34 protein-coding genes and 1 pseudogene are annotated in these 47,076 nt (G+C 73.4%); 28 read left to right on the forward strand and 7 right to left on the reverse strand.

What is annotated here, in order from left to right; all coding sequences use genetic code 11:
• The 3 genes from C2142_RS40355 to C2142_RS25425 all read left to right on the forward strand — a co-directional run.
• A partial coding sequence (locus C2142_RS40355) for a flavodoxin-dependent (E)-4-hydroxy-3-methylbut-2-enyl-diphosphate synthase (RefSeq protein ID WP_241002777.1) occupies positions 1-507 on the forward strand: 507 nt, incomplete at its 5' end.
• 137 nt (positions 508-644) lie between these two features.
• A complete protein-coding gene (locus C2142_RS25420) occupies positions 645-1,520 on the forward strand; it encodes a GNAT family N-acetyltransferase (protein ID WP_148645905.1) in 876 nt (291 codons plus the stop codon).
• Between the two features lie 74 nt (positions 1,521-1,594).
• Positions 1,595-2,170, forward strand: coding sequence for a GNAT family N-acetyltransferase (locus tag C2142_RS25425; protein ID WP_148645094.1), 576 nt, complete (start codon positions 1,595-1,597; stop codon positions 2,168-2,170).
• On the opposite strand, the gene C2142_RS25430 is transcribed toward C2142_RS25425, so the two are convergent.
• Complete coding sequence (locus C2142_RS25430; protein WP_148645095.1) at positions 2,143-3,060, reverse strand: aminoglycoside phosphotransferase family protein; 918 nt, start codon at positions 3,058-3,060, stop codon at positions 2,143-2,145. The two genes, C2142_RS25425 and C2142_RS25430, sit on opposite strands and share 28 nt — an antisense overlap.
• A gap of 182 nt (positions 3,061-3,242) precedes the next feature.
• Positions 3,243-4,400 (reverse strand): ferritin-like domain-containing protein, encoded by a 1,158-nt coding sequence (locus C2142_RS42020; RefSeq protein WP_148645906.1) that lies wholly within the window; start codon positions 4,398-4,400, stop codon positions 3,243-3,245.
• Positions 4,401-4,704: 304 nt separating this feature from the next.
• On the opposite strand from C2142_RS42020, the gene rimP reads away from it, so the two are divergent.
• The 10 genes from rimP (at position 4,705) to C2142_RS25485 (ending at position 18,409) form a co-directional block, all read left to right on the forward strand.
• Positions 4,705-5,259: a ribosome maturation factor RimP gene (gene rimP / locus C2142_RS25440; RefSeq protein WP_148645096.1), complete on the forward strand. Its 555-nt coding sequence runs from the start codon at positions 4,705-4,707 to the stop codon at positions 5,257-5,259.
• A 57-nt stretch (positions 5,260-5,316) separates the two neighbouring features.
• Positions 5,317-6,351 carry a transcription termination factor NusA gene (gene nusA, locus C2142_RS25445; protein WP_148645097.1) on the forward strand — a complete coding sequence of 345 codons (1,035 nt, stop codon included), beginning with the start codon at positions 5,317-5,319 and terminating at the stop codon, positions 6,349-6,351.
• 162 nt (positions 6,352-6,513) lie between these two features.
• Positions 6,514-6,762: a YlxR family protein gene (locus C2142_RS25450; protein WP_241002778.1), complete on the forward strand. Its 249-nt coding sequence runs from the start codon at positions 6,514-6,516 to the stop codon at positions 6,760-6,762.
• Between the two features lie 250 nt (positions 6,763-7,012).
• Positions 7,013-10,168, forward strand: a complete 3,156-nt coding sequence (gene infB / locus C2142_RS25455) for a translation initiation factor IF-2 (protein ID WP_148645099.1) — start codon at positions 7,013-7,015, stop codon at positions 10,166-10,168.
• Between the two features lie 133 nt (positions 10,169-10,301).
• Positions 10,302-10,598, forward strand: a complete 297-nt coding sequence (locus C2142_RS25460) for a DUF503 domain-containing protein (protein ID WP_148645100.1) — start codon at positions 10,302-10,304, stop codon at positions 10,596-10,598.
• A gap of 153 nt (positions 10,599-10,751) precedes the next feature.
• Entirely contained in the window at positions 10,752-11,192 is a 441-nt protein-coding gene (gene rbfA, locus C2142_RS25465; protein ID WP_148645101.1) for a 30S ribosome-binding factor RbfA, read from the forward strand.
• A gap of 2 nt (positions 11,193-11,194) precedes the next feature.
• Complete coding sequence (locus C2142_RS25470; protein ID WP_148645102.1) at positions 11,195-12,298, forward strand: DHH family phosphoesterase; 1,104 nt, start codon at positions 11,195-11,197, stop codon at positions 12,296-12,298.
• Between the two features lie 22 nt (positions 12,299-12,320).
• Entirely contained in the window at positions 12,321-13,250 is a 930-nt protein-coding gene (truB, locus tag C2142_RS25475) for a tRNA pseudouridine(55) synthase TruB (RefSeq protein WP_148645907.1), read from the forward strand.
• Between the two features lie 296 nt (positions 13,251-13,546).
• Positions 13,547-17,398, forward strand: a complete 3,852-nt coding sequence (locus C2142_RS25480) for a trypsin-like peptidase domain-containing protein (RefSeq protein ID WP_148645103.1) — start codon at positions 13,547-13,549, stop codon at positions 17,396-17,398.
• A gap of 66 nt (positions 17,399-17,464) precedes the next feature.
• Positions 17,465-18,409 carry a bifunctional riboflavin kinase/FAD synthetase gene (locus C2142_RS25485; RefSeq protein WP_148645104.1) on the forward strand — a complete coding sequence of 315 codons (945 nt, stop codon included), beginning with the start codon at positions 17,465-17,467 and terminating at the stop codon, positions 18,407-18,409.
• 76 nt (positions 18,410-18,485) lie between these two features.
• Here the strand turns inward: C2142_RS25485 and C2142_RS25490 are convergent, their stop codons facing one another.
• From C2142_RS25490 to eccE, 3 genes are all read right to left on the reverse strand, one after another.
• Entirely contained in the window at positions 18,486-20,927 is a 2,442-nt protein-coding gene (locus C2142_RS25490) for a MinD/ParA family protein (protein ID WP_148645105.1), read from the reverse strand.
• A 231-nt stretch (positions 20,928-21,158) separates the two neighbouring features.
• Complete coding sequence (locus C2142_RS25495; RefSeq protein ID WP_174315737.1) at positions 21,159-21,926, reverse strand: hypothetical protein; 768 nt, start codon at positions 21,924-21,926, stop codon at positions 21,159-21,161.
• A complete protein-coding gene (gene eccE, locus C2142_RS25500) occupies positions 21,926-23,329 on the reverse strand; it encodes a type VII secretion protein EccE (RefSeq protein WP_148645106.1) in 1,404 nt (467 codons plus the stop codon). The genes C2142_RS25495 and eccE overlap by 1 nt, the downstream gene beginning before the upstream one ends.
• 170 nt (positions 23,330-23,499) lie before the next feature.
• Between eccE and C2142_RS25505 the strand changes: the two genes are divergently transcribed.
• From C2142_RS25505 to C2142_RS25530, 6 genes are all read left to right on the forward strand, one after another.
• Complete coding sequence (locus tag C2142_RS25505; protein WP_148645107.1) at positions 23,500-25,182, forward strand: type VII secretion protein EccB; 1,683 nt, start codon at positions 23,500-23,502, stop codon at positions 25,180-25,182.
• Positions 25,183-25,363: 181 nt separating this feature from the next.
• Positions 25,364-25,660, forward strand: coding sequence for a WXG100 family type VII secretion target (locus tag C2142_RS25510; protein WP_148645108.1), 297 nt, complete (start codon positions 25,364-25,366; stop codon positions 25,658-25,660).
• A gap of 73 nt (positions 25,661-25,733) precedes the next feature.
• The gene (locus C2142_RS25515) at positions 25,734-26,024 is read left to right on the forward strand and encodes a WXG100 family type VII secretion target (RefSeq protein ID WP_148645109.1); all 291 of its coding nucleotides are present in this window, start codon (positions 25,734-25,736) and stop codon (positions 26,022-26,024) included.
• Between the two features lie 114 nt (positions 26,025-26,138).
• Positions 26,139-27,365, forward strand: coding sequence for a type VII secretion-associated serine protease mycosin (gene mycP, locus C2142_RS25520; RefSeq protein WP_241002779.1), 1,227 nt, complete (start codon positions 26,139-26,141; stop codon positions 27,363-27,365).
• Positions 27,366-27,456: 91 nt separating this feature from the next.
• Positions 27,457-27,999 (forward strand): SigE family RNA polymerase sigma factor, encoded by a 543-nt coding sequence (locus tag C2142_RS25525; protein ID WP_148645111.1) that lies wholly within the window; start codon positions 27,457-27,459, stop codon positions 27,997-27,999.
• A gap of 65 nt (positions 28,000-28,064) precedes the next feature.
• Complete coding sequence (locus C2142_RS25530) at positions 28,065-29,330, forward strand: hypothetical protein (protein ID WP_148645112.1); 1,266 nt, start codon at positions 28,065-28,067, stop codon at positions 29,328-29,330.
• Between the two features lie 87 nt (positions 29,331-29,417).
• Here the strand turns inward: C2142_RS25530 and C2142_RS25535 are convergent, their stop codons facing one another.
• Positions 29,418-30,824, reverse strand: coding sequence for an APC family permease (locus C2142_RS25535; RefSeq protein WP_148645113.1), 1,407 nt, complete (start codon positions 30,822-30,824; stop codon positions 29,418-29,420).
• A 483-nt stretch (positions 30,825-31,307) separates the two neighbouring features.
• A complete protein-coding gene (gene eccCa, locus C2142_RS25540) occupies positions 31,308-35,255 on the reverse strand; it encodes a type VII secretion protein EccCa (RefSeq protein WP_148645114.1) in 3,948 nt (1,315 codons plus the stop codon).
• A gap of 453 nt (positions 35,256-35,708) precedes the next feature.
• Between eccCa and eccD the strand changes: the two genes are divergently transcribed.
• From eccD to C2142_RS25585, 9 genes and pseudogenes are all read left to right on the forward strand, one after another.
• Positions 35,709-37,166 carry a type VII secretion integral membrane protein EccD gene (gene eccD / locus C2142_RS25545; protein WP_148645115.1) on the forward strand — a complete coding sequence of 486 codons (1,458 nt, stop codon included), beginning with the start codon at positions 35,709-35,711 and terminating at the stop codon, positions 37,164-37,166.
• A gap of 183 nt (positions 37,167-37,349) precedes the next feature.
• Positions 37,350-37,640 carry a 30S ribosomal protein S15 gene (gene rpsO, locus C2142_RS25550; protein WP_148645116.1) on the forward strand — a complete coding sequence of 97 codons (291 nt, stop codon included), beginning with the start codon at positions 37,350-37,352 and terminating at the stop codon, positions 37,638-37,640.
• Between the two features lie 457 nt (positions 37,641-38,097).
• Positions 38,098-40,300: pseudogene (locus C2142_RS25555) on the forward strand (polyribonucleotide nucleotidyltransferase).
• A gap of 109 nt (positions 40,301-40,409) precedes the next feature.
• The gene (locus C2142_RS25560) at positions 40,410-41,762 is read left to right on the forward strand and encodes a pitrilysin family protein (RefSeq protein WP_241002780.1); all 1,353 of its coding nucleotides are present in this window, start codon (positions 40,410-40,412) and stop codon (positions 41,760-41,762) included.
• Between the two features lie 14 nt (positions 41,763-41,776).
• Positions 41,777-42,523, forward strand: a complete 747-nt coding sequence (gene dapB, locus C2142_RS25565; RefSeq protein WP_148645118.1) for a 4-hydroxy-tetrahydrodipicolinate reductase — start codon at positions 41,777-41,779, stop codon at positions 42,521-42,523.
• A 7-nt stretch (positions 42,524-42,530) separates the two neighbouring features.
• On the forward strand, positions 42,531-43,028 hold the full coding sequence (locus tag C2142_RS25570) for a hypothetical protein (protein WP_241002781.1): 498 nt from the start codon (positions 42,531-42,533) through the stop codon (positions 43,026-43,028).
• Complete coding sequence (gene thyX / locus C2142_RS25575; protein WP_148645119.1) at positions 43,025-43,756, forward strand: FAD-dependent thymidylate synthase; 732 nt, start codon at positions 43,025-43,027, stop codon at positions 43,754-43,756. The genes C2142_RS25570 and thyX overlap by 4 nt, the downstream gene beginning before the upstream one ends.
• Before the next feature lie 239 nt (positions 43,757-43,995).
• Positions 43,996-44,895, forward strand: a complete 900-nt coding sequence (gene dapA / locus C2142_RS25580; protein WP_148645120.1) for a 4-hydroxy-tetrahydrodipicolinate synthase — start codon at positions 43,996-43,998, stop codon at positions 44,893-44,895.
• A gap of 170 nt (positions 44,896-45,065) precedes the next feature.
• On the forward strand, positions 45,066-46,751 hold the full coding sequence (locus C2142_RS25585) for a ribonuclease J (protein ID WP_148645121.1): 1,686 nt from the start codon (positions 45,066-45,068) through the stop codon (positions 46,749-46,751).
• Positions 46,752-47,076 lie beyond the last annotated feature (325 nt).

Here is a 47,076-nt window from a genome sequence, read left to right on the forward strand (position 1 = left end):
GCGTCGGCCGGCCCGGCGTTCCAGGGCACCATCAAGTCCGCGGTCGCCTTCGGCGCGCTGCTCGCCGAGGGCATCGGCGACACCATCCGGGTCTCGCTCTCCGCCCCGCCGGCCGAGGAGATCAAGGTCGGCAACCAGATCCTGGAGTCGCTCGGCCTGCGCGAGCGCGGCCTGGAGATCGTCTCCTGCCCGTCCTGCGGCCGCGCCCAGGTCGACGTCTACAAGCTCGCGGAGGAGGTCACCGCCGGCCTGGAGGGCATGGAGGTGCCGCTGCGCGTCGCCGTCATGGGCTGCGTCGTCAACGGTCCGGGCGAGGCCCGCGAGGCCGACCTCGGCGTCGCCTCCGGCAACGGCAAGGGCCAGATCTTCGTCAAGGGCGAGGTGATCAAGACCGTTCCCGAGTCGAAGATCGTCGAGACCCTGATCGAGGAGGCCCTCAAGCTCGCCGAGCAGATGCAGGCCGAGGGCGTCGAGTCCGGCGCCCCGACCGTGACCGCCGCGGAGTGACCGGCGGACAGTAGTTTCCGGAGGCGGGGCCGTCCGTGCGCGGACGGCCCCGCGGCCGTAGCCGGGTGGGGCCACGGAGTAGGGTGCGGCCAGAGTCGTCTCAGTGAGGTGCTGTCTCGATGCTCGATCGAGGTGTGATGCTCCCCAGCTCGTTCCAGGCCGCCCGCGCCCTGGTGACCACGCGCGTCCTGGAGGCCCCCGACCTCGCGGACACCCTTGAGGTGCTGCACCGCGACCCGGTGGCCAACGCCTTCGTCGCCACCCGGGTGGAGGCCGTCGGCCTCGACCCCTGGCGCCTCGGCGGCGAGATGTGGGGCTGGTACGACGAGCACGGCGAACTGGACGCGCTCTGCTACGCCGGCGCCAACCTCGTCCTGGTCAACGCCGGACCGCAGGCCGTCCAGGCCTTCGCCGAACGGGCCCGCCGCCAGGGCCGGCGCTGCTCCTCGATCGTCGGCCCCGCCGATTCCACCGCGGCCCTCTGGGCGCTGCTGGAGCGCAGTTGGGGCCCGGCCCGCGAGGTCCGCGGCCACCAGCCGCTGATGGCCGCCACCGAGCCGTCCGCCGAGATCGCCCCCGACCCGCTGGTGCGGCGGGTGCGGCGGGGCGAGGTCGAGACGCTGATGCCGGCCTGCGTGGCGATGTTCACCGAGGAGGTCGGGGTCTCCCCGCTGGCCGGCGACGGGGGCCTGCTCTACCAGGCCCGGGTCGCCGAACTGGTCGCCGCCGGGCGCTCGTTCGCCCGGTTCACCGAGGACGGCGAGGTGCTCTTCAAGGCCGAGATCGGCGCCGTCACCGAGGGGGCCTGCCAGATCCAGGGTGTCTGGGTCGACCCCGCCCACCGCGGCCGGGGGCTCTCCGAGACCGGCATGGCCGCCGTCCTCGACATCGCCCTGCGCGAGGTCGCCCCGGTGGTCTCGCTCTACGTCAACGACTACAACCTGCGCGCCCGCGCGGCCTACCGCCGGGTCGGTTTCCGCGAGGTCGGCGCGTTCATGAGCGTTCTCTTCTGAGGCCGGTGCCCTACGGGCGCCCGGTTCCCCTCCCAGGGCCGCGCCGGGCCGTCGCCGGTAGTAACGTCCGGGTCATGGATCAGCTGACCGGGGTGACGATCGAGGCCATCGACCTTGCGGCGTGGGCGTCGCAGGCGCTCGATGTCCAGGCGGTGGCGTTCGGGCTGACGCCCGAGGAGGTCATGGTCCGGCTGCACATCGTCGGACGGCACGCGCAGCAGCCCGGCGTGATCGCCCTGGGCGCGTTCAGCGGCGGACAGCTGGTCGGCTTCGGGTACGGCATGCCCAACCGCCGCGAGCACTGGTGGAGCACGGTGATCCAGCCCTACCTGGAGGCCTACGGGTACGGGGACTGGCTGGACGGGGTCTTCGCGATCACCGAACTGCACGTGCTGCCCGACTTCCAGGGCCAGGGCGTCGGCTCCGCCCTGATCCGGACCCTCTGCGAGCGGTCCGGCCTGCGCCGCAGCATCCTCTCCGCGATCGACGCCGAGACCCCCGCCCGCCGTCTCTACCGCTCGCTCGGCTACCGGGACCTCGCGCGCGCGGTGCACTTCCCCAACACCGAGCGCCTCTACGCCGTGATGGGCGCCCCGCTGCCGCTGCTGAAGCCGCCGACGGCTCAGAGCGCGCCGGCGAACTCCAGGTAGAGCTCCGCGTCCTCCCGGCGGCCCGCCGCCAGGGCGCGCAGGCCGAGGTCGGCCGCGCGGAACAGCGTCCAGCCGCGCAGCCGCTCGCGGTCCACCTCCAGGGCGTCGCCGAGCTGGTGCAGCCGGCGGCGCACGGCGGCCGGCACGCCCGGGGAGCCGACCAGGGTGTCGGCCCGGTCCAGCACCAGCCGGGCGAGGTCGTAGGCGCGCTCGCCGGTCAGCGGCCGGGGGTCGATCGCCAGCCAGGGCGCGCGGTCGGCGGCCATGACGTTGCCGTGGTGGAAGTCGCCGTGCAGCAGGAACGTCTCGGTGGCGGAGCCGAGCAGCCCCGCGGCGGTCTCCACCGCCTCGGTCACCAGGGCGGACGCCTCGGTGGCTCCCGGCAGCGCGTCGTGCCGGCGCAGCCGGTCGGTGGTGTCGGCGACCCGGTCGGCGAGCGTGGGGAACGGGTGGCCCTCGGACGGTTCCACCCAGAGCCGGTGCAGCAGGCTGGTGGCCTCCAGCATCGCCTTCGGCTCGGCCAGCGACCGCAGCGGGATGTCACCGTGCAATCGCTCCAGCAGCAGCAGCCCCCGGGCCGGGTCGGCGGCCAGCAGCAGCACGGCCCCGCGGCCGGCCCACCGGGTGAGCGCGGCGTGCTCCTGGGCGGTCTCGGCGGTGACCAGCCCGGCCTTGAGGACGGCGGGGCTGAGGTCGTCGCGGTGGACGTAGCCGATCAGGCTCAGGCTGCCGCCCGGGTCGAGCACCCGCTCCAGGGTGAGGTCCCAGCGGGCCAGCCCGTCGGCGACCAGCGCGGGCAGCTCCGCCAGCCAGCTCCTCCCCTCCTCGTCCGTGCCGGCGCTGCGCGCCAGCCACTCGGGGACGGTGATCTGCCCTGGTGCCTCCGACATGCTGGCCTTCCGGTTGGTGCTTCCCCCGTGGTGCTACCCGTCCATTGTCGGCCATGGCGGCGAAACCGCAGGTCAGCGACGAGGGGGAACGGGTGGGGCCAAGGGCGGTGTCCGCGGGTCCGGCGGGGGAGCGGGAGTGACGTGGTGTCGGGGGCGGGCGGGCCGTCCGCGCGGCCGCGGCGTCAGCCGGTGGCGGCAGGGGTGGGGGCCGCCGTCGGGGCGCCGGAGGCCGGGGCGGCGGCGGGGTCGGGGATGCCCGGGAACGCGGTGGGGGCGGCGCCCCAGTGGCGGGCGCGCAGGGCGCATTCGCGCAGCGCGTCGGCCGCGGTGGTGCGCTGGGTGCCGTCGACGGCGGCCACCAGGTCGGCGTAGACCGTGGTGAGCCGGGTCTCGATGTGGGCGGCGAGCCGGCCGGCGGCGGCCGCGTCGGCGACCGGGAACGGTAGCTGGTACCCGGCGGCGGCCGCGTTCGGGGTGGCGCCGGCCCCGCCGAGCAGGCGCTGCCAGGCGTCCCGCCGGGTCTGGTGGGCGGCGAGGGCGGTCCGGGCGTCGGCGCGCTGCTGGTCCTCGGGGAGCCGGGCGCCCACCACGCCGTAGCCGTAGATCGCGGCGTGCTCGGCGCTCAGGGCGGTCTGGAAGGCCGTGACGGCCTCGGGGCCGACGGCCGCGGCACTGCCCGCACCGGACGGGGCGGCGGACGGGGAGCCGGAGGCGGACGAGCCGGCGCCGGACGAGGACGGCGAGAGGGATCCGGAGGCGGACGGCGAGGCGGAGCCGGGACCGGGGGCCGGGACGGTCGGCGGGGCGGTGTCGCCGAGCGCGACCGCGTGCAGCACCCCGGCGGTGGAGACGGAGGCGAGCAGCCGGGCCAGCTGGGGCGAGGCGGCGCCGAGGTCGGCGAGCCGGGTCTGCGCGGTCTGCCGCTCCAGCGAGGCGAGCGCCGCGGTGCTGGTGACCGCCGCCGCGGCCCCGCCGGTGGCGGAGGCCGACGGGGAGGCGGAACCCGGGGTGGCGGACGCCGAGGCGGCCGAGGACGAGGCCTGGGCCCCCGGCAGCCCGGCCGCCAGTGCGGCCCGGTGCTGGGCCGCCTCGGCCCGCAGCGGCTGGAGCTGCGCCGCCTGCCCGGCCCCCGGCCCGGCCAGCAGGGCGTCGTACCCGGCGAGCAGGGTGTCGGTGGCGGCGACGGCGCGCAGCCGGACCGGCTCGTCGGGATCGGGGCGGCGGTGCTCGCCCTCGGTGGCGTCCTTGCCGTCGTGCGAGTCGGTGCAGGCGGTGAGCGCGCCGCCCGTGGTGAGGAGCAGGCCGAGGGCCAGGAAGGTCCGTCGGCTGGGCGGCTGCATCGTCGTCACTCCGGGGCGTGTACGGGAGGACGGCCTGCCCGCCTGCCCTCGTTGGCGTGAATGATTACAGAATCCCCACGTCCATGGGGATGGATTGGGTTGCCGGGTGCCGGGCCCGGCCGGTGTGAGCTTGCTCGCAGTGGGTGTCGCGGGGGCGGCCGCGCGCCGTGCGGAATCGGTGGTTGGCGGCTTCACCGGATAGGCTTTGGGCCGAGCTGCCGCGACCAGGCCTGCGCCGGTCCGGCGCCGGGGGGCGCGGTACCCCCTCCTGACAACAGCACACGCGGCCGAGGAGTCCACCCGGATGAGCACCACCCACATCGACCGGCTGCGCGCGTTGCTGGAGCCCCTGGCGGCCCGGGAGGGCCTGGACCTGGAGGACGTGAAGGTCACCCAGGCGGGCAGCCGCCGGCAGGTGCAGATCGACGTGGACGCCGACGGCGGCGTGGACCTCGACACCATTGCCGAGTTCAGCCGCATGGTCGGCGAGGCCCTGGACGAGTCCGACGTGATGGGCGCCGGCGCCTACGTGCTGGAGGTCGGCTCGCCGGGCGCCGAGCGTCCGCTGTCCGAGCCCCGCCACTGGCGCCGGGCCGAGGGCCGGCTGGCCAAGATCCACCTGGTCGACGGCGGGGAGATCGTCGCCCGGGTGCTGGAGGCGGACGAGGACGGCGCGCTGGTCGAGGTGCAGCCGGTGAAGGGCCGCGGTCGCGCCAAGGAGCGCCGTCTGGAGTACACCGAGGTGGACCGGGCGCGCGTCCAGGTGGAGTTCAACCGCAAGGACGAGAAGCTCCTCGACGAGGCCCCGGACTTCGCCGACGACGACGCCTCCGACGAGGGGGAGGACGGTGCGGAGTAACGCTCCCCGCACCGACCGGACCGATATGAACGTGACGAAAGACGAGGAGGCGTAGCCGTGGACATCGACATGAGTGCCCTGCGCACGCTGGTCAACGAGAAGAACATCCCCTTCGACCTGCTGGTCGAGTCCATCGAGTCGGCCCTCCTCACCGCGTACCACCGCACCGAGGGCTCGCGCCGCCGGGCCCGGGTCGAGCTGGACCGCAAGTCCGGCCACGTCACCGTGTGGGCGACGGAGGACCCGGCGGAGCTGGACGAGGGCGTCGAGCCGAAGGAGTTCGACGACACCCCGAGCGGCTTCGGCCGGATCGCGTCCAGCATCGGCATCCAGGTGATGATGCAGCGCCTGCGCGACGCCGCCGACGACCAGACCTTCGGCGAGTACGCGGGCAAGGAGGGCGACATCGTCACCGGTGTCGTCCAGCAGGGCAACGACCCGAAGAACGTGCTGGTCGACATCGGCAAGCTGGAGGCCATCCTGCCGCCGCAGGCGCAGGTCCCGGGCGAGGACTACCGGCACGGCACCCGTCTCAAGTGCTACGTGGTGGCGGTGCGCCGGGGTGTCCGCGGCGCGTCGGTGACGCTCTCGCGCACCCACCCGAGCCTGGTGAAGAAGCTCTTCGCGCTGGAGGTCCCGGAGATCGCGGACGGCAGCGTGGAGATCGCGGCGATCGCCCGCGAGGCCGGCCACCGCACCAAGATCGCGGTCTGGTCGCGCCGGACCGGGCTGAACGCCAAGGGCGCCTGCATCGGCCCGATGGGCAGCCGGGTGCGCGCGGTGATGGGCGAGCTGCACGGCGAGAAGATCGACATCGTCGACTGGTCGGAGGACCCGCGCGAGATGGTCGCCGCGGCGCTGTCCCCCGCACGGGTGACGAGCGTCGAGATCGTGGACTTCAACCAGCGCTCCGCACGGGTGATCGTGCCCGACTACCAGCTGTCGCTGGCGATCGGCAAGGAGGGGCAGAACGCCCGCCTCGCCGCCCGCCTCACCGGCTGGCGGATCGACATCCGGCCGGACACCGAGGGCCAGCCCGAGGAGCGGTCGCAGGGCCGTTTTGACGGCGCGGGCCGGGACGACGACAACTAGCAGCGGCTCCGCCGAGTGGCCGGAGCCGGACGGATGACAGCGATGCACGGGCCCCCCGCCGATCCGGTCCGGATCGGCGGGGCGGCGCCATGTCCCTTCGGAGGGGTAGACTTGCCTTCGTCTGGCCGGACGCATGTCCGAGCACGCCCGGAACGCACCTGCGTGGGCTGCCGCAAGCGAGCGGCCAAGCACCAGCTGTTGCGTGTCACGGCGGTCGAGGGCGTCTGCGTCCCCGATCCCCGTGGCGCACTGCCGGGCCGGGGCGCGCACCTGCACCCCGATCCGGCCTGCCTCGACCTCGCGGTCCGCCGCCGGGCGTTCCCCCGGGCCTTCCGGCTCCAGGGCACGCTCGACACCGAGCGGCTCCGCGGGTACATCGAGGAGCGGGCAGGCGACACCCCGGCGCCCTGAGCTTCCTCAGGCCGGCCCGGCGGGCACCTCCCCGTTACGGCCGCCGCTCCACGCGGCGGAGAACCACCGCAACAAGCACAGTGCGCGGGCAGCCGCGCGCCGTGCCACCAGTCAGGTACCTCGCGATGTGGAAGTAGGTCGAGATTGCGATGAGCACTCGATGAGTACGCGATGAGTACGCGATGGGTACGCCCATGAAGTAGCGACAGTCCGGCGGACGAGACCCCCCGGACTCATAGACAGGAGTGAAGTGGCTAAGGTCCGGGTTTATGAACTCGCCAAGGAGCTTGGCTTGGAGAGCAAGGCCGTCATGGCCAAGCTCACCGAGCTCGGTGAGTTCGTCCGTTCGGCGTCCTCGACGATCGAGGCGCCGGTCGTGCGCAAGTTGACTGACGCTCTGGGAGTGGCCCCCACCGGTGGTGGTTCCGCTGCCAAGCCTGGCCCGCGGAAGCCCGCGGCGCCCCAGCCCGCCGGTGGTCCCGCCGCCGGTGCGGCCGCACCCAAGCCGGGTGCTCCGACCCCGGGTCCGCGCCCTGCCGCGGCGCCGGCCCCCCGTCCGACCCCCGCAGCCGGAACGGCGCCCGCCGCCCCGGCTGCCGCCGCCCCGCGTCCCGCGGGCGCGCCGACCCCGGGCCCGCGCCCGGCGGCCCGCCCCGTCGCTCCGGCGGCCCCGGCTGCTCCGGCGGCCGAGTTCTCCTCGCCGGCTCCGGCCGAGGCCCCCGCCGAGCGTCCGGCCGCCCAGGCCCCGCGCCCGGCGTCCGGCCCCGCTGGTGGCGGTGCCCGTCCGGGCCCGCGCCCGGCCGGTCCGCGTCCGGGCAACAACCCGTTCACCTCGGGCAGCGCCACGGGCATGGCCCGTCCCGGCGACCGCCGTCCGGCCGCGCCGGGTGCGCGTCCGGGTGCCGGCGCCCCCGCCGGTGACCGTCCCCGTCCGGGTGGCGACCGTCCGCGTCCGGCCGGTGCTCCCGGTGCCGACCGCGGCGCCCCGCGCCCCGGTGGCGACCGTCCGCGTCCGGCCGGTGCTCCCGGTGCCGACCGCGGCGCCCCGCGCCCCGGTGGCGACCGTCCGCGTCCGGCCGGTGGCCCCGGTGCCCCGGGTGCCGGTGCCCCCCGTCCGGGTGGTGCCCCGCGTCCCGACGGCATGCCCCGTCCGGCCGGTCCGCGTCCCGGCGGCCCGACCCCGTCCGGCATGCCGCGTCCGAACCCCGGCATGATGCCGCAGCGTCCGGCTCCGGGCCCGCGTCCGGGCCCCGGCGGCCGTGGCCCCGGTGGCCCCGGCGGCCGTCCGGGTGGTCCGGGTGCCGGTGGCGCCCGTCCGGGCTTCGCCGGCCGTCCGGCCGGTCCGGGCTCGCGTCCGGCCGGTGGCGGCTTCGGCGGTCCCCGTCCCGGTGGCGGTGCCCCCGGTGGCGGCGGCGGCTTCGGCCCGCGTCCCGGCGGCTTCGGCGGCCGTCCCGGCGGCCCGGGTGCCCGTGGTGGCACGCAGGGTGCCTTCGGCCGTGGCCCCGGTGGCCGTCCGGCCCGTGGTCGCAAGTCGAAGCGGGCGAAGCGCCAGGAGTACGAGGCCATGCAGGCCCCGTCCGTCGGCGGTGTGATGCTGCCTCGCGGCAACGGCCAGACCGTTCGCCTGTCGAGCGGCGCCTCGCTGATGGACTTCGCGGAGAAGATCAACGCCAACCCGGCCGCGCTCGTCTCCGTCATGTTCAACCTGGGTGAGATGGTCACCGCGACCCAGTCGGTCTCCGACGCCACGCTGCAGCTGCTGGCGGACGAGATGGGCTTCGTCCTGGAGATCGTCAGCCGGGACGACGAGGACCGCGAGCTGCTGGAGTCGTTCGACATCGACTTCGGTGCCAACGAGGGCGACGAGGACCAGCTGGCCCCGCGCCCGCCGGTCGTCACCGTCATGGGTCACGTCGACCACGGTAAGACCCGCCTGCTGGACGCCATCCGCAAGTCCAACGTGGTGGCCGGCGAGGCCGGTGGCATCACCCAGCACATCGGTGCCTACCAGGTGGCGACGATGGTGAACGGCGAAGAGCGCCCGATCACCTTCCTCGACACCCCGGGTCACGAGGCGTTCTCCGCCATGCGTGCCCGTGGTGCCAAGTCCACCGACATCGCGATCCTGGTGGTCGCGGCCAACGACGGTGTCATGCCGCAGACGGTCGAGGCGCTGAACCACGCCAAGGCCGCGGGTGTGCCGATCGTGGTCGCCGTCAACAAGATCGACGTCGAGGGCGCCGACCCGACCAAGGTCCGCGGTCAGCTGACCGAGTTCGGTCTGGTGGCCGAGGAGTACGGCGGCGACACCATGTTCGTCGATATCTCCGCGCGCCAGGGTCTCAACATCGACCAGCTGCTGGAGGCCGTGGTCCTGACCGCGGACGCCTCGCTCGACCTGCGGGCCAACCCCGAGCAGGACGCGCAGGGTATTGCGATCGAGGCCCACCTCGACAAGGGCCGCGGCGCCATGGCGACCGTGCTCGTGCAGCGCGGTACCCTCCGCGTCGGCGACTCGATCGTGGTCGGCGACGCCTACGGCCGCGTCCGCGCGATGCTGGACGAGAACGGCAACAGCCTCGCCGAGGCCGGCCCGTCCCGCCCGGTGCTGCTGCTCGGTCTGACCTCGGTGCCCCGCGCCGGCGACAGCTTCATCGTCGTCGACGAGGACCGCACCGCCCGCCAGATCGCCGAGAAGCGCTCGGCCCGCGACCGCAACGCCGCCTTCGCGCAGCGTCGCGTCCGGGTGTCCCTGGAGGACCTGGACAAGGCCATCGCCGCCGGCTCCATCGAGCAGCTCAACCTCATCATCAAGGGTGACGTCTCCGGTTCGGTCGAGGCCCTGGAGGACGCCCTCGTCAAGCTGGACGTGGGCGAGGAGGTCGAGCTCCGGGTCCTGCACCGCGGTGTGGGTGCCATCACCGAGTCCGACGTGGACCTGGCGATGGGCTCGGACGCCATCATCATCGGCTTCAACGTGCGCGCCGAAGGCCGTGCGCGCGCTGCGGCCGACAAGGAAGGCGTGGACGTCCGGTACTACTCGGTCATCTACCAGGCGATCGAGGAGATCGAGAACGCCCTCAAGGGCATGCTCAAGCCCGAGTACGAGGAGGTGCGCCTCGGCTCCGCGGAGATCCGCGAGGTCTTCCGCTCCTCCAAGTTCGGCAACATCGCCGGTGTGCTGGTCCGCGAGGGCCTGCTGCGCCGCAACGCCAAGGCCCGCCTCATCCGCGACGGCAAGGTCGTGGCGGAGAGCCTCACCATCGAGGGTCTGCGCCGCTTCAAGGACGACGCGACCGAGGTCCGCGAGGGCTTCGAGGCCGGTGTGACCCTGGGGTCGTTCAACGACATCAAGGTCGACGACGTCATCGAGACGTACGAGATGCGCGAGAAGCCGCGCGCGTAAGCGAGTGGTGTCCGGGGCCGGTCGGCGGGTGGAATTCCCGTCGACCGGCCCCGGTCTCGCTGTGTAGGGTCCTCACACCAGCCCGGTTCAGGGCTGTCCCCGAGGCCTTCCAGGTCGGCGAGACCTGTCATACATGTTCGTGGGAACACTCACCTTCGACCTGCTCCTAGGCGACGTTCACTCGCTCAAGGAGAAGCGCTCGATCGTGCGGCCCATCGTGGCCGAACTGCAGCGCAAGTACAGCGTGTGCGCTGCCGAGACCGGGAACCAGGAGCTGCACCGCAGGGCCGAGATCGGCCTCGCGGTGGTGTCCGGCGAAGCCGGGTACGTCACCGAGGTCCTGGACAGCTGTGAGCGGTTGGTCGCCGGCCGCCCCGAGGTACAGCTGCTCTCCGCCAGGAGGCGCTACCACAACGACGACGATGAATGAGGTCTGCGGAACGGACCGGCGCGAGTCGCCGTTCTCACACAGATCAGGACCGAGAGCGCCCACAAGGCTGGGCGCGGGCCGGTACTTTGGGGCGTGGGCCCCGACGGGCAGGCAGTACGCCCGGGTACCCGGCCCACTGCACGAGGAGGCAACGTGACCGACACCGCAAGGGCGCGCAAGCTCGCCGACCGAATCCAGGTGGTCGTCGCCCAGACCCTGGAACGCCGGATCAAGGACCCCCGGCTGGGGTTCGTGACCATCACCGACACCCGGGTCACCGGCGACCTGCGCGAGGCCACCGTCTTCTACACCGTCTTCGGTGACGAGGCCGAGCGCGAGGCGTCGGCCGCGGCGCTGGAGAGCGCCAAGGGCGTGATCCGTTCCGAGGTCGGCAAGATCGGGGTGCGCTTCACCCCGACGCTGACCTTCGTCGCGGACGCCCTGCCGGAGAACGCCCGGAACATCGACGACCTGCTCGACCGGGCCCGGGCCATCGACGCCGCGGTGCGCACCACCGCGGCGGGCGCGACCTACGCCGGCGACGCCGACCCGTACAAGGTCCCGGCGTCCGAGCGTGACGACGAGGACGAGTAGTCATGGCGGGTGAGCCGGCGGCGGCCGGTTCGACAGCGGGACCAACCACGGGGGCGTCCTCCACCACCACGGTGGAGGGTGCCCTCGCGGTGCTTCCGGGGCCGCGCGCCGAGGAGAGCGGCTTCGAGCTGGTCTGGCAGCAGGTGGTGGCGGAGATCGGGCGGGCCCGTTCGATCGACCTGATCTGCCACATCTGCCCCGACGGCGACGCGCTCGGTTCGGCCCTGGCGGCCGCACTGGCGCTGCGCGGTCTCGGCCACGAGGTCCGGGTCTCCTTCGGCGACGACCCGCAGATCGTGCCCGAGTCGCTGGCCTTCCTGCCCGGCCAGGAGCTGATCGTGCCGGCCTCCGAGGTGCCGGACACCCCCGAGCTGGTGCTCTGCTTCGACGTCGCCGCCCAGAGCCGGCTCGGCCTGCTGCACGACAAGGCCTTCGCCGCGCCCGTGCTGGTGGTCATCGACCACCACGCCTCCAACCCGGGCTTCGGCACCCACCAGCTGATCGACCCGACCGCCCCGGCCACCGCCGTCCTGGTGGACGAGCTGCTGCGCCGGCTCGGCGTCGAACTCGACCAGCCGCTGGCCACCTGCCTCTACACCGGGGTCGCCACCGACACCGGCTCCTTCAAGTACCGGGCCACCACGCCCGCGACCCACGAACTCGCCGGGCGGCTGCTGGCCACCGGCATCCGGCACGACCTGATCTCCCGGCAGCTGTGGGACACCTCCTCCTTCGGCTACCTCAAGGTGCTCGCCCGCGCGCTCGACCGGGCCGTCTACGAGCCCGACGCGGCCGGCGGCCTGGGCCTGGTGTGGACCTGGGTGCCGTACCAGGACCTCGCGCTGTTCAGCGTCACCGTCGAGGAGATCGAGGGCCTGATCGACATCGTCCGCCGCCCGGCCGAGGCCGAGGTGGCGCTGGTGCTCAAGCAGGACCCGGACGGCACCCTGCGCGGCTCCTCGCGCTCCAAGGGCGCGGTGGACGTCGCCGCGGCCTGCGCGGGACTCGGCGGCGGCGGGCACACCTTCGCGGCCGGGTTCAGCGCCCGGGAGGACGTGGAGACCGTGGTCGGGCGGTTCCGGGCCGCGTTGCGGCCCGTCAGTTGACCATCCTTAGAGAAAGAACTTGATGAAGCGCAAAGGCACCGGTCCGGACGGCCTGGTCATCGTCGACAAGCCGGAGGGCATCACCTCGCACGGGGTGGTCGCCAAGCTGCGGTGGCTGGCCGGGACGCGGAAGGTCGGCCACGCCGGCACGCTCGACCCGATGGCCACCGGCGTGCTGGTCATCGGCGTGGAACGGGCCACCCGGCTGCTCGGGCACCTGATGCTCACCGCCAAGACGTACGAGGCGACCATCCGGCTCGGCCAGACCACCGTCACCGACGACCGGGAGGGCGAGGTCACCTCGTCCACGCCGGCGGACGGCGTGGACCGGGGGGCCGTCGAGGCCGGGATCGCCGCGCTCACCGGCGAGATCATGCAGGTGCCGTCCAAGGTCAGCGCGATCAAGATCGACGGCAAGCGCTCGTACGCGCGGGTCCGCGAGGGCGAGGACTTCGAGCTGGCGGCCCGGCCGACCACGATCCACTCCTTCACCGTGCACGAGTACCGCGAGGCCGTCGCCGAGGACGGCACGCCGGTGCTCGACCTGGACGTCACGGTGGAGTGCTCCTCCGGCACCTACATCCGGGCGCTGGCCCGCGACCTCGGCGCCGGGCTCGGCGTCGGCGGCCACCTCACCGCGCTGCGGCGCACCAAGGTGGGCCCGTACGGGGTGGAGTCGGCGCGGACGCTGGAGCAGTTGGAGGAGTCGGTGCACGGCGAGGCCGCCACCGGGCTGGAGGTGCTGCCGATCGGCGCCGCCGCCGCGGCGGCCTTCCCGCGCTGGGACCTCGACGCCGACCAGGCCAAGCAGCTCTCGCACGGCGCCCGGCTGAAGGCGCCCGGGATGGGCGTGGACGGGCCGATCGCGGTGTTCGGGCCGGACGACCGGTTCCTCGCGCTGGTGGAGGAGAAGGGCGGCCAGGCGAAGCCGGTCGCGGTCTTCGTCGGCTGAGCCCCCGCGGCACGAGCCCCCCGGCGCCCCTTGCGGGCGGCGGGGGGCTTTCCGCTGCCCGGGTGCGGGCACCGGAACCGCCCGCGGCGGTCACGGGCCGGAGGCACGCGCGGGGAGTGTGGGCGGGCTGGTGCACGAGTTCACCCGCACGGGGGAGCGCGCGAGGTGAACCGCGGTGGTGAGCGGCGTGGGTGGGGTCGGGGCGCGCCGACGGCGGGCAGAACCCCGTGCGGCGAGCAGGTCGCCGCGACGAGTCCGCTCCAGGGCCGGCCGGCCCTGCGGGGAGGGCTGCGCGAATGCCGGGAATCCTGGACGGCGACGAGGTGGCGGACGATCCGGGGCGGTACCTGCTGCGGATCTGCGACCTGGACGGACGGCTGCGCGGGCTGGGGTTCGTCGCCGACCCGCTGGGCACCGTCCTGACCGCCCACGAGAGCGTCGCGGGCCTCGACCGGGTCGTCCTGCGCACCCCCGGCGGTCAGACCCGCGTCCTCGGCCCCGACAACGTCCTGCCGCTGCCCGCGCACGGGCTCGCCCTGCTGCGGACCGACGGCGTCGGCGGGCTGCCGGTGCCGCCGCTGCCGGTCGCGCGCCCGGCCGGCGCGCCTGCCTGCCGGGATGTGCTGCTGCCCGTGCTGACCGGGGAGGACGAGCGGGCGGTGGCCCTGCGCGGCGGCCTGCTCGGCGTCACCGGGGCGGTCTACGCGCCCTCCCCGGGGAACGGCCGGCCGGGCCCCTTCCACCTGCTCGGCGGCGTGCTGCTGCTCGACCTGCCGTCCGCCGTCGGCGGTGCGGTGGCCGTACCCGCCGGGGCGCCGGTGCTGGACGCCCGCAGCGGCGCGGTGATCGGCGTCGCCGCGCCGGGCGTGCACGCGCCCGAACGGGCCGGCGCGCTCGCCGCCGTCCCCGCGTACGGCGGCGGTGCGGGCGCGGGCGCACCGGAGCTCGCCGGGGCGCTGGACCGCAACGCCGCGGGCGTCCCGGCGTACGGGACCGCGCTCAACCTGGCCGGCGTCCTGCGGCTCACCGCCGCCCAGGTGGCGTCCGCCGGTGCGGGCCCGGGCCGGGTGGGCGCCCTGGCCGCCGACCGGGTCGACCGCCCGGACGGCCTGGCCGGGGAGGAGCCGTCGGTCGCGGCGGTCACCGCGCTGGTCGGTGCGCCCGGCTCGGGCCGGACCACCGAACTCGCCGCCCTCGCCGCCCGGCGCGCCGACGGCGGGTGTCCGCGGCCCACGCTCTGGCTGCGCGGCGCCGACCTGCGGCCGGAGTCCACCGCGCTCGCCGACGCGGTGGAACGCACGCTGGCGGCGGCCTCCGCGGTCCTGGGGGTCCGGCCGACGCCGGGGCCGGACACCGTGGCCGGGCTCTGCACGGCGGCGGGTCGGCCGCTGCTGGTGGTCCTGGACGGGCCCGAGGAGGCGTCCGTACCGCTCGACGCGGCCTGGCTGCGGGCGGCCGGGGAGTGGCTGGCGGCCACCGGGGCGCGGCTGCTCCTGGCCTGCGGGGAGGAGGCCTGGGAACGGCTGGCCCCGGGCGGGCACGGGAGCGGCGCCCCGGCGGCGGGCGAGGGCTGTGAGCCGGGCGGTGCCGGCGGCGGGCGGTGCGCCCCGGCCGAGGGTTCCCGGGCGGGGGAGCGGTACGCGCCGGGCGGCGCCGCGGGCGGACCGGCCGCCCCGGCGGGCGTGTTACCCGGCGACGCGCCCTGCCACTGCCGTCCGGCCCTCGCCGTCCACCGGCTCGGGCCGCTGCCGGCCGAGGCGGCGGACCGGGTGCGGCGCCGGTACGGGCTGCCGCCGGGGTGGCCGGCCCCGGCGGACGCCCGGCATCCGCTGGCGGTGCGGCTGGCCGGGGAGCTGTGGGCGGAGGGGGTGCGCGGGGAGCCGCCGGGCCGCGGCGAGCTGTTCGCGGCCCAGCTGGACCTGCGCTGCCTGCGGGTCGCCCAGCGGCTCGCCACCGACGGGCGGCCGCGGCGCCCGGGTGCCCACCGGCGGGGTGCCGGCCGTGCGGCGGGGCCGTCGCACGGCCGGGTGCGGCGGCTGGCGGCCGCGGTGGCGGGCCGGGTGCACGAGGCGGGGCGGCGGATGCTGGGGGCGGAGCAGGGCGGCCTGGGCCGGGCGGTGTTCGAGGAGCTGTTCCCGGTTGCGGGTGGCTGGGCGGCCGCCGTCCTGGCGGAGGGCCTGTTCGTGCCCGCCGGGCCGGGCTACCGGTTCGCGCACGGGGAGTTCTCCGACTGGCTGCAGGGCCTGCACCTGGACCTCGACGCGGCGCTGCGGCTGCTGCTCGGCGAGACCGAGGACACCAGGCCGCCGGGGGAGGCCCGTTCGGTGCCCCGGCACCGGGTCGGGCCGGTGGCGGCCGCGCTGCGGCGGCTGGCGCAGACCTGGGGAGCGCCCGCCCTGGACCCGTGGCTGCACCGGATCTGGCGCGCCCTGGACCTCCGCCCGCCGGGCAGCGAACCCGGCTGGTGGGCGGGGCGGTTGCTGGTGGCCGGGCTGGCGGCCAGCCCGGATCTCGGCGAACACCGCGCCCTGCTCCACCAGTTGGCGGTCCGGATCGCCGAAGTCGCCCCGGCGGCAGGCGGATTCGAACGGCTTCCGGCCGAGGGACTGGGACGCTTCGGCCCGGCGTTCTGGACCGGCCTGGGCCTGCCCGCGGCGCAGGAGCTGGAGCTGCTGCGCCGGCTGGTGACCGCCGACGGGCCCGGGCGGCCGTTCCTGACCGCCGTGGCCGGCCGGCTGCGGGGCGACCCGGCCGGCCTGCTGCCGCTGCTCTGCCGGTGGTTCGACGACCCGCGCGGCCTGACCGGCCGCCCCGGTACCACCGTCGCCGACCTCGCCCACGACCTGCTGTACGCCCACCGCACGCTCGCCCTGGACGAGTTGACGGAGGCCCTGGCCGACGCCGCGCACCCGAGGGCGGACGCGCTGCTCACCGTGCTCGCCGCCGAGGAGCCCTCCGCGCTCTGCCGGGCGGTGGACCGCTGGAGCCACGACCGGCGGCCCGAGCGCCACGTCGCCGCCGCCGTGCACGCGCTGCGGGCCGCCCCGTACGCGCGCGGCGCCGGTGCGGAGCTGCTGCGGTTCACCGCGCTGACCCTGCTCGCCCGGGAGGAGGAGCCCGGTCTGCACGGGGCCGCCCTGGCCCTGCTGGTCCGGGACGTCCGGACCAGGGCCGCCCACCTGCCGGCGGCGCTCGCCCTCCACCGGCAGGGCGACGACCACTTCCTCACCGCGCGGGCGCTGGCCCCGGCGCTGGAGGACGATCCCGAGCCGGTGCTCGCCGTGTTCGCGGACCGGCTGGAGCGGCCCGGCGCGCCGGTCGCCGAGATCCTGCGGGTCCTGGCCGACGCGGGTTCGCCGACGGTGGGCCGACGGGGCGCGGAGCTGGCGGCCCGCCTGCTGCGGGAGCGGCCGGCCGCGGCCGGCGCGGTCGCCGTCGACTACCTGGGCCGTCGGCTGGGGCGCGGGGCCGCCGAGGAGCCTGCCGCCCGGCTGGAGCTGCGGCTGCTGCTCGGCAGCGCCCTGGCGGCCCGTGCGGCCGCCGTGCGCCGGCCGTTCGCCGAGGTGCTGGCGGCGCCGGTCGGGGAGGCCGCGGCGGACGCCCTGCGGTGCGAACTGCTGGACACCCTGCTGGCCGCGGAGGGGGACCCGGAGGTGCTCACCGCCGTCGTCGAGCGGCTGGCCGGGCACTGCGCGGCCGAGCGACCGGCCCGGGCTCGGACGGTGGTGGCCCGGGCGGTGGCCGGCCTGCCGGACGCGGACGGGCTGCTGGTGCGCTGCGCCGTCCGCTCCGCGGGGTTCGCGCTGCTGCTGGCGCGGTGGCCCGACGACGGCTGGCCGCCCCTGCCGCGCGGGCCCCGGCTGGACCGGTTGCGGGCCCTGTCGGCGGCCGGGCACGACCCGCAGTACGCCGCCGCGGACGCCGAACGCCGGTACGGGCGCGGTGAAGGCGGCGGCCGGAACGGCGGCGACGCTCGTGGCGAACGGCACGGCGGGGGTGGCGGAACCGGGCGCGGCACGGGGCGCGAAGACGCCCGGGACGACGAGCAGGTGACCGTTCGCACACCGGCCGCCGCGGCCCGGTGCCCGGCGGTGCGCCCAACCCGCCTTCCGGTGCCGAAGCAGGGGCAGGCGCATGGCACGCTATAGGGGTTCGGGTTTTGAGCGTTTGAGCGTACAGAAGGTACGCGCCGTACGGAACAAGGAGCGGTCAGGGTGCAGCGCTGGCGTGGCCTGGAGGAGATCCCCGGTGACTGGGGACGCAGCGTCGTCACCATCGGTTCGTTCGACGGTGTGCACCGCGGACACCAGCTGATCATCAACCGGGTGGTCGAGCGCGCCCGCGAACGCGGCGTCCGCTCGGTCGTCGTCACCTTCGACCCGCACCCGAGTGAGGTCGTCCGCCCGGGCAGCCACCCGCCGCTGCTCGCCCCGCAGCCGCGCCGCGCCGAGCTGATCGAGGCGCTCGGCGTGGACGCCGTGCTGGTGCTGCCGTTCACGGCCGCGTTCTCGCAGGAGTCCCCGGAGACCTTCTTCCAACAGGTGCTGGTGGACGCCCTGCACGCGTGCCTGGTCATCGAGGGGCCCAACTTCCGCTTCGGGCACCGCGCGGCCGGCGACGTCCGGCTCCTCACCGAGCTGGGCCGGGCGGCCGACTGCGGCGTCGAGGTGCTCGACCTCCAGGTGCGCGGGGCGGCCGGGGACGGCGAGCCGTTCTCGTCCACGCTGACCCGGCGGCTGGTCGCGGCCGGCGACGTGACCGGCGCCGGCGAGGTGCTGGGCCGCCCGCACCGGGTCGAGGGCACGGTGGTGCGCGGCGCGCAGCGCGGCCGCGAGCTGGGCTACCCGACCGCCAACGTGGAGACCGTGCCGCACAGCGCGATCCCGGCCGACGGCGTCTACGCGGGCTGGCTGACGGCCGACGGCGAGCGGATGCCGGCGGCGATCTCGGTCGGCACCAACCCGACCTTCGACGGCACCGCCCGCACGGTCGAGGCCTACGCGATCGACCGGGTCGGCCTGGACCTCTACGGGCTGCACGTCGCCGTCGACTTCCTGGCGTACCTGCGGGGGATGGAGAAGTTCGACTCCATCGAGGCGCTGCTGGACCGGATGGCCGACGACGTCAAGCGGGCCCGCGAACTCACCGACGCCCCCTGACGACCGCGCCCGCGGACGCCGAAGGGCCCGCCGGCCGCTCTCGATCCCGAGGCGGCCGGCGGGCCCTTGCGCGTTGCTACTGCTGCTGGGGCGGCTGCGGGTAGCCGTACCCGGCGGGCGGCTGGGCACCGGGCTGCGGCTGGCCCTGGGCCGGGGGCTGCTGACCCTGGGGGTAGCCGTACCCGGCGGGGGGCTGCTGCCACTCCTGCGGCTGCGGCTGGGCGCCCGGCTGCGGCTGGCCCTGCGCCTGCGGGTAGCCGTAGCCCGGCGGGGGCGGCGGGGCCTGCCCCGGCTGGGGGGACCACGGTGCGCCGGGCGCGGGCTGGCCGACCGGGTAGCCGCCCTGGCCCGGCTGCCCCGGCTGCGGATAGGCCTGCGGCTGCTGCGGGTAGCCCTGCTGCTGCGGGTCGGCGTACGGCTGGGGGTCGGCGTAGGGCTGCGGGCCCGGGTACGGCTGAGGCTGGCCCGGGTACGGCGCGGGGGCCGCGGGCTGCTGCGCCTGCTGCTGCCAGCCGGACTGCTGGGCCGCCTGCTGGGCGCGGATGATGTCCTCGCCGACCAGGGTGGCCAGATCGAAGTACGCCTCGCGGACCTTGGGCCGCATCATGTCGAGGTTGACCTCGGCGCCGGCCGCCAGGCTCTCGTCGAACGGCACCACGATGACGCCGCGGCAGCGGGTCTGGAAGTGCGCGACGATGTCCTCGACCTTGATCATCTTGCTGGTCTCGCGGACCCCGGAGACCACCGTGATGCTCCGCTGCACCAGGTCCGCGTACCCGTGCGCGGAGAGCCAGTCCAGGGTGGTGGAGGCCGAGGAGGCGCCGTCCACGCTCGGCGTGGAGACGATGATCAGCTGGTCGGCGAGGTCCAGCACCCCGCGCATCGCGCTGTACAGCAGGCCGGTGCCGGAGTCGGTCAGGATGATCGGGTACTGGCGGCCCAGGACGTCGATCACCTGGCGGTAGTCCGAGTCGTTGAACGTCGTCGAGACGGCCGGGTCGACGTCGTTCGCCAGGATCTCCAGGCCCGAGTGCAGGTCCTGCGAGGTGAACTGGCGGATGTCCATGTAGCTGCGCAGGTGCGGGATGGCCGTCACCAGGTCGCGGATGGTCGCGCCGGTCTGGCGCTTGACCCGGCGGCCGAGGGTGCCCGCGTCCGGGTTGGCGTCGATCGCGATCACCTTGTCCTGGCGCTCGCTGGCCAGGGTCGCGCCGAGCGCGGTGGTGGTCGTGGTCTTGCCCACGCCGCCCTTGAGGCTGATCACGGCGATCCGGTAGCAGCTCAGCACCGGGGTGCGGATGACCTCCAGCTTGCGGGCCTTCTCGGCGGCGGCGGCCTTGCCACCGAACTGGAAGCGCGGCTGCTGGCGCTGCTGCTTCGGCTGGCTGCGCAGCAGGCGGTCCGAGGACAGCTCGACCGCGGCCGTGTAGCCGAGCGGCGCGCCGTGCGCGGTCTGCTGCGGGGCGGACGCCTGCTGGAACGCGGCCGGGGCCTGCTGCTGGGCCGGCGGCTGGGGCTGCTGCTGCGCCTGCTGCCACGGCTGGGCCGGAGCAGGGGCCGGGGCGGACTGCTGCGCGTGCTGCGCCTGCTGCGCCTGCTGCGGGGGCTGCTGGTAGGCCTGCGGCTGCGGCCAGCCGGCCTGCCGGGGGTCGACCGGTGCGGCCTGCGGGCCGGGTGCCTGCGGGCCGGGCGCCTGCGGGCTTGCGGGCCAGGCGGTGGCCTGCGGGTCCTGCGGCTGCACGGGCTGGGCGTACGGGTGCGGTTGCGGCGGCTGGATCTGCTGCGGCTGGACCTGCGGCACCTGCTGCGGGTCGGCGTAGGACAGCACCTGCTGCGGGTCGGCGTACGGCTGGGGCTGCTGGTGCGCCACGGGCGTGGCCGGCGGCCAGGGCTGTGCGGCCGCCGCCTGCGGGTGCTCCGCCGCGGGGCCGGGGATCGGCGCGGCCGCCGCGGCGTCGGCCGGCGGCACGGAGAACGGGACGTGCTGCGCCTCGACGTGGGTGGCGGGCGCGGGGGCCGGGAACGGCTCGGGGACGGGGGCAGGACCGGGGGCCGGCGCAGCGACCGCCTGGGGCGGCACCGCCGGACCGTCCGCCGTCGGAACGCCGGCCGGAGGGCCCGCCGGAACGCCCGTCGGCCCGCCTGCCGGGCCGTCGGCCGCCACGGCGACGGGCGGCGTGGCCAGGGCGGTCGGCGCGGGCTCGGGCGCGGGAACCGGGGCAGCCGCATGCGCGCCCGCCGGTGCAGCCGCCGACGCGGGAACCGGAGCGGGGCCCTGCCCGGGAACGGGTGCGGGTGCGGGGACCGGCGCGGCGGCCGCCGCAGGAGCACTCACCGCGCCCGGTGGGCCGCCCGCCGTACCGGCCGCGGGCCCGGGTGCCACCGGTGCGGCCGGAGCCGCCGCGGCCTCCGTCTGCACGTACCAGGACGGGGGAGTGTAGTCGGGCGCGTCGGACCAGTCGTCGTCGTCCTCCGCCGCGTTGTCGCCGACGTAGACGCCGTCCCGATCGCTGCTCACCTAGGGCTCCCTCGTGTTCGCCGCCGCTTTTCGCGGTGCCGTTGCCGCATCAAAGACTAGGCCGTGCAGCGCCCCCCGTTGAAGGCGGAGTCTCATCTCGCCGGGCGATCGGCGGGCAATCAGCGGGCGATCTGCGGGCGGGAACCGGCGGGAGATCGGGGGAGACCGGGCGGGCGCGGCCGGGAGCACGGCGGGGGAGCACCGGGGCACCGGCGGGGGCGCGTACCGCGGTCAGTCCATCCGGCGCGGACCGCCCAGGACCTGCTGCTCGGCCTGCCCCGCGATGGCCCGGACGTACTGGCGGCGCATCCGGGTCGTCCAGAGCGTCATGTCGTCGCCGAGGGTGGGCAGCGAGGCGACGTCCTGCGGGCCGAGCGAGAGCACCCGGCCGATCAGCTCGGCCTCCTGCGGCGAGACCCGCTGCACCCCGACCAGGTCGGCGGCGTTCAGCACCCGGGCCGCGTTCGGGCCCAGGTACGGCAGCAGCGTCAGGGTGGTCTGCCAGGGGGCGGCGGAGAGCCGGCTGCGCGGCGGGCGGACGCCGAGGTCACGCACCACCAGCACCGGCGAGTTCACCGAGGCGCCCTGCGGGCCGAGCCGGCCGACCTGGTGGATCGTCACGCACGGCTGGCCGCCGCCGGCGGCTTGCGCCATCGGGCCCCAGAGCTGCGAGCGGGCGGTCTCCACGGCGATCCGGGCGCCGGTGGCGGCGGCCCGCAGCGCGATGATCTGGGCCGTCCAGACGCCGCCGACCAGGACCAGGTCGTAGGCGCTGGGGCGGAACAGGCCGAGTACGGCGGGCTGCTGCTGCACGTCCTCGCCGATCAGCACGCCGTCGTCGCCGACCGGGAACGAGAGCGCGCCGAGGTCCTCGACGGTCAGCACGTGCTTCTCCCGGCGCGGGCCGCGCAGCCCGAAGCCGGGCAGGATGCGCGGCCGGACCCGGGGCTGTTCGGCGCCGGGCTGAGGGCCGGGGGCCGGATAGGTCTGGTACGCCATCAGGAAACACCTCCCAGGGGCAGGGTGGCGAGCATGCCGGGGGCCTGCTCCAGGTCGAGCCGGGCCAGGCCGAGGCCGGCGCTCTGCGCCCGGGTCTCCACCTGGCGGCCCACCTGGGCCACCTCGCTCTCGCTGCGGCCGGTCACCCGGACGTGGCCGCTGATCGTCACCGAGCCGCCGGTGCCGTGACCGGCGGTCAGGCTGAAGGTGCTGGCCAGCGCGGGCGAGCCGGTGACCAGGTTGACGAGGTCCGGCGCGGCGACCCGGCCGGGGGAGCCGCCGGGGCGGCTGAGCTGGGGCCAGCGGGAGACCCAGTAGGTGCTGTGCCAGCGGTCGTCGATCCGCCAGAACCGGTTGCTCTCCTGGGTGCGGCGCCCGCTGCCGCCGCCGCTGCCGGTGCCCTGGCGCCCGGCCACGGCGATCGGGTTGGCGCAGGTGGAGATGGCGAGTGCGGCGATCAGCTCGCGCTCGTCCAGCACGGTGGCGTTGAAGCCGGCGCTGTTGAGCCGTCCGGCCAGCTGGTCGGTGACCCGCTGCAGCGCCTTGCGGGCGCCCTCCTCGCCGCCGCCGCGGGCGAGGACGGCGGTGGCGGCGCGCTCCGGGTCGAGCTTGAGCGCGACCCAGGTCAGCCGCAGGCCGGGGGTGGCGGTGCCGTCCGGCAGCTCCCGGTAGGCGCGGGAGGCCAGCGACTGCTCGGGCAGGTGCGGGGCCGGCGCCGGCTGGGTGTGCTGGACGACCTGGACCGACTCCAGGGTGATGTCGTCCACCCGGAGCGCCGAGCAGACCACGTCCAGCGGCAGCGGCAGCGCGGTGCGCACGGGCCGCAGCGGCTGGTCCTTGGCCTGGACGAGCAGGACCGAGGTGAGGAAGGTGCCGTCGCCGACCATGCCGGTCTCGCGGCGCATCGGACGGCCGCCGAAGTCGGTCTCGGTGGCGTGGGTGTACGTGCGCAGGGCGGGTTCGAGCTCCAGCACGGGGGCGACGGCCGGGTCGGTGCCGGCCGGCGGGACGTTGGTCCGGGCCTGCTTGCGACGGGCCTTCAGGGCCGAGCGCACCAGCAGCAGCTCGGGGATGGTCCGGCCGCGCAGCGGGATCAGGGCGAGGACGACCAGGACCAGTGCGACCGCGCCGAAGGCGCCGGCCACCGGCTTGCTGATGGTCCAGCCGACCGCCACCAGCGCCACCGCGACCTCGACCAGCACGAGTTGCTGGAGCCTCAGCCGGCCGCCGAGCAGCCCGGGCCGGGGGTGGACGCGGACCGGTACGGGGGATCCGGACCCGCCGGCGGGCGCGGGCAGGGGCGGGGCGGCGGAGCCCGGGTCGCGCTGCGCCCGCCGGCCGGACCGGCGCGACCCCCTGCCCTCTGCCGTGCTGCGGCGCCCTGGAGCGGTCTGGCTTGGCATCCCCCGAGTGACCCTCTCTGATCAGTTGTCGCGGCCCGGTTGGCCGGTTCGCGAACCGTACCCGTACCGTACTCACCGTCTGCTGCCGCATCGTAGAGGGTTCGAGCTCGCTCTCGCCCGGCGGGTGCGGACCAACGGGGCAGGTCGGTCGGACAGGGGAGACGACGAGGATGGCATCACGCCGGGACGAGCTGAACGCCTACACGTTCGCCCGCAAGCGCACGGTGGGGGCCTTTCTGCTGCCCAGCGGCGGGGGCAGCGACGAGGACGCGCCGCGTCCGGTCAAGGCGATCCTGCCGAGTGTCGTCGTGGGCGCCCTGGTGGTGGGCGGGTTCGGGGTCTGGGGCGTGTTCAAGCCGAGCGCGCCGGTGGGCTGGGACGACGGCAAGAACATCATCCAGGGCAAGCAGAGCACCACCCGGTACGTGGTGCTGCCGGACCCCGACAACAAGACCAAGCGGCTGCACCAGGTGCTCAACATGGCCTCGGCGCGGCTGGTGCTGGCGGCCGACGCCAAGGTGGTGGTGGTCGCCGACGACGTGCTCGACAAGTACCCCAACCACGGCCCGACGATCGGCATCCCGTACGCGCCGGACAAGCTGCCGACCAAGGACAACGTCAGCAAGGCGATGAAGTGGTCGGTCTGTGACCGCCCGGGCTCGGACGACAAGCAGGAGACCGTCAACCAGGCGCTGTTCGTGGCGGGCGGCGCCGAGGCCAAGGTGCTGGAGGCCAAGGACCAGGTGCTCGACGTCGACCAGTCGCTGCTGGTGCAGCAGATGGACGACCAGCAGGTGACGGTGCAGCCGGGCACGGGCCAGCCGGCGGCCGGCCAGAACAAGCTGAAGCTCTTCCTGGTCGACGCGAAGGGCCGCAGGCACGCCATCGCCCCGGACGACCCGGACGGCACCAAGACGCAGCTGATGGGGGCGGTCTTCGGTTCGGCCGCGGCCCCCCAACGGGTGAAGAAGGAGTGGCTGGACACGCTGATGCCCGGCAGCGACATCGTCTTCCCGAAGATCGACGGGCTGGCGCCGGACACCAAGGCCCCCAACTCCTCGGTGGCGCTGCAGAACCCGGAGGACCGCAAGGTCGGCCGGCTGGTCCGGTTCGGCGAGCGCTACTACGTGGTGGGCAAGGACCAGCTGTTCCTGATCACGCCCTTCCAGGCCGAGTTGATCCGTCAGAACCCGGCGCTGCAGCCGCTCTACAACCAGGACGCCAACAAGAGCCCGCGGGTCGACGAGATGACGCCGGCGGACCACGCCTCGTTCAAGCGGGACACCCCGCTGATGGGCGAGGGCGCCAAGGACTGGCCGGTCAAGACGGGTGCGCCCGCCAACAACTGGCAGGCGCAGAAGGACGCGAGGATGGTGGTCTGCAGCACCTTCGACGGCGTCGCGGAGGACGGCAAGACCCCCCGCCGCAGCGTCTGGGCCGGCCAGGACTACCCGGTGCGCAACATCAGCGCCGCCGCCGTCTCGGCCCATGTGACGCCGGGTCTGGGCCTGTTCTACCGGGCGCTGGACAACGGCGTGGACGGCTCGGGCAGCGACTACCTGATCACCGAGACCGGCCTGCGCTACGCGGTGCCGGCCAACAGCACCGGCGGCAAGGGAGGTTCGGCGACCGCGCCGCCCGGGCAGCCGAGCCCGACCGCCACGAAGACCCCGTCGGCCCAGCCGACCGATCCGGCCGCGCCGCCCCAGCAGCAGGAGGAGGCGGGCGGGAACCAGGCCCGGCTCGGTTACCAGGGCCTTCAGCCGGTGCCGGTGCCGCAGCAGTGGTCGAACCTGGTGCCGGCCGGGCCGGCGCTGAATTCCAAGAGCGCCGCGCAGCAGCAGAACGCCTGACCGGCCGCGCCCCGTAAAGGAATTGGTCGCAGTGTCATGGTCTCGTAACTAGCAGTTGCCCGGTGTTGGGCGAGCTGCGTGTGCCGACTACAGTGCTTCAGGACATCACACCGTGATGCGACGGAGCGGCCGGAAACGGCCGCCCGGACACAAATGTCTGTCTCATGGGGGACGGTAGAGCATGGGTCAGGGTCAGTTCACGACGACCGCTCAGGAGATGCTGGCTTTCGCCAAGCACATGGACGAGGTCATCGGCAAGATCGACGGTGAGATCAAGAGCCTCAACGCTCTGGTCGACTCGGTCAAGGGCGGCTGGAAGGGCCAGGCGGCCGCGGCCTACGGCCAGCTCCAGACCGACTTCAACACCGACGCGGCCAAGCTCAACGAGTCGCTGCGGGCGATCAAGGGCGCGATCGAGATCACGACCAAGCAGTACTCGCAGACCGACGCGGACCAGCAGGCCGCGTTCAAGGCCTGATCCGCTTCCTGCCAGGTCAGTCATCGACGTCCCCGGGTGAAGGTCGACGTCGCCATCTCGACAAGGAGACATTGTGTCCGACCAGATTCTCGTTAACTTCGAGACCGTCCGTGGTGCCGGTACCCAGGTTCGCAACACCGCCAACCAGATCAAGGCCCAGCTCGACGAGCTGAAGAACGGCGTCAACAAGATCGCCCAGAGCTGGGAGGGTGCCGCGCAGGAGGGCTACCGTGCCCACCAGGCGCAGTGGGACCAGCGCGCCGCCCACCTCCAGGAGACGCTGGCGAAGATCGCCACCGCGCTGGACGCCGCGGCCGAGAGCTACAACACCACCGAGAACAACAACAAGAAGCTCTGGACCTGACGGAGCCTGAGCCCCGCCAGGGGCACGAGTGACTCCGCCGAAGGGGCGGGTGCCCGGACCGGGCACCCGCCCCTGACGCGCAACCACGGGGTGGACGACATGAGGGGTGGCAGGGTGTCCGTAGGCAGGTACCGGAAGGCGGCCGCGACGGCGGCGGCGCTCGCGGTGCTCGGCGGCCCGCTGGCGGCCCCGGCCCACGCGGACGGCCCCGGCATCGCCGCCGCCGGCGACTGCTCCAAGGCCGCCCAGAACGTGCAGGCCGTCCCGTGGTCGCTCCAGCGCATGGTGCTCGACGAGCTCTGGCAGGGCGGCCGGACCACCGGCGCCGGTGTGACCGTCGCCGTCATCGACACCGGGGTGGACGACACCAACCCGCAGCTGGCGGGCAAGGTGTTCGACGGCGGCTCGCTGCTCAAGGAGAAGGACGGGCAGAAGCCCGAGGGCGGGGCCAAGGTCGACCCGGTCGGCCACGGCACCAAGGTGGCCGGCATCGTCGCCGCCGCCCGCAGCGACAAGACCGGCTTCGTCGGGCTCGCCCCGAGCGCCGGCATCCTGTCCGTCCGTCAGAACGACGCGGAGGGCAGCGGCGACGTCCACACCCTGGCCGCCGCGATCAACACGGCACTCCAGCTGGGCGCCAAGGTCATCAACATCTCCCAGGACGTGCGCGGCGCCGGGGACACCGGGTTCGCCGGCTACCCGGAGCTGAAGGCGGCGATCGACGCCGCCGAGGCCAAGGACGTCGTGGTGGTCGCCTCCACCGGCAACGACGGCCAGAAGGGCAACACCTATCCGGCGGCCTTCCCCTCCGTGCTCGCCGTCGGCGCCTCCGACCGCAACAACGAGCGCGCCCCCTTCTCCCAGTACGGCGACTTCGTGGACGTCGCCGCCCCCGGGGTCGACATGCTCTCCACCGTCCCGCGCGGCGGCCAGTGCGTGGACAACGGCACCAGCTTCGCCGCGCCCTACGTCTCCGGCCTGGCCGCGCTGCTGGTGGGCGCCCACCCGAAGTGGAAGGCCCGGCAGGTCCGCGCCTGGATCGAGCAGACCGCGCAGCGCACCGACCGCAAGGCCAACGAGTACGTCGGCTGGGGCGTGGTCGACCCGGTCAAGGCCGTCACCAAGGCGCCCGACTCGGCGCCGGAGACCGCGCAGGAGGACCCGCCGGTCGAGCTGGCCTCCGCCCCGATCGTGCCGCAGCCGGTCGGCCTCGGCGAGACCCAGGCCGACCGCGACGGCCGCACCGCGACCTACGTGCTGGGCATCGGCGCCCTGCTCGTCGCGCTCCTCGTCGGAGGCGGCACCGTCCTGCGCGACCACCGCCGCCGCCCCTCGAACTGACCCGGACGGCTTTCCCGCCCGCCTGTAACATCCGGCCCCGCCCGCCGCATCCAAGAGATGTCGACGACAACCGAGCAGGGGAATGCGGGCCATGGGGCGGATCGGTGCCACACGCGAGAGCAAGGACGCGGAGTTCCTGGAGCTCGTGTCGAGCAGAACCGGCCACCTGTACCGCTCGGCCTGCCTGCTCACCAGCGGGGACACCCACCACGCCGAGGACCTCGTCCAGGAGGCCCTCAGCCGGATGTACGTGTTGTGGCGACGCAGCGCGTGGACCGGCGGGTGGCACCGCATCGACAACCCCGGCGCGTACGCCCACACCGTGATGGTGCGCACCTTCCTCGCCCAGCAGCGCCGCCGCTCCAGCGGTGAGCGGCCCACCGGCGAACTGCCCGAGCCCGAGGGCCGCGAGGCGGACAGCACACTGCGGCTGACCCTGCTCGACGCGCTCGGCCGGCTGTCCGCCAAGGACCGGGCGGTGCTGGTGCTGCGCTATTGGGAGGACCGCAGCATCGAGGAGACGGCCGAGGTGCTGCGCGCGTCCTCGGGTGCGGTCCGCACCCGCAGCACCCGCGCCCTGGCCCGGCTGCGCGCCCTGCTCGGCGACTCGCTGGCCGAGCTCGCCACCCGTTGAGCCCGGCACCGTCGTACGACGGGCCCGCCAATCCACCCCGTGACCGAAGGAATCGGTGATCACGCATGTCCGGACAGGACGAGTTCGAGGACGATCTTCTCCACGCCATGACCCGCACGGGGGAGGGCTTCCGTCCCGACCAGGCCCCGCTGGCCGCCGGCGGCCTGGCCCGCGGCCGCCGCCGCTGGCGCCGCCGTTCGGCCGCCGCCGTGGTGAGCGGCGCGGCCGCGCTGGCCCTGGTCGGGACGGGCGCGGTGTACCTCTCCGGCGGTGCCGGCGACTCCCGGACCGGGACGGCGCTCACCGCGGCCGCTTCCGGCAGCGGCGCCGCCGCCGCGAGCGGCACGGCGGGCGCCGCCTCCCCGACCGCCTCCCCGACCGCGTCGCCTTCCGCCTCGCAGGCCGTGATCAGCGGTGACGAGGTGCTCGCCACCCTCCGGTCGCTGCTGCCGAAGGGGCAGGTCACCGAGGGCAAGGGCCGCGGCACCGACGACCCGGAGCTGCGCGGCGCCTTCGCCGGGGCGGACCTGGTCCTCGACGACGGCCAGGGGAAGTCGCGGGTGCAGATCGGGATCCAGAAGCACCGCAAGGGCCAGTCGCAGCCGCGCACCTGCCCGGCGGACCTCAAGGTCAACCGGATCGACTCCTGCGCCGTCACGAAGCTGCCGGACGGGTCCGAGCTGGTGCTGAACCAGGGCCACGAGTACTCGGACAACCGCGCCGACACCAAGGAGTGGTTCGCGGCGCTGACCGGTCCGGACGGCCGGGAGATCATGCTGAGCGAGTGGAACTCGCCGCAGGAGAAGGGCGCCCCCGACAGCCGTCCGAACCCGCCGCTCACCCTGGACCAGCTGAAGGCCGTCGTCACCGACAAGTCCTGGGACCGGACCGTCGCGGCCCTCCAGTACGACGGGGTCGACAACGCGGCGCAGGCCAGCGGCATGACCCTGGAGGACCGTCAGGCGGCCCTGGGGAAGCTGCTGCCGGCCGGGGTGACGGTCACCGGGATCACCGGGAACGAGATTTTCGCCGACGTCCGGCTGGCCCAGGGAGCGGTCACCGGTTCACTGGTCCTGCGGCTGCAGAAGGTGGAGCCGGGCGACAAGTCGACGGAGCAGCTGTTCGAGGGCTCGACCGCGCTGCCCGACGGGAGCAGGCTCAAGCTGTACGGCGCGGGGAGCACCGACGCCAAGCGCCCGCCGACGGCCGACGTCCTGCGCGGGGACGGCCTGCGCGTCATGGTCGCCCAGGGGTCGACCGGCAAGCCGGTGCTCACCCTCGACCAGCTCAAGGCGATCGCCTCCAGCCCGCTCTGGAAGGCCGGCAAGTAGCGGCGCGAACGGCCGACGGCAGTGCCCCGGGCGAGGGGGAGCCCGGGGCACTGCCGTGTGGGGGAGGGGTGGGGGTCTGTCCGGCCGTCAGGCCTGCTGGTCCTCGGGGAGGGTGATCACCCAGTGGGTGGCCTGCCGGGGGCGCAGGTAGAACAGCCAGTAGAGGGTGGCCGCGGCGGTGATGCCGCCGGTCCAGAGCAGCGGCTCGGTGTCCAGCTGGGTGATGACGTAGACCAGCACCGCGATCAGGACGACCGGGACGGCCGGCCAGAGCGGCATCCGCCAGGCGGCGGCGTGCTTGTGGTGGTTGCGGCGCGAGAGCAGTGCGGCGATCGCGACCAGCAGGTACATCCCGGTGACGGCGACGCCGGTGATCTCGCTCAGCAGCTCGCCCTTGACGAAGCAGAGCGCGGCGCCGGGCAGGCCCACGGCCAGGGTGGCGACCCACGGGGAGCCGAACCGGCCCAGGGTGGAGAAGGCCTTGTTGACCGGCTCGGGCCAGGCCTTGTCGCGGGCCGAGGCGAACAGCACCCGCGAGTTCTGGATGACCATGACGATGCCGGCGTTGATGATGGCCAGCGCGACGCAGAGGCTGATGAAGGTGCCGACCGCAGAGTTGCTCCACGCGGTGACCATGCCGGAGATGTCGCCGGAGGTCAGGGTCGCCAGGTCGGGGGCGCCCATGGTGATGGCGACGACCGGTACCAGGATGACGGCGGCCGAGATGGCCAGCGTCCACAGCACGGTGCGCGAGACGTTGCGGCGCGGGTCCTCCAGCTCCTCGGAGAGGTAGACCGCGGTGGAGAAGCCCTGGGTGATGAAGAGCGCGATGCCGAGGGCGCCGACGATGGCGCCGATGCTCACCGTGGTGGCGGCGCCGCTCTCGTCGGCGACCACGCCGTGCAGCATGCTGGGCGCGCCGGCGTTGGCGTGGGCGAAGCCCAGCACCGAGACGACACCGGCGGCGATGACCTCCAGGACCAGGAAGATGCCGGTGATCCAGGCGTTGGCCCGCAGGTCCAGCAGGCCGGCCAGGGTGGCGGCGAGCATGACGGCGGCGCCGGCGATCGGCTTGTCGACGTGCAGCACGGGGGCCAGGTAGTCGGCCGTGCCGAGGGCGATCACCGAGGGGACGATCATCACCACGATCAGCGAGAGCACGAACACCAGCCAGCCGGCCAGCCGTCCGGCGAGGGTGCCGACCATCGCGTACTCGCCGCCGGCGCTGGGGATCAGCGTGCCGAGCTCGGAGTAGCAGAAGGCGACGGCGATGCAGAGCACCGAGCCGATCGCGATGGCCAGCGCGGTGGCGCTGCCGATGCTGGAGAACAGCTCCGGGACGATCACGAAGAGCGTGGAGGCCGGGGTGACGCAGGACAGCGTGAGCAGCGTGCCGCCCACGACGCCGATCGAGCGCTTGAGCGTCTGGGGGGAGGTGCCGTCGCCGGCCGCAGCGGGGGCTACGGCGTGTGGCGGGCGAAGCGTGTCGGTCATGCGGCTTCCGATCGGCTCTGAGCGGTCCTGGAGAGGGAGCGGTATCGCCTCCGCTGGCTGGTTGCTCTGGGTCTTGTGGTTCTTCGCTCCCGGGCCGCAATGGAACCTTGGCCGTAATGAGTGCGTCAACGGCCGAATTGCTTCGGAATCCGTTGCGGTGAAGGGCATAACCATGCGATCCGGTGATCACCCGCGGTCATTGTCACGTATGTCCGACTTGTTACCTTGGCCACATCGCGCTTGAATCCAAGGTGAACGGAAGATTGCAGCCATCCATTCGAAGGTTCCGGTCGGGCGTGACGGCGACTCGCCCAGGTGCCTCCCGATACCCCGAACAGCCCGCCGAGGGCAACGGGAACCGCAGCGACACGCCGGAAAGATCTAGGTAACGTTTCGGCACGTGGGACGCGGAAGGGGCCGGGCTCCGGGAGCCCGACCCCTTCGATCACTTTCCGTGACGGCCACCGGCGGCGGCCGCGCATACTATGCCGACGGCAGCCAGCCCGTCTGCACCATCTGCCCGCTGGTCACCCGGCGCGAGACGAACACCCCGCGCCCCGGCGGCAGCGGCTGCGGTTTGACCGTGCCCAGCAGCGCGCCCTCGTCCTTGTTGCCGGACAGGATCACGCCCTGGCCGCCCAGCTCGCGCATCCGCTGCATCACCGGCTCGTACAGCGAACGCCCCGCGCCACCCGCACTGCGCGCGATGATCACCCGCAGGCCGATGTCCCGGGCGAACGGCAGGAACTCGGCCAGCGGCGCCAGCGGGTTGCCCGAGCTCGTCGCCACCAGCTCGTAGTCGTCCACGATCACGAACATGTCCTTGCCGCTGTACCAGCTGCGGTTGCGCAGCTGCTCGGCGGTCACGTCCGGGCCCGGCAGACGGCGCGAGCAGGCCCCGCGCAGCATCTCCACGATGCTGGTCATGGCCGGCTGCGCGGCCGCGTACTCCACCAGGTACTCCTGCGGAACGGTGCCGAGCAGCGCACGCCGGTAGTCGCCGACCACGATGCCGGCCTGCTCCGGCGTGTAGCGCTCGGTGATCTGCTTGACCAGCATCCGCAGCAGCGCCGACTTACCGGACTCGGTGTCGCCGAAGACGATGAACAGCGGGTCGGTCTCGAAGTTGACGAACGCCGGGGCCAGCTCCACCTCGTCCACGCCGAACGCGATCCCGCGCTCCGGGTACTCGAAGCCCTTCGGCAGCGCGAACCCGTCCAGCACCGTCGGCAGCATCCGGACCTGCGGTGCGCGCGGGCCCGTCCAGGCCGCGTTGACCGCCGCCACCAGCCCGGCCACGCCCTGCTGGAGGTCGTCCACCGAACGGGAGCCGTCCAGCCGCGGCAGACCCGTCAGGAAGTGCAGCCGGTCCGCGGTGATGCCGCGCCCCGGCACGGCCGGCACGTTCTGCGCCACCCGGCGGTCCACCTCGGACTCCATCGAGTCGCCGAGCTTCAGCTCGGTCCGGTTCTGCAGCAGGTCCTTCAGCGCCGGACGGACCTCCGCGTACCGGGCCGCCGTCACGATCAGGTGGACGCCGTAACCGAGGCCGCGCTGGGCGATGTCCCCGATCACGCCCTCCAGCATCTCGTAGTCCTGCTTGAAGGTGTTCCAGCCGTCGACGACCAGGAACACGTCGCCGAACTGCTCGTCCGGCAGCTGGCCGGCCGCCCGGCGGGCCCGGTACGTCGCGATCGTGTCGATCCCGGTCTGTCGGAACAGCTCCTCGCGCCGGTTCAGCACCCCGTGCACCTCGCTGATCATCCGGCGCACCTTCTCGGCGTCCAGCCGCCCGGCCACCCCGCCGACGTGCGGCAGGTCCTGGAGCGACTGGAAACCGCCACCGCCGAAGTCCAGCAGGTAGAACTGCGCCTCCAGCGGCGTGTGGGTGAGCGCGAACGCCACCACCGTGGTGCGGATCACCGTCGACTTGCCGGACCGCGGCCCGCCGACCACCAGACCGTGACCGGCCGCACCCGAGTAGTCGTGCTCCAGCACGTCGCGCTTCTGCTCGCGCGGCCGGTCCACGATGCCGACCGGCACCCGCAGCCGGCCCAGGCCGCCCGACCCGGGCGAGGTGAGCCCGCGCTCCGCCGTCGCCTGCAGCGGCAGCATCAGCTCGTCCATGCTCGGCGGCTCGTCCAGCGGCGGCAGCCACACCTGGTGCGCCGCCGGGCCCTGCCCCGCCATCCGCTGCACGAACACGTCCAGCACGGTGTCGACCAGCGCGTCGTCCTGCTCCTCGACCTCCGGCTCGACCTCCTGCACCAGCGGCTCCAGCACCGGCACCTCGGCCGCCGTGAAGAGCACCGGCTGCGCCGTCACCAGCCGTCCGCCGACGGAGCGCTGCTGCCCCGGCGCCCGGTACGGCCCGGAGACGTACGCGGCCTTGAACCGCTCCATCACGTCGGTGCCGAACTTCAGGTAGCCGACACCCGGCACCGGCGGCAGGTGGTACGCGTCGGGCACGCCGATCGCCGCCCGCGACTCGGCCGCCGAGAAGGTCCGCAGACCGATCCGGTACGAGAGGTAGGTGTCCAGGCCGCGCAGCTTGCCCTCCTCCAGGCGCTGCGAGGCCAGCAGCAGGTGCACACCCAGCGAACGGCCGATCCGGCCGATCTGGATGAACATGTCGATGAAGTCCGGCTTCGCGGTCAGCAGCTCGGAGAACTCGTCGATGATCAGCACCAGCGACGGCAGCGGGTCCAGCGCCGCACCGGCCGCCCGGGCCCGCTCGTACTCGTTCAGGTTGGCGTAGTTGCCCGACCGGTGCAGCAGCTCCTGACGGCGGTTCATCTCGCCCTCGATCGCGTCCCGCATGCGGTCGACCAGGGTGAGCTCGCCCTCCAGGTTGGTGATCACCGCCGAGGTGTGCGGCATGTCCGCCATGCCGGAGAAGGTCGCACCACCCTTGAAGTCCGCCAGGACGAAGTTCAGCGTCTCCGAGGAGTGCGTCATCGCCAGGCCGAGCACCAGGGTGCGCAGCAGCTCCGACTTGCCGGAGCCGGTCGCGCCGACGCACAGGCCGTGCGGGCCCATGCCCTCCAGCGCGGCCTCCTTGATGTCCAGGTAGACGTGCTCGCCGCCGGCGCCGATCCCGATCGGCACCCGCAGCTTCTCGCGCTGCGCCCGCGGCCGCCAGCTGCGCGACACCTCGAACGAGCCCGGGTCGCCCGAGTTCATCAGGTCGGTGAAGTCCAGGTTGGACAGCAGCGGCTCGTCGTCGCCGCCGGCCGAGATCCGGTACGGCGCCAACTGCCGGGCCAGCGCCTCCGACTGCCAGGCCGAGAGGGTGTCCGGCTTGCCGGAGTACGTCGCGCCCGAGGCCGAACGGAGCACCAGCTCCTCCGGCGTCACCGTCACGATCAGGTGGCCGGTCGGCTCGTCCAGGTCACCCGGGACCACCTCGACGATGGTCACCCCCTGCACGCCCTCCGCGCCGGCCAGCACCGAGTCGTGCGGCACCGACGCGCCGTCCATGACGACGATGATGTGCGGCTGGTCCGATGACGGCGCCGCGTCCCGCACGAACCGCTGGCGGCCCGCCAGTTCGTCCTGGAGCAGGTGCTCCAGCTCACCGAGGCCGGTCGCGATCAGCCGGCGCGAGCCCGCGCCGTCGCTCTCCTTGCGGTGCTGGTTGTGCGGGAGCCACTTGGTCCACTCCCACTCCTCCACCGCACCCGGCGCCGCCGCGACCGTCACCAGCAGGTCGTCCGGCGAGTGCAGCGTCGTCAACTGGGCGATCATCGCCCGCACGTTGCCGTACACGGTGTCCGGGTCCCCGCACACCGTGATGTGGTAGAAGGCGCGCAGCGAGACCGCCAACGGCAGGTCCTGCAAGGTGCCGTGGGCCTTGAGGAAGGTGTGCATCGCCGCCGCCGAGAGCGGCTCCAGCTCCTCCATCGGCGCCGTCTGCGGCGCCACCAGCGGCGTCGACAGCTGCACCGGCCCGCGGCCGACCCGGATCTGCGCGAAGTCGCCGTCCCCGGTGCGGCGTTCCCACAGCCGGCGGCCGTCCGCGACGATCGACCAGAGCTGGTCCGGCTCCGGGTTCAGGAACAGCTGCGCGCCGCGCTGGCGCTCGGCGGTCCGGCGCACCTGGCGGCGCATCTGCTGGAGGTACTTCAGGTAGTCACGGCGCTCGTCGGCGGTGGCGGTCGAACCGCCCTTGCGCGCCCGCACGATCTGGGCCAGTGCCATGCCGACCGTCGACACGATCATCAGGCCGCCCATGATCTTCATCGGGGCCTGCGCGCCGGGCGAGAAGAAGAACACCGCCGAGCCGCCCATGCCGAGCATCGGCAGGATGCTCATCAACCAGTCCTCGCCGCCCGACCTCGGCAGCTCGGGCGGGGTGACCAGCTCGACCGGCTCGTCCGGCACCGCCGGCGGATAGGCCCGCGCCGGGCGTTTGACCGTAATGACACTCATGCGCACCCCACCCCACGGCCTCGAACGGTCTTCTCGTTCATCCCGGCATCAGCCCTCACGCAACTGGATTACGTACGGGTGAGGGCGCCCCGTGTGACGCCGCCCCCGCTCCGCCGACCGCAGGCACCCGGGGAGGAGCGCGGCCCCTTCCCCCGTCGCCTTGCGCAGGGGCCGATCCTAGCCGGGCACCCCCGCGCCCCGTACCGGCCCCACCCCGTCGCCCCGGCAGCCCCACCGGCGCACCCCCGCCCCGCCCGCCCCCTCACCCCTGCGCGGTGGTGGGCACAAACGGAGCGGGTAGGGTAACGCCGCGCCAACTCATGGCCGGATCGAGCCAGTTCCGCCCGGCCGGCACCGCGCAGCAGCCAGACCGACCGCCGCCGGCAGAGCGGCACCGTCAACGAGGGGGAGCGCCCAAGTGCGTCGAGTGATGTGTGTCAGCGGGGTGCGGGCATGAGTACCTCCGCCACGACCGGCTTCTGCCGGGTCACCGTCGTCGCCCCGGACAGCCGGATCGACGTCGCCCTGCCCGAGGACGTCCCGCTCGCGGACGTCTACCCCGAGGTGCTGCGCCTGTCCGGGCAGAGCCAGCCGGACGGCGCCCCGACCGGCTTCCACCTCGTCCGCCGCGACGGCACCGTGCTCGACAGCGGGCTGCCGCTCGCCGCCCAGCAGGTCCGCGACGGCGACCTGCTCAGCCTGCGCCCCTTCGCCGAGTCGCTGCCGCCCGCCGTCTACGACGACGTGGCCGACGCGATCGCCAGCGCGGTCGAGGCCGACCGCCGCTTCTGGAGCCCCGAGCTGATGCGGGCCTTCGGCCTGATCGGCGCCGGCGTGCTGCTCGCCCTGCTCGGCTTCGCGCTCTGGTTCTCCGACCTGCGCCACGACATGCACGGCCTGCCCGGCGTCCTCTCCGGCGTCACCGCCGTCCTGCTCACCGCCCTGGCCGGCGTCCGCGCCCGGGTCTACCAGGACGCCTGGGCCGCCCTCGCGCTCGGCCTCGGCGCGCTGCCGCACGCCCTGATCGGCGGCAGCGGCATCATCGCCCCCGCCCACGCGTGGGACGGCCCGGGCCGGCTCCAGTTCCTCACCGGCTGCGTCGCCGTCCTGGTCGTCGCCGTGCTGCTGGTCGGCCTGCTGCCCGAGAGGGACTCGCTGTTCGTCGCCGCCGCCTTCCTGGCCGCCGCCGGCGCGTTCGCCACCTTCGCCGCCGTGCTGCTGCCCGGCACCCCGGCCAACCACATCGCCGCCGTCACCGGCGTCGCCGCCACCGCCGTGATCGGCTTCCTGCCCGGCCTCTCGGCCCGCTTCGCCCGGCTGCCCGTCGGCTTCAGCGCCCCCGGCCAGACCCGCACCCGCAGCCGCGACTACGACGAGGAGGCCGGCCGCGCCGAGGCCGTCCAGTACGAGCGGATCGCCCACCAGGCCCGCCGCGGCCACGAGGTGCTGGTCGGCCTGGTCGGCGGCTGCGCCGCGGTGATCGTCGGCGCCTGCGCCGTGCTCGGCTTCACCGACGAGCTCTTCCCCGAGCTGCTCGCGCTGACCCTCGGCATCGCCACCATGCTGCGGGCCCGGCTGTTCCGCTACACCGCGCAGGTCTTCAGCCTCACCATCGCCGGCCTGCTCGGCCTGTCGCTGCTCATCGTCGGCCTCTCGCTGCACACCCCGCTGTTCATCCTCAAGGCCGCCAGCTCGACCGAGGTCGACCTGCGCACCATCTGGCTGGGCACCTCGATCGCCTTCGGCGCCGCGATCCTGACCGCGATCGCCCTGGTGGTGCCGCGGCTCGGCGTCTCCCCGTTCTGGGGGCGCATCCTGGACCTGGTCGACAGCCTCACCCTGATCGCGCTCGTCCCGCTGGCGCTGGGCGTGCTGGACATCTACAGCCTGGTCCGCGGCGCCACCGGCTGACCGGCCCGGCGGCCCCGCGGCCGGTCCGGCGGGCGGCACTGGTACGCTTGCCCTTCGAGTGCACCAGTGTGTCCGTCCCACGAGGGTCGCAGACCGCCGGCCGCGCTCGCAGACGACACCGAGTTCTCACAGAGTCCTGTGCCGTAGACCAGGACCGCTCGGTATCACCTCGAAGGAGTTGCAGTGGCTCTCGCCTCTGACGTCAAGAAGCAGATCATCGCCGAGTTCGGCCAGAAGGAGGGCGACACCGGCTCCCCCGAGGTCCAGGTGGCCATGCTCTCCCGCCGCATCTCGGACCTGACCGAGCACCTGAAGGCCCACAAGCACGACCACCACTCGCGTCGCGGCCTGCTGATCCTGGTCGGCCAGCGTCGCCGCCTGCTGCAGTACCTGGCCAAGAAGGACATCGAGCGCTTCCGTACGCTCGTCGACCGCCTGGGCATCCGCCGCGGTGCCGCCGGTGGCGCCCGCTAAGACCGCCGCTCGGGGCGGCTCCCCACACCGGGGAGCCGCCCCTCGCGCGTATGCCGCGGCCGGCGACCCGCGGCACCCTGACATAACAACTCGCGCGCACCTCCCCAGGTGGCCGAGGATTGCACCGTAGGGTTGTGGGCATGCCGGGTGATGGCGCGACAGCGCGCCACCCAGGCGGAAAGACCCCAACCCCCGCGGGACGAAGGCTTCAAACGGAAGCCGCCCGCATCCGAGAGAGCGTCCAGACGCGGACCGCCCGTCCAGGCCTGGCAGCCGAGAGGCGCCGGTCCTCGGTAGTGGCCGCCGGAAGTCCCGCAGACCGAGCGGGGCGCACCGGAGGCTTCGATCGAAGACCGGCCAGGACTGCCTTCCTCTTTGCGAAAGAGGGCCCAGGGCCACCGGCAGGCGATGCGCGGGGACGCTCTCCCGGAGACGTACGAAAGAGGAGATCTTCCAGGTGGAAGAGAACGTGTTCTACGCCGAGGCCGTGATCGACAACGGTTCCTTCGGCACCCGTACCATCCGCTTCGAGACCGGCCGCCTGGCCCGTCAGGCCGCCGGCTCCGCCGTGGCCTACCTGGACGACGACACCATGGTGCTGTCGGCCACCAGCGCGTCCAAGCAGCCGAAGGAGCACTTCGACTTCTTCCCGCTGACCGTGGACGTCGAGGAGCGGATGTACGCCGCGGGCCGCATCCCCGGCTCGTTCTTCCGTCGCGAGGGCCGGCCCTCCGAGGACGCCATCCTCACCTGCCGCCTCATCGACCGCCCGCTGCGCCCGTCCTTCGTCAAGGGCCTGCGCAACGAGGTCCAGGTCGTCGTCACCGTGATGGCGCTCAACCCGGACCACCTGTACGACGTGGTGGCCATCAACGCCGCCTCGGCCTCCACCCAGCTGGCGGGCCTGCCGTTCTCCGGCCCGATCGGTGGCGTCCGCGTCGCGCTGATCAAGGGCCAGTGGGTGGCCTTCCCGACCCACAGCGAGCTGGAGTCGGCCGTCTTCGACATGGTCGTCGCCGGCCGCGTCCTGCCGGACGGCGACGTCGCGATCATGATGGTCGAGGCCGAGGCCACCGACAAGACCATCAAGCTGGTCGAGGGCGGCGCCGAGGCGCCGACCGAGGACGTCGTCGCCGCCGGTCTGGACGCCGCCAAGCCGTTCATCAAGGTGCTCTGCGCCGCCCAGTCGCAGCTGGCCGCCCAGGCCGCCAAGCCGACCGGCGAGTTCCCGGTCTTCCTGGACTACCAGGACGACGTGCTGGCCGCCCTGACCGCCGCGGTCAAGGACGAGCTGGCCCAGGCGCTCACCATCGCCGGCAAGCAGGAGCGCAACAACGAGCTGGACCGCGTCAAGGCGATCGCCGCCGAGAAGCTCCTGCCGGAGTTCGAGGGCCGCGAGAAGGAGATCAGCGCCGCGTACAACGCGCTGACCAAGAAGGTCGTGCGCGAGCGCGTCATCAAGGACAAGGTCCGCATCGACGGCCGCGGTGTCACCGACATCCGCACCCTGGCCGCCGAGGTCGAGGCCATCCCGCGCGTCCACGGCTCGGCCCTGTTCGAGCGCGGCGAGACCCAGATCCTGGGTGTCACCACGCTGAACATGCTGCGCATGGAGCAGCAGCTCGACACGCTCTCCCCGGAGACGCGTCGCCGCTACATGCACCAACGTCCCGCCGTACTCGGTCGGCGAGACCGGCCGCGTGGGCTCGCCCAAGCGCCGCGAGATCGGCCACGGCGCGCTGGCCGAGCGGGCGATCCTGCCCGTGCTGCCGACCCGCGAGGAGTTCCCCTACGCGATCCGCCAGGTCTCCGAGGCCCTGAGCTCCAACGGCTCCACCTCGATGGGCTCGGTCTGCGCCTCCACCATGTCGCTGCTGAACGCCGGTGTGCCGCTGAAGGCCGCCGTCGCCGGTATCGCCATGGGCCTGATCTCGCAGGAGATCGACGGCGAGACCCACTACGTCGCGCTGACCGACATCCTGGGTGCCGAGGACGCGTACGGCGACATGGACTTCAAGGTCGCCGGTACCCGCAACTTCATCACCGCGCTGCAGCTGGACACCAAGCTCAACGGCATCCCGGCGTCGGTGCTGGCCGCCGCGCTGAAGCAGGCCAAGGACGCCCGTCTGCACATCCTCGACGTGATGAACGAGGCCATCGACGCGCCCGACGAGATGTCGCCGAACGCGCCGCGCATCATCACCATCAAGATCCCGGTGGACAAGATCGGTGAGGTCATCGGCCCCAAGGGCAAGATGATCAACCAGATCCAGGAGGACACCGGCGCGGACATCACCATCGAGGACGACGGCACCATCTACATCGGTGCGGTCGACGGTCCCTCGGCGGAGGCTGCCCGTACGACGATCAACCAGATCGCCAACCCGACCATGCCGGAGGTCGGCGAGCGCTACCTGGGCACCGTGGTCAAGACCACGACGTTCGGCGCGTTCGTCTCGCTCATGCCGGGCAAGGACGGCCTGCTGCACATCTCGCAGATCCGCAAGCTGGCCGGCGGCAAGCGCGTCGAGAACGTCGAGGACGTGCTCGGCGTCGGCGCCAAGGTCCAGGTCGAGATCGCCGAGATCGACCCGCGCGGCAAGCTCTCCCTGATCCCGGTCGTCGAGGGCGAGGAGGGTGGCGAGGCCGCTTCCGAGTGAAGCGCCGCTAGCCTCCCCATCCAGTAGACGCGATCGCGGCCCGCACGCCCCCGTCGGCGTGCGGGCCGCGTCCCGTTGTTCCCCCATGTTTCTCTACGGAGGTACCCCCGTGGCCCAGGCCTCGGCGGCGACGCAGCGCCCCGGCTCCACCCGGACCCTGCTCAAGGGCGCGGACGGCGCCGGCACGGTGCGCCGCACCGTGCTCCCCGGCGGCCTTCGGGTCGTCACCGAGACCCTGCCGACGGTGCGCTCCGCGACCTTCGGCATCTGGGTCGGCGTCGGCTCGCGTGACGAGACCCCGCAGCTCAACGGCGCAACCCACTACCTGGAGCACCTGCTCTTCAAGGGCACCGAGCGGCGCAGCGCGCTGGACATCTCGGCCGCCTTGGACGCGGTCGGCGGCGAGATGAACGCCTTCACCGCGAAGGAGAACACCTGCTACTACGCCCGGGTGCTGGACACCGACCTGCCGCTGGCCATCGACGTGGTCTGCGACATGCTCACCGGCTCGCTGATCCGCCCCGAGGACGTCGAGGCCGAGCGCGGCGTCATCCTCGAGGAGATGGCGATGGCCGAGGACGACCCGGGCGACGTGGTGCACGACCTCTTCGCCAAGGTGATCTTCGGCAGCGGCCCGCTCGGCCGCCCGATCCTCGGCACCCAGGAGACCGTCCAGGCCCTCACCCGGGACCAGATCGCCGGCTTCTTCCACCGCCGCTACAAGCCCGAGCACCTGGTGGTCGCGGCAGCCGGCAACCTGGACCACCGCAAGGTCGTCAAGCAGGTCGAGCGGGCCTTCGCACCGCTGCTCGCCAAGTCGGACGCGGCCCCCGCCGAGGCCCGCCGCGGCGTCAAGGCGCTGCGCACGGCCGGCCGCGTCGAGGTGCTCAACCGCTCCACCGAGCAGGCCCACCTGGTGCTGGGCGTGCCCGGCGTGCCCCGGCACGACGAGCGCCGCTGGGCGATGGGCGTGCTCAACGCGGCCCTGGGCGGCGGCATGAGCTCCCGGCTCTTCCAGGAGGTCCGGGAGAAGCGCGGCCTGGCCTACTCGGTGTACTCGTACTCCTCGTCGTACGCGGACAGCGGCCTGTTCGGCATCTACGCCGGCTGCCAGCCCAAGCGGGTCGAGGAGGTGCTGCGGATCTGCCGCGAGGAGCTCGCCAAGGTGGTCGCCGACGGCATCACCGAGGAGGAGCTGCAGCGCGCGATCGGCCAGATCTCCGGCTCCACCGTGCTCGGCATGGAGGACACCGGCTCGCTGATGAACCGGATCGGCAAGGCGGAGCTCAGCTACGGCCACCACCTCTCGGTGGACGACATGCTGGCGAAGATAGCGGCCGTGACCCTGGACGACGTCCACGCGGTCGCCCGTGATGTGCTGGGCGCGCACCGGCCGTCGCTCGCGCTGATCGGCCCGGTCAACACCAAGCGGGCCGCCGGGCTCGCCGACCTGCTGGTCTGAAGGGACTTTCGCTCATGACGCTGCGTGTCGCCGTGATCGGCGCCAAGGGCCGGATCGGATCCGAGGCCGTCAAGGCCGTCGAGGCCGCCCCGGACATGGAACTCGTCGCCACGCTCGGCCGCGACTCGAAGCCGGCGGAGCTCACCGACGCCGGGGTGCAGGTCGCCGTCGAGCTGACCCACCCCGACTCGGTGATGGGCAACCTCGACTACTGCCTGCACCACGGCATCCACGTGGTCACCGGCACCACCGGCTGGACGGACGAGCGGCTGGCCACCGTCCGCGGCTGGCTGGACGAGGCGCCCGGGCAGGGTCTGCTGATCGCGCCGAACTTCTCCATCGGGGCGGTGCTCGGCATGAAGTTCGCCCAGACCGCCGCCAGGTACTTCGAGTCGGTCGAGGTCGTCGAGCTGCACCACGACCGCAAGGCCGACGCGCCCAGCGGCACCGCCACCCGCACCGCCCAGCTGATCGCCGCCGCGCGCGCCGAGGCCGGCCTCCCGCCGCAGCAGGACCCGACCACGCACGGCCTGCCCGGCGCCCGCGGCGCCGACGTGGACGGGGTGCCGGTGCACGCCGTCCGGCTGCGCGGTCTGCTCGCCCACCAGCAGGTGATGTTCGGCGACACCGGCGAGACCCTCACCATCCGGCACGACTCGCTGCACCACAGCAGCTTCATGCCGGGCATCCTGCTCGGCGTCCGCAAGGTCGTCGAGACCCCCGGGCTCACCCTGGGCCTCGAACACTTCCTGGACCTGTGAGCGCGGCATGACCTCCCGTACCGGCTTCTTCGTCCTGTCCGGCGTGCTGCTGCTGGTCGCCCTGGTCTGCATAGGCGAGGGCGTCCAGCTGATCGCCACCGGCAAGCCGCTCGGCATCGGCATGGGCGTGTGCGCCTTCGTCATCCCGCTGATCGGCGTCTGGTTCCTGCGCCAGACCGTCCGCTTCGGCCGGGCCAGTGAGCGGCTCGCCCGCGAGCTGGAGGCCGAGGGCGGGCTGCCGGTGGACGAGCTCCGGCGCACGGCCGGCGGCCGGATCGACCGGGCCTCGGCCGACGAGGTCTTCGCCCGCCGCAGGGCCGAGGCGGAGGAGTCGCCCGGCGACTGGCGGGTCTTCTTCCGCCTCGCGGTGGCGTATGCCGACGCCGGCGACACCCCGCGCGCCCGCAAGACCATGCAGCACGCGATCCGGCTGCACAGCACCACCGGCACCACCGGCATTACCAGCACCACCAGCACCACCGAATCTGCGAGGAGCAACGCGTGAGCGACGAAACCACGGCACCCCAGTTCCGCAGCGACGTCACCGTCGAGCTGGTCCGCAGCGCCGCCGCCGACTCGGACGTCATCTGGGCGGCGCGGGTCTCGACGGCGGGGGAGCAGTCCCTGGAGGCGCTCCAGCAGGACCCGGAGAAGTCCAAGGGCCTGATCAACTTCCTGATGCGGGACCGGCACGGCACGCCGTTCGAGCACAACTCGATGACCTTCTTCATCAGCGCGCCGATCTTCGTCTTCCGCGAGTTCCACCGGCACCGCAGCGGCTGGTCGTACAACGAGGAGTCCGGCCGCTACCGCCAGCTGGAGCCGGTCTTCTACGTGCCGGGCGAGGACCGCAAGCTGGTCCAGGAGGGCCGCCCCGGCCGGTACGAGTTCCTCGACGGCACCCCGGAGCAGCACAGGACCGTCACCGGGGCGATGGAGGCGGCCTACCGCGAGGCGTACGGCCGCTACCAGGAGATGCTGGCGGCCGGCGTCGCCCGCGAGGTGGCCCGGGCCGTGCTGCCGGTCGGCCTCTTCTCCTCGATGTACGCGACCTGCAACGCCCGCTCGCTGATGCACTTCCTGTCGCTGCGGACCAAGAAGGAGAACGCCGCCGTGCCGTCCTTCCCGCAGCGCGAGATCGAGATGGTCGCCGAGCAGATGGAGGAGCAGTGGGCCGCGCTCATGCCGCTCACCCATGCGGCCTTCGAGAAGCACGGCCGAGTCGCCCCCTGACCTGGGGTGATAGGCATATGGGCGGCTTGCCTGGCATGTCTGGATTGCGGCTTTTCTAGGCGCTCCCTACGCTCGTGACACGGATTCCGGTGCTGCTTGAACCCCCGAGCACGCAGCACCGGAATCCCATGTTTCCGCCGCCCCGCCGCGCTGCGGCCGCGCGCTGCACAGTGCTACACCTGTCCGAACCCTGGACCGGCCTGGGTATCGCCCCACCGCCTACGAGTAGCTTTGGACCCATGGCTCCGACCTCCACCCCCCAGACGCCTTTCGGCCGGGTCCTGACCGCGATGGTGACGCCGTTCACCGCTGACGGCGGGCTCGACCTCGACGGCGCCCAGCGCCTCGCCGCACACCTCGTCGACTCCGGCAACGACGGCCTCGTCGTCAACGGAACCACCGGCGAATCCCCGACCACCAGCGACGCCGAGAAGGCCGAGCTCGTCCGTGCCGTGGTGGAGGCCGTGGGGGACCGCGCCCACGTGGTGGCGGGCGTCGGCACCAACGACACGCACCACAGCGCCGAACTGGCCCGCCAGGCCGAGGCCGCCGGAGCGCACGGCCTGCTGGTCGTCACGCCGTACTACAGCAAGCCCCCGCAGGAGGGCCTGTACCGGCACACCACGCACATCGCCGACGCCACCGGCCTGCCGGTCATGCTCTACGACATCCCCGGCCGCAGCGGCGTCGCGCTGAGCCACGAGACGCTGGTCCGGCTCGGCGAGCACCCCCGGATCGTCGCCAACAAGGACGCCAAGGGCGACCTCGGCGCCGCCGCCTGGGCCATTGCCCGCTCGGACCTCGCCTGGTACTCCGGGGACGACATCCTCAACCTGCCGCTGCTGTCCGTCGGAGCCGCCGGTGTGGTCAGCGTGGTCGGGCACGTGGTCGCCGGTGAACTGCGCAGCATGATCGACGCCTACCTGGGCGGCGATGTGGCCAAGGCCACGGCGATCCACCAGAGCCTGCTGCCGGTCTTCAGCGGTATGTTCCGCACGCAGGGTGTCATCCTCACCAAGGCCGCCCTCGAGCTCCAGGGCCTGCCGGCCGGCCCGCTGCGGCTGCCGCTGGTCGGCGCGACTCCCGAGGAGGTCGCGCAATTGAAGAAGGATCTCGCCGCAGGCGGGGTACACCTGTAGCAGACACAGACGTGCGCGCCCCGGCTCGCCGGGCCTCCCCGAGGTCTGCCGCTGAACCGGACGAAGGCGCGAGAGCACCGACCCAGTAGGAAACCGACACTGAGTACGCACGCCATATGTCTCTTGGGGGAGGACCCCGGGCATATGGCGTGCGTCGTGAGGAGAGTCTTTTGAGCCACCCGCATCCCGAACTCGGCGCGCCCCCGGCACTGAAGGAGGGCGCCCTCCGCATCACTCCGCTCGGCGGTCTCGGCGAGATCGGCCGCAACATGACGGTCTTCGAATACGGGGACCGCATTCTCATCGTCGACTGCGGTGTCCTCTTCCCCGAGGACGAGCAGCCCGGCGTCGACCTGATCCTGCCGGACTTCAGCTACATCCGGGACCGCCTCGACAAGATCGACGGCATCGTCCTGACCCACGGGCACGAGGACCACATCGGCGCCGTCCCGTACCTGCTCCGGGAGAACCCGGACATCCCGCTGATCGGTTCGAAGCTCACCCTCGCCCTGATCGAGGCCAAGCTCGCCGAGCACCGCATCCGGCCGTACGTGCTGGAGGTCGCGGAGGGCGACCGCGAGCGGATCGGCCCCTTCGACTGCCAGTTCATCGCGGTCAACCACTCCATCCCGGACGCGCTGGCCGTCGCGGTGCGCACGCCCGCCGGCATGGTCGTCGCCACCGGTGACTTCAAGATGGACCAGCTGCCGCTCGACGGCCGCCTGACCGACCTGCCGACCTTCGCCAAGCTGGCCGAGGAGGGTATGGACCTGCTGCTGGTGGACTCCACCAACGCCGAGGTCCCCGGCTTCATCCCGCACGAGCGGGACATCTCGGCCGCGCTGCGAAACGTTTTCGCGAACGCCGACAAGCGCATCATCGTCGCCTCCTTCGCCAGCCACGTGCACCGCATCCAGCAGGTGCTGGACGCCGCGCACGAGTACAAGCGCAAGGTCGCCTTCGTCGGCCGCTCGATGGTCCGCAACATGGGCATCGCGCGCGACCTCGGCTACCTGAAGGTCCCCGGCAACATGGTCGTGGACGTCAAGCAGCTGGACGACCTGCCGGACAAGGAGGTCGTGCTGATCTGCACCGGTTCGCAGGGCGAGCCGATGGCCGCGCTGTCCCGGATGGCCAACCGCGACCACCAGATCCGCATCGTCGAGGGCGACACCGTCGTGCTGGCGTCGTCGCTCATCCCGGGCAACGAGAACGCCGTCTACCGGGTGATCAACGGCCTGACCCGCTGGGGCGCCAAGGTCGTGCACAAGGGCAACGCCAAGGTGCACGTCTCCGGTCACGCCTCGGCCGGTGAGCTGCTGTACTTCTTCAACATCTGCAAGCCGCGCAACCTGATGCCGGTCCACGGCGAATGGCGCCACCTGCGGGCCGCCGCCGACCTGGGCATCGCGACCGGCGTGCCGAAGAACCGCACGGTCATCGCGGAGGACGGCGTCTGCGTCGACCTGGAGAAGGGCGTCGCCCGGATCGTCGGCAAGGTGCAGGCCGGCTACGTCTACGTGGACGGCTCGTCGGTCGGCGACATCACCGAGGCCTCGCTCAAGGACCGCAGGATCCTGGGCGAGGAGGGCTTCATCTCGGTCTTCGTGGTGGTCGACTCCACCAACGGCAAGATCGTGGGCGGTCCGACCATCCAGGCCCGCGGCTCCGGCATCGACGACAACGCGTTCGTCCCGGTGGCCGCCAAGCTCCAGGAGGCGCTGGACCGCTCGGCCGGCGACGGCGTCCTGGAGGTCCGCCAGGTCCAGCAGCTGGTCCGCCGGACCCTCGGCAAGTGGGTGGCGGACAACTACCGCCGCCGTCCGATGATCCTGCCGGTCGTCGTCGAGGTCTGATCCTCCCGCTGGTCGGTTTGACGTGGGGCAGCCCGGTGCGTAATGTTCTCCGGGTTGCCCCACGGGACGGCCCCCGCAAGAACACTCGAATGAAATTCGGGTGTGGAGCGGGAAAACGGCCCGAGAAACTCTGATAGAGTTCGGGAGCGCCGAAAGGCCCAAGTAAATCCGATGAATGAAACTCCGGAAAACGGAGCGGAAAACATCTGATAAGCTTGAAACACGAAAGAACGAAGCGCCCGGAGGGCCCGCTGGAAGGCGGTCCGAAGGAAGTGTCCGTTCCTTGAGAACTCAACAGCGTGCCAAAAGTCAACGCCAGATATGT

The sequence above is a fragment of the Streptomyces sp. CB01881 genome, assembly GCF_002953255.1.
Taxonomy (GTDB): Bacteria; Actinomycetota; Actinomycetes; order Streptomycetales; family Streptomycetaceae; genus Kitasatospora.

Excerpts from the sequence above, each read along its gene's own strand:
- C2142_RS25420 (WP_148645905.1), top strand. The coding sequence starts at position 645 with ATGCTCCCCAGCTCGTTCCAGGCCGCCCGCGCCCTGGTGACCACGCGC.
- C2142_RS25425 (WP_148645094.1), top strand. The coding sequence starts at position 1,595 with ATGGATCAGCTGACCGGGGTGACGATCGAGGCCATCGACCTTGCGGCG.
- C2142_RS25430 (WP_148645095.1), bottom strand. The coding sequence starts at position 3,060 with ATGTCGGAGGCACCAGGGCAGATCACCGTCCCCGAGTGGCTGGCGCGC.
- C2142_RS42020 (WP_148645906.1), bottom strand. The coding sequence starts at position 4,400 with ATGCAGCCGCCCAGCCGACGGACCTTCCTGGCCCTCGGCCTGCTCCTC.
- rimP (WP_148645096.1), top strand. The coding sequence starts at position 4,705 with ATGAGCACCACCCACATCGACCGGCTGCGCGCGTTGCTGGAGCCCCTG.
- C2142_RS25460 (WP_148645100.1), top strand. The coding sequence starts at position 10,302 with ATGTTCGTGGGAACACTCACCTTCGACCTGCTCCTAGGCGACGTTCAC.
- C2142_RS25470 (WP_148645102.1), top strand. The coding sequence starts at position 11,195 with ATGGCGGGTGAGCCGGCGGCGGCCGGTTCGACAGCGGGACCAACCACG.
- truB (WP_148645907.1), top strand. The coding sequence starts at position 12,321 with ATGAAGCGCAAAGGCACCGGTCCGGACGGCCTGGTCATCGTCGACAAG.
- C2142_RS25480 (WP_148645103.1), top strand. The coding sequence starts at position 13,547 with ATGCCGGGAATCCTGGACGGCGACGAGGTGGCGGACGATCCGGGGCGG.
- C2142_RS25495 (WP_174315737.1), bottom strand. The coding sequence starts at position 21,926 with ATGGCGTACCAGACCTATCCGGCCCCCGGCCCTCAGCCCGGCGCCGAA.
- eccE (WP_148645106.1), bottom strand. The coding sequence starts at position 23,329 with ATGCCAAGCCAGACCGCTCCAGGGCGCCGCAGCACGGCAGAGGGCAGG.
- C2142_RS25505 (WP_148645107.1), top strand. The coding sequence starts at position 23,500 with ATGGCATCACGCCGGGACGAGCTGAACGCCTACACGTTCGCCCGCAAG.
- C2142_RS25510 (WP_148645108.1), top strand. The coding sequence starts at position 25,364 with ATGGGTCAGGGTCAGTTCACGACGACCGCTCAGGAGATGCTGGCTTTC.
- C2142_RS25525 (WP_148645111.1), top strand. The coding sequence starts at position 27,457 with ATGGGGCGGATCGGTGCCACACGCGAGAGCAAGGACGCGGAGTTCCTG.
- C2142_RS25530 (WP_148645112.1), top strand. The coding sequence starts at position 28,065 with ATGTCCGGACAGGACGAGTTCGAGGACGATCTTCTCCACGCCATGACC.
- C2142_RS25535 (WP_148645113.1), bottom strand. The coding sequence starts at position 30,824 with ATGACCGACACGCTTCGCCCGCCACACGCCGTAGCCCCCGCTGCGGCC.
- eccCa (WP_148645114.1), bottom strand. The coding sequence starts at position 35,255 with ATGAGTGTCATTACGGTCAAACGCCCGGCGCGGGCCTATCCGCCGGCG.
- eccD (WP_148645115.1), top strand. The coding sequence starts at position 35,709 with ATGAGTACCTCCGCCACGACCGGCTTCTGCCGGGTCACCGTCGTCGCC.
- dapB (WP_148645118.1), top strand. The coding sequence starts at position 41,777 with ATGACGCTGCGTGTCGCCGTGATCGGCGCCAAGGGCCGGATCGGATCC.
- C2142_RS25570 (WP_241002781.1), top strand. The coding sequence starts at position 42,531 with ATGACCTCCCGTACCGGCTTCTTCGTCCTGTCCGGCGTGCTGCTGCTG.
- dapA (WP_148645120.1), top strand. The coding sequence starts at position 43,996 with ATGGCTCCGACCTCCACCCCCCAGACGCCTTTCGGCCGGGTCCTGACC.